Genomic DNA, 57,181 nt, shown 5'->3' with positions numbered 1-57,181 from the left:
CCTACGGCGACCAGCGGGTGCTCGACGGCATCGACCTGACCGTGACCACAGGCACCATCTTCTCGCTGCTCGGCCCCAACGGGGCCGGCAAGACCACCGTGGTGAAGATCCTGTCCACCCTGATCACCGCCGACGCCGGCGAGATCCGGATCGACGGCACCGACCTGCACCGCTCGCCGGACGACGTGCGCGCCGCGATCAGCGTCACCGGCCAGTTCTCCGCCGTCGACGGCCTGCTCACCGGCGAGGAGAACCTGCGCATGATGGCCGACCTGCACCACCTGGACCGGTCCGAGGGCCGGCGCCGGGCGGCCGAGCTGCTCGACCAGTTCGACCTGGCCGCGGCCGCGCACAAGCCCGCGATGACGTACTCCGGCGGCATGAAGCGCCGGCTCGACCTGGCGATGACGCTGGTCGGCGAGCCGCGCATCATCTTCCTGGACGAGCCGACCACCGGGCTCGACCCGCGCAGCCGGCACAGCATGTGGGGCATCATCCGAGGCTTGGTCGCCGGCGGGGTCACCGTCTTCCTGACCACGCAGTACCTCGAGGAGGCCGACCAGCTCGCCGACCGGATCGCGGTCCTGGACCACGGCCGGCTGGTCGCCGAGGGCACGACCGAGGAGCTGAAGCGGCTGGTCCCGGGCGGGCACGTCCGGCTCCGGTTCACCGCGCCCGACGAGCTCGCTCTGGCCGAACGGGTGCTGCCCAGCGGTCAGGCCGACCACAGCGCGCTGGTGCTCCAGGTCCCGAACGACGGCCGCGTGCAGTCCCTGCGCGAGCTGCTGGCCCGGATCGACGACGCCTCGCTGGAGGTGGACGAGCTGACCGTGCACACCCCCGACCTCGACGACGTCTTCTTCGCCGTCACCGGCCACAGCACCACCGACCCCGCGACCACCTCCGACGAGAAAGCGACGATCCGATGAGCGCGACCCTGCACCCGCTGGCCGACACCTCCACCATGCTGCGCCGCAACCTGCGGCACGCCCTGCGCTACCCGTCGATGACGCTCGGCACCCTCGGGATGCCGGTGATCATGCTGCTGCTGTTCGGCTTCGTCTTCGGCAAGACGTTCGAGGCCGGCCTGGGCGGCGGCGGGTTCGACTACCTGGACTTCCTGGTGCCCGGCATCCTGCTGGTCACCGTCGGCTCGGGCACGGTCCCGATCGCGGTGGCGGTCTGCACCGACATGACCGAGGGCATCGTGGCCCGGTTCCGGACGATGGCGATCTTCCGGTCCGCGGTGCTGACCGGGCACGTCATCGGCAGCGTGCTGCAGACGCTGCTGGGCCTCGCGCTGGTGATCGGCGTCTCGGTCGCACTGGGCTTCCGGCCGTCCGCCAACGTCGTCGAGTGGCTGCTCGCGATCGCCCTGCTCACCGCTACGACGGTCGCGCTGGTCTGGCTCGCCGTCGCTCTCGGCCTGACGGCGAAGACTCCCGAGGGCGCCAGCAACGTGGTGCTGCCGATCAGCTTCGTCCTGCCGTTCCTGAGCAGCACCTTCGTGCCGATCGAGTCGATGCCGGCCGGCATCCGCTGGTTCGCCGAGTACCAGCCGTTCACGCCGATCATCGAGACGCTGCGCGGCCTGCTGCTCGGCACGCCGATCGAGAACGGCAACGGCTGGCTCGCCGCCGCCTGGTGCGTCGCGATCACGACCGTCGGCTACTTCTGGGCGCAGAGCAACTACAACAAAGGCACGCTGGCCTGATCCGAGTCTTCGGCCAGCAGCCATCTGGTCAAGCGCAAGCTGGGCGCCCTCACCCATCAGTGCACGAGGGCGCCCCCAGCTGGTTCGCCCGGGTACGGATGTGGGCCGGGACCAGCAGATCGCAGTCGTCGTTGGTGATCGGCTCACCGGCGACCATCCGGAGCGGCAGTACGCCGGTCCAGTACGGCAGGTCCAGGTCCTCCGGCTCGTCGTTCGCACCGCCGGCACGCGTCTTCACCGACGCCTCGGTCAGGTCCAGGGCCAGCACGGAGGTCTTGGCCAGCTCCTTCCGGTTCGGACCGCGGGAGCCGCTCGACCGGCCGGGAACCAGATGGTCGACGATCACGGTCAACCCGTGCAGCTTCTCGTCCGGGTCGGTCACCGGCCGCGGTGTGCCGAAGACCACCGCCGACCGGTAGTTCACCGAGTGGTGGAACGCCGACCGGGCCAGCACCAGCCCGTCCACGTGCGTCACCGTCACGCAGATCGTCTGGTCCGGTGCTGCCACCACGCTGCGCGCCGCCACCGATCCGTGCAGGTACAGCGTCCCGTCCGGCCCGCTGTCCAGGTCCACCCCGTACGCCGTCGGCAGCACCAGCGGGGCCCCGTCCACCACCACACCGAGGTGGCAGAACATGCCCTCCCGCAGTACCTCGTGCAGGACCCGCCGATCGGTGGCCGCTCGCTCCTTCGACCGCCGCAGCCGCGTCCGCTCCGTCGGCGACAGTGATGTCGTAGTCATGGCAGCAGCGTGGCAGAGTAGTGGTATGCCGACACGGTCCATTACCCCTCAGATCCAGTAGTCCACTTTGCGGACCACGCTGCCGCTGACGGTGGACCGCGCCGCCGGTCTCGCGCTGCACCTGCAACTCGCCGAGCAGGTCCGGGCCGCGGTCCGCGACGGCCGTCTCCAGGCCGGCCACCGGCTGCCGTCCACCCGCGACCTCGCGCGCGAGCTCGGAGTCTCCCGCGCCGTTGCGCAGGCGGCGTACGACCAGCTGCACGCGGAGGGCTGGATCGTCGGCCGGACCGGCTCCGGCACGTACATCGCCGACGTCGTCCCGCTCACACCGCCGGTCCGGCAACGCCGTAGCCGCACCGCCGATTCGTCAAGCAACTCCCCGACCGCCGCAGCTTCGACCAGCTCGTCATGGCCCGGCCGCACATCGAAGGGGTTGCTCACCCTGCGCCCTGGCATTCCGTTCATCGGGACCCAGGCGGATGCCGGCTGGCGCCGCGCGTGGCGGGAGGTGTCGGCGCAGACTCCGCCACAGGGGTACGACGATCCGGCCGGACTGCCCGAGCTCCGGAGCGCGCTCGCGGAGCATGTCGGCCGCGTGCGCGGCATCGCCTGCGGACCGGAGAACCTGGTGATCACCAACGGCACCGTGCACGGCTTCCGCCTGCTGCTGTCCACCACCCTGCGGCCGGGCGACCGGCTCGCCGTCGAGGACCCTGGCTATCCCAACGCGGTGAAGGCCGCCGAGGCCCACCACCTGAAGGTCGTCGATGTGCCGGTTGACGCCGACGGACTGTGCGTCGACACCCTCGGCGGGCTCGAGGAACCGGACGGCATCGCGGCGGTCTACGTGACGCCCTCGCACCAGTACCCGCTCGGCGGGCGCCTGCCCGTTGCCCGACGCAACGAATTGGTGCGCTGGGCGCGCCGGACCGGCGCGACGTTGATCGAGGACGACTACGACAGCGAGTTCCGGTACGACGTGGCGCCGCTGCCCGCGCTGGCCCAGCTCGACCTGGACCGGGTGGTCCACCTCGGCACGCTCTCCAAGATGATCAGCCCGTCGCTGCGGCTGGGCTGGCTCGTCGCATCCGCACCCGTGGTGGACCGGATCGCCTGCCACCGCGAGGAAGCCAGCGACTGGCCCGGCTGGCCGATGCAGGCGGCCCTGCTGGCCATGCTGCGGGACGGCTACCTGGATCAGGTCGTCCGCCGCAACCGCCGCCTGTACGCCGAACGGCGGAACCACACCTGCGCCCAGCTCGCGCCGTACGGTCGCGTGGTCGGCCAGGACGCCGGGCTGCACATCACCCTGCTGCTGCCCGACCACGTCGACGACAAAGCGCTGGCCGCCAAGGCCCGCGCCGCCGGCGTGGCGATCGCCCCTCTCGCCGACTACCGCCGCACCGTCACCGGCAGCCCCGGCCTGGTCATCGGCTACGCCACTCCTACCGACGAGGACCTGCACAAAGCCCTGCGAATCCTCGTCGACCTGCTGGAGCGGGAGTCGAAGAGCACTATGGCTTGACGGGGTTTTCCCGCAGGGGCGGCTGGACCTTGGGGGTGTCACCGTCGAAGGTCAGTTCCGACAGCCACATGGTCCGGCCGGGTGGGTCGACGCCGACCAGCTCGGGGTCCCAGGCGTGGTAGACGAACCAGTACCGGCCGTCCTTCTCCAGCACCATGTTGTGTCCCGGCCCGGCGGCGGCCTCGGACGTGGTGAGGATCGGGTCGCCCGACTTCTTGCACGGCCCGGCGGGTGTCGTGCAGAGCGCGTGGCCGACGGCGTACTCGGCCTTGTCGTAGGCGTTGGCGGAGTAGAACATGTGGAACTTGCCGTTCCGCTCGACCAGGTACGGCGCCTCGACGAGGTGGCCCTCCCAGGGCAGGTCCTGCTTGAACATCCTGGTCGTCTCGCCGACCAGCTGGAGTCCGTCGGCCGACAGCTTGGAGACGTAGATCCAAGTGTCCTGGCCGACCGCGTTGCCGTCGTTCTTCCAGTACAGCCAGCGCTGCCCGGTGGAGTCCTGGAACGGGCTGGCGTCGATCGACCCGCCCTCCTTCTCCTGACAGATCAGGGGATTACTCGATTTGTCGACATAGGGACCTTCCGGCCGCTCGGCGACGGCGACGCCGATGCACTGCCGGGACGACGCATCGTGCGAGGTCGTGTAGTACATGACGTACCGGTCCGGCCCGTGCACCGCCACCTCCGGCGCCCACACCTTGCCGGCCGACGTCCAGGACGGCAGCGTCGGCAGCGCATCACCGACCTGCTCCCAGTCGACCAGGTCGGCCGACTTCAGCGTCTGGATGTTGCCCAGCGGCCCGTTGGTGGCGAAGGCGTAGAAGGTCTCGCCGGCCGCGATCACGTGCGGGTCGGCGAAATTGTTGTCGTAGACCGGGTTCGTGAATCCCACACTGGCTCCTTCCGGCGACGGGCTGGGGTCACCGCCGCCACAACCGGCCACGGCCAGCAGCAGCAACGACACCCCCAGCCCGCGCAGCATCACTTGCTCTCGTAGAACCGCAGGTAGTCGAACGTGGCCACCGGCGCCGGATCCGCTCCGGTGAAGTCACCGTGGGCGTACAGCCCCAGCCGCGGCGTCTCGCCGGCCGGCAGCACCCACGCCGCGCCCCAGGTCCAGTTCTTGCCGCCCACACTGGTCGCGGCCCGGTAGACGTGCTCGCCGGCGGCGTTGCGGTGGAACGCGAGCCGCATCCACAGGTCGGGCGCCGACCGGCCGATCGCCGCGCCGCCGTAGCTGGTCGCGCCGTCGGAGGGCCGGGCCACCAGTTCCCGCCCGTACTCCGTCTGCCGGGTGCGCCAGATCGCGACGTTGCCCAGCCGGGCGAAGTCGTCGTCGGTGCGGTGGACGATCATCCCGGCCTGCTGGTAGTTGCGGATGTCGCCCTCCCCGAGATCGAGGTGCAGCTTGGTCTCCGCGATCCACCGGTCGCCGGCCGGCGTCCGGTGGAACAGCAGTCCGGCGTTGTTGCCGCCACCGACCAGGTCGGTGTCCTGCAACGGCCAGGACAACTTGCCGTTGGCAACCGTCGCGGCGGCGTCCGGTCGCAGCCACGACCAGCCCGCACCGAGCCCGGAGCCGTTGAACTCGTCGCCGGCCAGCAGTTTGCCCGGCTGCGGCACGGCCACCATCCGGCGGACCGGCTCGGCGACCGGACGGATCGTCAGGTTGTCCACCTCGGCCTGGCCGAGCCAGCGCACCGGCGCCGCCTTGACCTTCAGCTTCGGTACGACGAGTCGCGCCTCGGCGTAGAGGTCACCGAGTCCGGCGTCGCTGATCCGCGCGGTCACGGTGCTGCCGGTGACCTGCACGGCCAGCCGGTTCCACCGGGACCGGTCGAACCCGGCGGGAAGCCGTACCGCGGTGGTCCTGCCGCCGGCCACCAGGACCAGCTTGTCCCCGACGATCGAGGCGACCACCGCGCCGTAACCGAGCACGGTCGTGAACGACGCACCCAGCCGGACGTCGGCGCTGACCCGGACCGAGCCGGCCGGCGCGGACTGCCGGGTCGCCGCCACGCCGCGGATCTGCGCGGTCGGTCCACCCAGCGCGTCACCAGGACGCCGGGTCGCGTTCCACAGCCCGGACGCGGGATCGGCCGGGGTGATGCCCGCCGCCGAGCCGGTGACCGGCGCGGGCTGCGGGGTCTCGGACGGACCGGCGCCGGCGCGGGTCCGCGGCCAGCCGTCGATCCAGTCGAGCCGGTCGACCAGCATCGGCCGCCGGTTGATGCCGAACGGGTCGGTCAGCCAGGGCTTCGCCCGGTCGATCGCGTGGTACAGGATGTGGTCCTGGCCGGCCGCGTCGGTGAAGAACGCGTGGTGGCCCGGGCCGATCCACTTGTTGCCGTTCTGGGTGAGCACGGTGGTGCCGCCGACCCGGGACTCGTTCATGCTCGCGCCGTCGGCGTCCAGGAACGGGCCGCGCGGCGACTTCGACCGGCCGGCGAACACGGAGTACCCGGTGGTCGGACCGGCGCAGCAGTTCGACGACGAAGCGGTCAGGTAGTACCAGCCGTCGCGGTACACGGCGTACGAGCCCTCGTAGCGGTCACCGATGGCGACCTGGGTCGGCGTACCGACCGCCTGCAGCCCGTCGGGGGTGAGCTCGGTGACCCAGAGGCCGCCGTAGAACCCGCCGTAGTACAGGTAACGCTTGCCGTCGGCGGCGGTGAGCATGGCCGGGTCGATGGTGCCGAAGTAGCCGCCGTTGCCGTCCGGCTTCGGGGTGACCACCGGGCCGCCGGTCGCGGTCCACGGGCCGGCCGGGGTCGGCGCGGTCGCGACCCCGATCGCCGGGTCGCCGCCGGGATTGGCCGCGGTGTCGGTGACGGTGAAGTACATGACGTAGCGGCCGCCGAAGTACCGGATGTCCGGCGCCCAGAAGAAGGAGCCGGGCGCGGCCCAGGCGGGCTTGGTCGCGTCGCTGAAGACGGTGCCCAGGTACTCCCAGGAACCGAAGTCCTTGGTACGGGCCATGTGCATCAGGCCGAAGGGACCGTTCGCGACCAGCGGGTCCGAGGTGGCGTAGGCGTACCAGTAGCCGTCGCGGCCCTGGATGATCGCCGGGTCGGCGTAGGTGTCGGCGAACGGTTTCGAGATGTCGTTCTGGGTGGTGACCGCCAGCGGCGGGGCCGCCACCGCCGCCGTGGTTCCGGCGGCGACGGCGGCCACGGCGAGCGCGGCGGCGAGAATTCTTCGAGGCACGGGCGGGTTCCTCTCGAACGGGCTTCTGACGGGGAGGTCAGCCTTTGATGCCGCTGCGGGCGACACCTTCGATCACGTAGCGCTGGACGAACACGTAGAGGATCAGGACCGGGACGGCCGCGACGGTCGCGCCGGCCATGATCACCGGGTAGTCGGTGGTGTAGGCGCCCTGCAGCAGGCTCAGACCGGCCGGCAGGGTGAGCCGCTCGGGACTGAACAGCACGAACAGCGGCCAGACGAAGTCGTTCCAGTTGGCCAGGAACGACAGCACGGTCAGCGTGGCCAGGGCCGGCTTGGCGTTCGGCAGGATGATCCGGGTGAAGACGATCCAGGCGTTCGCGCCGTCGATCAGCGCGACCTCCTCGAGCTCCTTCGGGATGGCCAGGAAGAACTGCCGCATGAAGAACACCCCGAACGCACCGGCCGCGCCGGGCACGACCAGCGCCCACAGCGTGTCCAGCCAGCCCAGGTTGTCCATCAGCAGGTAGTTCGGCATCAGGAAGACGAAGCCGGGAATGAACAGCGTCAGCAGGATGAACGAGAAGATGAAGTTCTTGAACCGGAACTCCATCCGGGCCAGCGCGTAGCCGGCCATCGAGGCCACCACGACCACCAGCAGCGCGTGCAGCGTGGCGGCGGCGAAGCTGTTCAGCGCCCAGCGCAGGACCGGGTTCTGGCCGCCGGTGGTGAGGATCTCACCGAACGCGCGCCCGGTCGGGTCCTCCGGGACCAGCGTCGGCGGGTCCGACTGGGACTCCCCGACGGTCTTGAACGAGGTGATCACCATCCACAGCAACGGGACGACGACCAGCAGGGTCAGCAGCACCACCATCACCCAGAAGGCGGCGGACGGTCGGCGCCTCATGACTTGCGCTCCCTCATCAGTGCGAACGTGATCAGCGCGACGATCGACAGGAAGATCGCGAGCAGGTAGCTCATCGCCGCGGCCTGCCCCATCCGGAACTGGCTGAAGCCGGTGTCGGTGATCACCATCAGCGCCGTCCGGGTGGTGTCACCGGGACCGCCCTGGGTGATCAGCAGCGCCTGGCCGAACATGTTCGCGCTGGCCAGCAGCGTGATCGTGACGATGAAGACGGTGACCGGACGCAGGCCCGGCAGGGTGACGTTGCGGAACTGCTGCCAGGTGTTCGCGCCGTCCAGCTCGGCCGCCTCGTACTGCTCGGCCGGGATGTCCTGCAGGCCGGCCAGGTAGATGATCGCGTTGAAGCCGGCCGTCCACCACACGGTCACCGCGACCAGCGCGACGAACGCCCACGGCTGCTCCGTGGTCCAGCCGATCTCCGGGATGCCGAACAGCCCGAGGAACGCGTTCAGGATGCCGAACGTGGTGTCCAGGATGTAGCGGAACATCAGGCCGATGACCGCCACGCCCAGCACGTACGGCGCGAAGTACACGGCCCGGAAGAAGGTCCGGCCCGGGAACTTCCGGTTCAGCAGCACCGCCAGCGCGAGCGGGATCGCCACCAGGAACGGCACCGACGCGAGCGTGAAGATGCCGGTCGCCCGCATGCCGTGCCAGAACGGCTCGGCGGTCGCCGACAGCGGGTCGAACAGGTCCTTGTAGTTCTGCAGCCCGACGAACGGCTTGCCGGGCAGCTGGAAGTCCCAGTCGTGCAGGCTCATCCAGATGCCGAACAGGGCCGGCCCGATCACGAACACCAGGAACAGCAGCAGATACGGCGCGAGGAACAGGTACGGCGTCGCGCGGCCGTAGCCACGCACACCCGCGGAGGCGCGGGCGCGCTGCTTGCGCAGCGTGCCCGCGCTGGCCTGGACCGCCATGATCAGGCGCCGTACTTCTTGCGGTTGGCCTCCAGGATCTTGTCGGCCCGGGCCGCGGCGTCGGCCAGCGCCTTGCCCGGCTCGGCCTTCAGCAGCACCGACTCGTTGACCGCCTTGTTCAGCTCGGCCAGCGCGTCACCGATGCCCGGCACCGGCGGCGGGAAGTGCAGGTCGTCGATCTGGGTGGCCAGCGCGGCCTGCTCCGGCAGCGCCTTGAACTCGGCCGAGTCGCGGACCTGCTTGCGGGCCGGCACCTGGCCGCCCTTGGCCCACTCCAGCGACTTCTGGCTGACGTAGTTCACGAACACCCGGGCCGCGGTGGACTTGTTCTGGTCCGGCGTCTTCAGCTTCGGCAGCACGAACTGGTGCGAGCCGGCCCAGGCCGCCTTGGTCCCGCCGATGTTCGGCAGCGGGGCGACGCCCCACTCCAGACCCTTCTTCTCCTTGAACGTGTTGATGTTCCAGATGCCGTTCCAGACGAAGGCGTTCTTGCCGTTCATCACCGCGATGTTGTCGGCGTCCTGGGCGACGTTCTTCGGGCTGTGCCCGTTCTTCACCAGGTCGGTGAACCAGCTGAGCGCCTTGACGCCAGGCTCTTCGTGCCAGGTGGCCTTCGAGGAGTCCTCGTTGAACAGCTGGCCGCCGAACTGCCACAGCAGCGCCTGGACGCTGAGCACACCGGTGAACGGGAACGGGGTGGCCCAGTGGCCCTGGATGCCCTTGGCCTTCAGCGCGTCCAGCGCCGCGGCGTACTCGTCGGCGGTGGCCGGCGGCTTCGCCGGGTCGAGGCCGGCCTGGGTCATCAGCGTCTTGTTGTAGAAGAAGCCCAGCGGGTGCACGTCGAGCGGGATGCCGTACCGCTTGCCCTCGTACTCACCGGCCTTCCAGACCACCTCGGAGAAGTCCTCCTGCTTGAGGTCCAGCGCCTTGGCCACGTCGTCGAGCGGCTCGATCACGTTCCGTGCCGCGTTGGTCGCCAGCGAGTCGACGTGCATGATCGCGACCGCCGGACCGCGGCCGCTGCTCACGGCGGTGGGCAGCTTCGTGTAGTAGTCGGCCCACTGCATCACGGTCATCTTGACCTTGATGTTCGCGTTCTCGCTGTTGAACTGGTCGACCAGCTTGCGCATGAACGGGCCGTCACCACCGGTGAAGCCGTTCCAGAAGTCCAGTTCGACGTTCGGGCCTTCGTAGCCCTTCGCGCCGCCGTCGCCGGTCGCGGGCCCCGCACCGGGGTTGCCCGCCGAGCCCTCGCCGCAGCCGGCCAGCACGCCTGCCGCGCCGAGCGCGCCGATTCCGCCCAGCACGAGTCGCCGGTTGATGGTGTTCACCGTGTACCTCCAGGGGAGAGCCTGATCATGTGCCACGAAGCAGGGGGCAACGTGGCGCGGCAGATGCCGCTGTCGACGCCGGTCCCGTCGACCGGTCGGGGGACGACCCGGTCCGGCTGGGCGGCCGTGTTCACCGCGGCCCGGTCGTCGTCGTGCAACGCGAGGTGCTCTGTCACTTCCAGGTGCCCGAACGCATGCAGGGGCACCTCCAGCTCGACCGTGCCGGTCTCGCCGCGGTTCACCACGAAGAGCACCACCTCGCCAGTGCTCTCCTCGTACGTCGCCGTGCTCCACAGCGCGGGGACCCGGCCGTACGCGCGCGTGTCCACCTCGGGTCCGGCGATCTCGGTCCGCAGCACCGTCGATCCGGCGTGCTGCGCGGTCAGCGCGAACGGGTGGAAGATGGTCTGCCGCCAGGCGGCGCCGCCGGGTTCGGTGCGGATCGGGCCGATCACGTTGACCAGTTGCGCCAGACAAGCGATCTTGACCCGGTCGGCGTGCCGCAGCAGCGTGATCAGCAGACTGCCGACCACCACCGCGTCGTCGACGGTGTAGGTGTCCTCGATCAGCGGGCTGACCTCGCGCACGTCCAGGCCGAGCTCGCCGGGGAAGTGCTGCTGGTACCAGACGTTCCACTCGTCGAAGGAGAGCGTGATCTCCTTGTCGCTGCGCTTCAGCGCCTTGACGTGGTCGGCCGTCGCGACCACCGAGGTGATCATCCGGTCCATCTCCTCGGCGGCGGCCAGGAAGCTGGCCTGGTCGCCGTCCTTCGGCTCGTAGTACGCGTGCAGGCTGATGTGGTCGACCAGGTCGTAGGTGCGTTCCAGCACCGTGCGCTCCCAGTCGCCGAAAGTCGGCATGCCGGCGTTGCTGGACCCGCAGGCGACCAGTTCCAGGCCCGGGTCGACCCGGCGCATCGCGTTCGCGGTCTCCTCGGCCAGCCGGGCGTACTCGTCGGCGGTCTTGTGGCCGATCTGCCAGGGGCCGTCCATCTCGTTGCCGAGGCACCACACCCGGATGTCGTGCGGCTCCTTGCTGCCGTTGGCGACCCGGCGGTCGGGCAGCTCGGTGCCGGCCGGCAGGTTGCAGTACGACAGCAGCTCGACCGCCTCCTGGATCCCGCGGGTCCCGAGGTTGACCGCCCAGATCGGCTCGACGCCGGCCTTGCGGGACCAGGCGACGAACTCGTCGGTGCCGAACTGGTTCGGCTCGATCGCCCGCCAGGCCAGGTCCAGCTTGCGCGGCCGGTCCTGCTTCGGGCCGACGCCGTCCTCCCAGTTGTAGTTGGAGACGAAGTTGCCGCCCGGGTAGCGGATCGCGGTGACGCCGAGCTCGCGGACCAGGGCCAGCACGTCGGTGCGGAACCCGTCGTCGTCGGCGTCGGGATGCTCCGGTTCGTAGATACCGGTGTAGACGCAGCGGCCCATGTGCTCGACGAACGAGCCGAACAGGCGCCGGTCCAGGCTCCCGACCACGAACGCTGGATCCACGGCGAGACGTGCCACGGGACCTCCACTTTCTCTACAACGTTTACCGGGTTTTCTACAACGATTAACATCGCCTGTAAAGACCTGACCACTCGGTCACTGGTTCGGTTACGGAATCGTGCCGTGACAGACTTCGCCCAGCGCAGGGGAAGGGACGACGATGGTGACGAGGCTGAGCGACGTGGCGGCACGGGCCGGCGTCTCGGTGAAAACGGTGTCGAACGTCATCAACGACTACCCGCACATCACCTCGCAGACCCGGGCCAAGGTCGAGGCCGCGATCGAGGCGCTCGACTACCGGCCGAACGTCAGCGCCCGGTCGCTGCGCAAGGGCCGCTCCGACTTCATCGCGCTGGCCATCCCGGAGATGGCTTCGCCGTACTTCGCGGAGCTGGGCGCGGCGATCTCCCGGGCGGCGAAGAAGCGCGGCATCACCGTGCTGATCGACCAGACCGAGGGCGAGGCGGCGGCCGAGAAGCTGGTCCTGGACGGGATGCGCGGCCAGCTGATCGACGGCATCATCTTCTCCCCGATCACCACCTCACCGGCCCGGATCGGGCAGACCGAGACCGCCAAACCGATCGTGCTGCTGGGTGAGCGCGACGCCGGCGGCCGGCTGGACCGGGTCGCGGTCGACTCGGTCCAGGCCGCGTACGACGCCACCACCCACCTGGTCTCGCTCGGCCGGCGGCGGATCGCCGCGATCGGCGTCGGCGGCGGCGCGGGCACCGGCTCGGTCCGCCGGCGCGGCTACCGCAAGGCGTTGTCGGCGGCCGGTCTCCGGCACGACCCGGCCCTGGAGCTGGCCGGCACCGGCTACCACCGGGAAGACGGTGCCGCCTCGATGCGCGAACTGCTCGCCCTGCCGGAGCCTCCCGACGCGGTGTTCTGCTTCAACGACCTGCTCGCCCTCGGCGCCCTGCGCACCCTGGCCGAGGCCGGCCTGTCGGTCCCGGACGACGTCGCCGTCGTCGGCTTCGACGACATCGAGGACGGCCGGTTCCACTCCCCGTCGCTGACCACGATCTCCCCGGACAAGGAATGGCTCGCCGACAACGCCGTCGGCCTCCTGCTCGACCGCATCGCCGGCAACGGCGAATCCGAACGCCGCAACCTCACCGTCCCGTACACCTTGCAGGTCAGGGAGTCCACGGCCGGCTAGGACGTACTCGGTCGTCACGTTGGTAGCAGGCGGGTGATGGTGGGAGTTTTTCGAGTGCGCTGTGGCGGCGTTGCTTGTTGTAGTGGTGGAGCCAGGGGGCAAGGGGCAGGTGGGGCGACGGTCACCGTGGGCTGATCGCTGAGAGGCGGACGGCCAGGTTGTGGCGGACGGCCGGCAGGTGGCCCAGGAGGTGGAGGAGGGTGTTGCGGGCGGGGCGGAGGAATGCGGGGGCGGTGGCGATGCGGGTCAGTTGGTGGGCGAGGGCAACGACCTGGAGGGCCTCGGCGCGGGCGGTGGTGGCGTACTGGTCGAGCTCGTGCTCGGTACCGTGCTTCAGGGCTGTGGAGAGGGCGGCGCCGAGAGTGACGGCGTCGCGGAGGCCGAGGTTCATGCCCTGGCCGCCGGCGGGGCTGTGCGTGTGGGCGGAGTCGCCGGCCAGCACGACCCGCCCCGCCCGGTACGCCGGGGCGACGCGCTCGTGGATGCGGAACCGGGAGCCCCAGATCACCTCGGTGACCCGGGTACCGCCTCGCCGCGGGCCACGGGTGTCGAGCAACTCCTGGGCGTAGCGGGCGTCCACGTGCTCAGGCGCCTCGCCCACTTCCGCGACCAGACGGAACGAACCGTCGGGCAGCGGAGCGACGACAAGGACGCCCTCGGTCGCCAGGTAGAGCCGCACCTGATCACCGCGCAGCCCACCGTCGACCCGGACGTCCGCGAGGCTGAACGACAGCGGCAGCGTTTCCCCGACGGAGTCGCCGAGGCCGGCCAGGTCGCGGATCCGGCTGTGCATGCCGTCGGCCGCCACGACGTACCGGGCCTCGATGGTGGCACCGCTGTCGAAGGTGACGGTGGCGCTGTCCGGGTTCTGAGTCAGGCCGGTGGCGGTGCACGGGCGGTGGACGCGGCCCCCGAGCTGCTGGAGGCGGTCGAGCAGGACGCGTTCGGTGACGTGCTGCGGAATCATCAGCGTGTACGGGTACTTGGTCGGCAGGTCGCCGAAGGGCACGCCGATCAGCTCTCGGTCGCCGTCCCGGATGCTGAAGTTCTCCGCCGGCCGACCCAGTTGTACCAGCTCGTCGGAGACGCCGAGCTGCTCCAGCATCTCCAAGGTGCGCGCGTGGATCACGGCGGCGCGGGAGGTGTTCGCACCCTCCGCCAGCTTGTCGACCACGGCGACCTGGTGCCCATTGCTCGCCACCGTCGCCGCCGCGGCGAGCCCAGCGGGCCCGGCTCCGACGACCAGTACCTCCACCTGCTCCGGCAGTCCGTCCATGACCATTCCTCCGAAGTCAACAGTTGTTGGCCAACGCTTGTTGACCCAACTGTAGAGCGGCCTCCTGCAAGGTCAACAGGCGTTGACCTAAGCTGGTGCCATGGCGACGGAGCAGCGCGACCAGACGGCGACCGGACGGCGGTCGGGGGACCGGACCCGGGCGGCGATCCTGGCGGCGGCGCGCGAGCGGTTCGCCGCGGACGGGTACGAGCGGGCGACGATCCGGGCGATCGCGGCGGACGCGGCGATCGACCCGGCGATGGTGATGCGCTACTTCGGCACCAAGGAGAAGCTGTTCGCCGCGGCGGCCGAGTTCGACCTGCGCCTGCCGGACTTCGCGGCCCTGCCCCACGACCAGCTCGGCACCCGGCTGCTCGAGCACTTCCTGGACCGCTGGGAGGCCGACGACACCCTGATGGCGCTGCTCCGCGCGGCCGTCACGAACGAGTCGGCGGCCGAGCGCCTGCGCCAGATCTTCGCCGCCCAGCTGGCCCCGGCCATCGCGGCGCTCGCCGGCGAGGGGGACGACGGCGTAGACCCGGAGGTGCGGGCCGGGCTGGTGGCGACGCAGACGATGGGACTGGCGCTGTGCCGGTACGTGCTTGCGCTCGGACCGATCACTTCGATGCCCAGGGCAACGGTCATCGCGTGGCTCGCGCCGACCGTCCAGCGCTACCTCACCGCCGACGACCCGACCGAGCCCTGAGACGGCAGGAACTCAGGTCCTGGCGCGATCCCGGCGCCACTTCGTCTCCCGCAGGAAGAGCCACGCGATCGCGGCGCCGGCCAGGAAGCCGCCGAGGTGACCCTGCCAGGAGATGTTCGGGAAGAGGAAGGAGATCACCGCGGTGATCGCCACGTAGGCGAGGATCCAGGTGACGTCCATGCCGCGCGCCCGGCTGATCACCAGCAGCGCGCCGACCAGGCCGAGCACCGCGCCGGAGGCACCCAGCGTGGAACTGACCGGGTTGGCCAGCAGCCAGACCGCGATGCTGCCGCCGAGCGCGGACAGGAAGTACAGCAGGACGAAACGGAGCCGGCCGAGCATCTGCTCCAGCAGCGGACCGACCTGGTAGAGCATGAACAGGTTCGAGAAGATGTGGAAGATCTGCAGGTGCGTGAAGGCGGAGGTGAACAGCCGCCACGGCTCCGAGTCGACCAGCACCGGCACCAGCACGAGGTCGTAGACCAGGGTGCTGTTGCCGGCCCGGACCGCGATGAAGACCAGCACGTTCAGCACCAGCAGGATCAGGGTGACGACCTGGGTGTTGCCGCGCGCGACGCCGCCGAGCGACGTCCGGGTGCGCGGAACCGACTTGACGCCCTCGGCGAAGCAGGACGGGCACTGGAAGCCGACGGACGCGGCGTTCATGCAGGCGGGGCAGATCGGCTTCTCGCAGCGCTGGCAGCGCACGCCGGTGGGCCGGTCCGGGTGCCGGTAGCAGACGGTCTCGGTCACGCGGCGGTCCTCTCCGTGGCCTGGCACGACACTGGAAGTCACGAAACGGCCGATCCGAAGATCGGCCGCCCGGTGGTGGTCCCGGCCCGGGGCCGGGACGAATCAGCTCAGCTCGCGCGCTTCTCGATCTGCACGCTGTTGATCACGATCGGCTCGACCGGACGGTCGCCCGCGCCGGTCTTCGCGGTGGCAATCGCGTCGACGACCTTCTTCGACTCGTCGTCGGCGACCTCGCCGAAGATGGTGTGCTTGCGGTTCAGGTGCGGGGTCGGCACCACGGTGACGAAGAACTGCGAGCCGTTCGTGCCGCGGCCGAACTGGATCCCGGCGTTCGCCATCGCCAGCAGGTACGGACGGTCGAACTGCAGGTCCGGGTGGATCTCGTCGTCGAAGCTGTAGCCCGGCGAGCCGGTACCGGTGCCGAGCGGGCAGCCGCCCTGGATCATGAAGCCGTCGATCACCCGGTGGAAGCCCAGACCGTCGTAGAAGCGCTCTGTCTTCTTCTCGCCGGTCTCCGGGTCGGTCCACTCCTGGGTCCCGTCCGCCAGCCCGACGAAGTTCTTCACCGTCTTCGGCGCGTGGTCAGGGAACAGCTTGATGACGACGTCGCCCTTCGTCGTCTGCAAGGTCGCGAACAGTTCTTCGGCCACGGGACTACTCTCCTCATCGGATGACGGCTGACATCGCCGATCCTGTCACGACGGATCAAACTGTCCGGCACCGACCGGCCGTTTATCGGCTGGGTACGTCGTACGATGCAGACGAAGCCGGATTTGTCCAGAGCCGTACCAGGTCGTCCATACCGCCGTGGGTCGACGGAATGCCCGTGTGTCGCGGGCGACCACCGAGGAGGAACCGTGGGTTTGTTGAAGTCCAAGGGCCGGGTCGAGACCGCCAAGGACCGGGTCCGGCCGCTTGCCGAGTCGGCATCGCAGAAGGTCGCGCCGGTCGCGAGCCAGGTCCGCGATCACCTCGGGCCGGCCGTGGGCACCGCACGGGACAAGGTGTCGCCGTACGCCGAGAAGGCGGTCGAACGCGGCGCCACCCTCGCGCACGCCGCGGTGGAGAAGGCCGGACCGGTGATCGACGACGCGCTGAGCAAGGTCGGCCCGGCCACCGAGCACGCGGCCGAGAAGGCCCGGGAGCGGATGAACGACGACGTCCTGCCGAAGGTGACCGCCGCACTGGCCGCACTGGCTGCCGCCGCGGAGCCGGTGGTGGCGGAGACGTCGCGGCGTGGCAAGGCCACCAAGGCGGCGCTGCGCGGTGAGCTGCAGGTCCCGAAGAAGAGCCACAGGCTGCGCAAGGTGGTGCTCTTCCTCGGCTTCGGCGCTCTCGCCGCCGCCGCGGTGAAGAAGCTGCTCACGCCGCCGGAGCCGGCCTGGCAGTCCACCCCGACCAGTGGCCGCGACTACAGCTCGGCCCCGGCCGGCTCGCGCGGCACGAGCACCACCGGCGGCGACAAGTCGGCCGCGGCCGGCAAGTCGGCCACCGACGAGAAGCCGGACACCGCAGCGTCCAACGGCACCACCGGCACCGGTACCACCGGTACCACCGGCAGCGCGCAGGCCACGGCGTCGAAGACGGCCCAGAGCCCGAGCAGCCAGAGCCCGACCAACCAGAGCTCGACCAGCACGACCTCGAGCAGCACCACCTCGACCGGCCAGACCTCGACCGGCCAGGGTTCCAGCGGCCAGAGCTCGACCGGCGAGAGCAAGGCCGACGAGACCAAGGCCGCGGCGAACGGCACCGCCAAGAAGGCGAGCACCACCGCGAAGAAGTCGGCCGGCCCGAACAACAGCAAGCCGACCGACTCCTGAGTCGTTCCCGCAACCGCAACGGCGAAGGCCGCGATCCCTCGGGTTCGCGGCCTTCGTTTTGTTCTGCCGTGCTGTGGTTCCGCAGCCCTCGTCAGAGCTTGTCGCCGCTGCCCTCGGCCTCGAGCGGCGCGGTCCCGTCCTCGACGTCGGCCGGGCCGCGAGTGGTGGAGATCCGGCCCGCCGACAGCAGCTGAGTCGCGTACCGGTGAGTGATGCACGGGTAGGTCCCGCCGCAGTGCTGGCAGACGGCGTCGTTGCGGTGCATCCACGGCAGCACACCGAATCGCTTCGTCCTGGTCAGCGGCTCCCGGTCCGGGGCGTGCAGCTGGAGTGCCGCCCGCGCCGCGCTCTGGATCTCCGGCGCCGACCACTCCTCGGCGCTCTTGTCCATCAGCGCGCTGAGGTCCGGGTGGAGATGGGCGCCGGAGGCCGGCGGATCGGCAGGGGACTGGGTCATGTCGTCTCCGGGCTGGGTCGGGGCGGTGCCGGGACCGGACCGGCTGGCACGGCTGTTTGAAACGTGTCGGTCTGATCGCTCCCGGCGACACTAACGCCTGAACGGGCGACCTCGGCCACCGCCCGGCGCTACTTCTGAGTAAGGGTTCGGTCAGGTCCAGAGGTTCTCGAACGCGACCCGGGCCTCCAGCTCGAGCAGGTGCCGCTTGCGGGGGATGCCGCCGCCGAAGCCGACCATCTTGCCGCCCGCGCCGACCACCCGGTGGCACGGCACGACGACCGGCAGCGGGTTGCGGTTGCAGGCGACGCCGACCGCGCGGGCCGCGCCGGGATCGCCGACCGCCTTCGCCACGTCGCCGTAGGTCTGCATCTCGCCGTACGGAATCCGGGTCAGCTGCTGCCAGACGGCGCGCTCGAAGGTCGACCCGGCCGGAACCGACAGCGGCAGGTCGAACGTGGTCCGCTCGCCGGCGAAGTACGCCTTGAGCTGCTCGTGCGTCTCGGTCAGCAGTGGATCGGGCACGGTCAGCGGCTCGACGTCGTCGACGGCGCCGAACCGCACGCAGCACAACCCGGTGTCGTCGACCGCGAGGCACAGGTCACCGATGGGCGAATCGATCACGGACCAGCGCATGGCTCCATCCTCCGCCCCGGCACCGACACTTTCGCCGGGACGGCGGCAGAATAGGGGCGCTGTTCCCGGCCGGAGCGCCGGTGCGGGGAACGGACGGGGCGCCGGGCACGCAATGTCCTCGCCTGATCACACCGCGTTGTGCTATTTCTGAGTCGCCCGCCTCCGAGGTGGAAGTCCGCCCGGCCGTCGATCCCGCGCCGGGCCTGGCAGCGAGGGGTTGTCCGTGACCGGTTCCACTGCGGCAGGTCCACCGCTGCAGCCCGAGCCGATCCGCCCCGACCCACTGCGTCCGCCGGCCACCGACCTGCCGTCGTACCTGCCGGAGACCCAGCGGTCGAGCACGCCGCAACCCCCTCAGTACCAGCCGGCTCCGTACCTGCCACCGCCGTACGCCGGTCCGGCGCCGAACGGCGCGCACCTCATGCCGACCCGGCCGCCGCAGCCGCCGCTGGACCGCTGGTTCACCTCGGAGCACGCGATGGGACTGGCCGCCTCGATCCTGATCGGCGTGGTCACGGTGATGAGCTGGGCCACCGCCTGGTCCGACTGGAACTCCTACCGGACCCTGCGCCGGTACGCCGGCGACCCGGACCGGATGGACGACGCGGACCTGATCTCCGGCCTGTTCGGCATCATCGCCGCGCTCGCGCTGTTCGCGGCGGCCGCGGTCTTCGTGGTCTGGCTGTGGCGGGTCCGCTGGAACGCGGAGATGTTCTGCCGCGGCGAGCACCGGTTCACCCGTGGCTGGGTGCTCGGCAGCTGGATCGTCCCGGTGGTCAACCTCTGGTACCCCAAGCAGGTCGTCGACGACGTGGTCGCGGCCAGCGATCCCCGCACGCCGCCGCACGTGCCGACCCTGCGCGGGATCCCCGGCACCCGGCTGGTCTGGGCCTGGTGGCTGACCTGGGTGGTGGGCCTGGTGCTCGACAACATCGCCCAGCGCAGCGTGCTGGACGGCGCTGCCGAGCTCGGCGAGCTCCTGCAGAACGCGGTGATGTCGACGGTGTCAGCGGTCAGCACCACCGCCGCCGCGGTGCTCGCGGTGCTGCTGATCCGGCGGATCAACGACCTGCAGACCCAGCGCCCGTGGACGCCGTGGTGGGCGGTCGAGCCGCCGCAACCTCCTGCGCGGTAAACCAACCCGTCACGGACCGTCCACTGCCTCGTTACAAGAGGTGATGGGCGTTGGAAAAGAACTCGTTAAGTCGATACCCTCCGTGCTGGGCTCGGCTCCCCACGGGTACTTACTTCGTGGTATCAATGGGGCTCGGTCACGCGGGGGCAGGATTCGACCGAAACGCCGACCAGACGGAGTTCCAGCAACGCGAGGGACGCACGACGTGAGCCACCCGCACACGGCGGTCTATTCCGCTGCCGAAACCGACGACGAGTGGCAGCCGCATGCTGCTGAGGAGTTCCAGCAGGTCGGCACGGTCGGCAAGCTGGCGACCGCTCTGCTGTTCACCTCCACGCTCACCCACCTGCTGGTGACCTGGTCGGACTGGAACACCTACAACGCGGTCAGCCAGTTCCTCGGCGACGGCGCCGACGTCGACATGGCGATCCTGAACCGCGCCGACACCATCGCCCGGCTCACCTCGATCCCGAACGTGATCGTCTCGGTCGCCGCCGCCGTGGTCTTCGTGATCTGGCTCTGGCGGGCCCGGGTCAACTCCGAGGTCTTCTGCCAGGCCGACCACCGGCGTGGCCACGGCTGGGTGCTGGCCAGCTGGTTCTGCCCCGGCCCCAACCTCTGGTACCCGAAGCAGATCGTCGACGACGTCTGGCTGGCCAGCGATCCGCGGACCCCGGTCTACGCCGACGACCTGCGCCGGTACCGGACGCCGTTGCTCACCCAGGTCTGGTGGCTCACCTGGATCGGCGCTCTCGCGTTCGACGTGGTGATCCGGCGGTTCCTGATGTGGATGGACCCGACCGTCGGCACGCTGCGCGGGATCGCGCTGGCCGGCACCGCGTCACTGCTGCTGACCGCGGCGGCCGCGGTCGGCGGCACGCTGGTGATCCGCAAGATCAACGCGATGCAGACCAGCCGCGAGTGGATCCCGTGGTGGGACCAGCGCGAGCCGAAGCTGACCGCGGTCCCGACGTACGCCGACGACGACACTTCCGAGCAGCAGCCGATCGCCGAGCCGATCGCGACCCCCACGCTGCGACTCGAGCGTTCCCCGGCTCCGCAGAGCCAGCCCCCCCAAAGCCAGAGCGCTCAGAGCCAGTACGGCGGCGCGGCCGGCAGCCCGTTCGGCGCGCCGGCGGGCAACCCGCTCGGGGCCGGGCCGGGGCTGGCCGGCGGTTCGCCGTTCGCACCCCCCGCGGCCAGCACGCCGGCCGAGGACGAGGCGCCGAAGTGGAGCCCGTTCGCCCCGGCGGCGCAGACCTGGCAGGACAGCGGCCCGGAGACCCAGCAGTTCAACCCCGCCGAGCTCTGGCGGGACGAGCCGGGTCCGGTGGAGGAAGCGACTCCGTCCTACCAGCAGACCTCCGCCGGCCAGGAGGCGCCGAGCTGGTCGACCACCTCGTCCAGCTACCGCAGCGCCGACGACGACCTGCTGTCCGCGCCGCTGCCGAGTTGGCAGGCCGAGACCGTCGCTCCGCCGTCGCTGTCCCTGGTCCAGCCCGACCCGTACTCCTACCAGCCCGACCCGGCCCCGGTGGCCGAGCCGGAGCCGTCCTGGTCCTCGTCGTACGCGCAGGGCTACGACTACCAGACCTCGTCCGACTACCTGACCTCGTCGGAGCCGGTCCCCGAGCCCGAGCCCGAGCCCGCACCCGTTGCGCGCGCCGGTCGCCGGGCCGCTCGGGTCGCGGTGGACAGCCCGTCGACCGTCCAGCCGGCGGCGCCGACGTACCAGGAGCCGACGTACCAGGAGCCGGCCGTCACGCCGGACGACGACTACCTGACCCCGTCGAAGCCGCTGCCCCCGGTCTCGCCGTACGCGCCGGAGCCGACGTACAGCCCGGAGCCGACGTACAGCCCCGAGCCCGCCTACGCGCCGGAGCCGACCTACCCGGCGTACGACGCCCCGGCGGTCCCGTCGAGCTACGAGTCCGCGTACACGCCGGACTACGGCTCCACGTCGTACGGCAGCAGCTCGACCTACTCCGACTACAACTCGTCGTACACGCCGGAGCCGACGTACGACAGCTACAGCTCGACCTACGACAACTACAGCTCGAGCTCCTCCACCGGATCGAGCTACGAGGCCGGCAACAGCAGCTACGACTACAGCCCGAACTACGCGCCCGAGTCGTACGGCACGGACTACAGCGCGACGCCGGAGCAGAGCACCGACTACACCGCGCCGGCAGAGCCGCAACAGCAGACGCCGTACTCCTACGAGCCCGCGGAGCCACCGGCCGCCCACGGCACCGGCCGCCGGCCGAACGTCGAGCACGACCCGGCCACCACCTCCGGTGAGCACGCCGGCTCCGGCGAGCACGCCGCTCCCCGCACCCACCCTCGCCGCCGCTGGGTCTGAGCTGACCCAGCTGGGCGCTCGAGCCGACCCCAGGGACAGCAGATGACATTGGGTTTCTCCACGCTGGGCTGCGCCGGCGAGCCGCTCGACGCCGTCCTGGACCTCGCCCGCCGGCACGACATCGCGGGCCTCGAGCTGCGCGCGGCCGACGACGAGTTCACGCACGTGGGACTGACCGCGTCCGAACGGCGGGACCTCCGGCAGCGGATCGAGCACGCCGGGCTGGAGATCCTCGCGATCAACAGCTACGTGCACCTGTGCGGCGTCGAGGAGCAACCGCTGGACGCCCATCTCGAGCTCGCCGCCGACCTGGGCGCTCGCGGCGTCCGGGTGTTCCTGCGGGACGACCAGAGCGCGGCCCGGCCGGACGGGCCGACACCGGGCGAGTTCCGCGCGATGGATCGGGTGGCAAGGGCTCCCAAGGACGTCAGCGTGCTGCTCGAGACGCACGACACCCACTCGTCCGGCCAAGCGATCGCCGCCTTTTGCCGGCTGCTGGACGCCGAGGTCCCCGGCCACTCCGCCAGGGGGATCTGGGACGCCGCCCACACCTGGCGCACCGGGGAGTCGCCGGCGGAGTCGCTCGACCTGCTGCGTCCGTGGCTCGAGTTCGTCCAGATCAAGGACTCCGACTCGCGGCAGGACTTCAAGCCGGTCCCGATCGGCACCGGCGACTACCCGATCGACCGACTCCTCCAGGCCCTCGGCGACAGCGACTACCCTCTCTCGCTCGAGTGGGAACGCAAGTGGCACCCACACCTGCCTCCACTGTCCGAGGCACTCGCCGCGACCCGCACTTGGCTGACCACCGCCCAGCAGTGAGTACGCCCTAAGCCGCGGTGTGCTCCGTACGGCGTGGCGCAAAGGCGTCGGCGTCGACCGGACGGCCGTCGAGGTGCCAGCTCCAGCTGACGGTCGGAGTGATCCGCAGGTACGTGCCGGCGCCGAACTGACCACCCCGTTCGACCACCTCTGCCGTGCCGTAGACGCGGAGGAAGCGGGGCGACCACGGGTCGGTCGAGGGCAGGTCGTCGATCACCAGCGCCACCTGGCGGCGGCCGTTCCAGACGTTGACCACCTTGCGGGTGCGCTCGGGGTTCAGCCCGCCGCCGACGTAGAAGTAGGCGCCGTCGTACTCGAAGCCGACCGGTACGACGTCCGGTTGGCCGTCGGCGCCGACGGTGGCGATCCGGGCCAGCGGCTGGGAGTTCAGGTAGTCGAGCTCTTCAGCGGTGAAGGTCATCGGGATGGCTCCTTCCAGGGGTGAGCAGCTAAGGTACAACGATCGTTGTAATCAGTACAACGATCGTTGCACCTTGGCAGGAGGACCGGTGGACAAGCGGGCGGCAGTGCTGGCCGGTGCGCGGCGGGTGTTCGCGAGGGACGGCTACGCGCGGGGCAGCATCGACGTGATCGCGGCCGAGGCCGGAGTGTCGACGCGGACGATCTACAACCACTTCCGGGACAAGTCCGGCCTGTTCGCCGCGGTGATCCAGGACAGCGCGGCCGGAGTCGCCGCCGCGCAGCTCGAACTGGTCGACCGCCACCTCGGCGCCGTCGACGACCTCGAGAACGACCTCGTCGCGTTCGGCATCGCCTGGCGCACCCCGGTCCCAGGTCACGCCGAGCACTCTGCGCTGGTGCGCCAGATCAACGCGGAGGCGGCCCACATTCCGGCCGAGGTGATCGACACCTGGCGGCAGACCGGTCCACTGGCAGTCCGCCGCGCGATCGCCGACCGCTTCGCTGCCTTCGCCGCCGACGGACTGCTTGTCGTCGAGGATCCACTGCGCGCCGCCCTGCACTACTCCGCCCTGATCAGTGGGGCCGACCCCTCATTCCGGTCAGTGGCCGAGGACGACCTGACCGAGACGGTGACCGCCGGGGTGCACGCCTTTCTGCACGGGTACGGCGCCGACCGTTGAAGATCGAAGCAATTGGCCTAGGCCACAATCTGACGTCGATCCGGAGTGGCGCATGACCCGGGGCCCACGTCACTCGTCACACGTGAGGAAGTCCCTAACGGGGGACCTTCACAGGTAAGGACACGTTTCATGACCAGTACGACGCAATGCCCGCACCGCCGGGTGGACCGGTGGTGGGTCCGATGAGTCCGCGCGCGGTGGACAAGCGGGCCCGGCCCGGCAACGAAGGCGGCCCGGCTGCCACCGAACCGGCCGCCGACCTCGCCGCGGTCGGTACCCCGGAGAACGCCGGCACCGCGCTGTCCGCCGCGACCGACGGCCCGGCCGGTGCCGCCGACGCGGAAGTCACCTGATCGGGGCCCGGCCCTGCACGGTCAGCGCCCCCGGTCGGAGCAGGCCCTAGCCGCGCAGCAGCAGGCACGTGTCGCCGAACTCGTGCCACAGGTAGCCGCGGTCGAGCGCCGCGTCGTACGCGTGCTGCACGGCCTCGCCGCCGACCACCGATTCCAGCAGGAGGAGGTGGGACGCCTCCGGCGCGTGCATGCCCGTGATCAGTCCGTCGACGACGGCAGTGGGTCGCTCCGGGCTGAGCACGAGGTCGGTCCAGCCGCTCGACGCGACCACTGAGCCGCTCGGCAGAGCTGCTGTCTCGATCGCGCGGACCGCGGTCGTGCCGACGGCGATCACCCGCCCACCGGTGGACTTCACCCAGTTGACCAGCCGCGCGGTGTGCTCCGGTACGGCGTACCTCTCGGCCAGAGGTGGTTCGTGGCTCTCCAGCGAGGACACTCCGCAGTGCAGCAGGATCGGTGCGATCAGCACGCCGGCCGCCGCCAACTGGCTCACCAGCTCGAAGCTGAACGGCCTGCCCGCACTGGGCATCTCCGCCGAACCAGGCTGGTTCGCGAACACCGTCTGGTAGAGCGCCAGCGGCCACTGCTGATCGACGTACTGGTAGGTGATCGGCCGTCCGTGGCGCCGCAGGTAGTCGACCACCTCGGCCACCGGCGGCTGCGCGCGCCACAGCCGAGTCGAGCCCGCCTGGTACGGCGCCAGCAGCTTCAGCACGCCTTCCGGCAGTTCCACCTGGTCGCCGGTGGAGCCGGCGAGCATCGGCAAGCCGTTGCTGCGCAGCTCGACCACCCACGTGCCGTCGTCGAGCTCGGTGGAGAAGTGCACCACCACGGGCGTCACTCCGGAGCTGCTGATCCACGAGCCCTCGACAGCGGCGGCCAGTGTGCCGGAAGTGTTCACCAGCAGCAGATCACCCGCTCGAAGGTGCTCCCCGAGCCGGTCGAACCTGGTGTGCGTGACGGTCGACCCCTCCGCGACCAACAGCTTCACCTGATCCCTGGACAGACCACGGGCCTCCGGCGGCTCGACCGCGTTGAGCTCGTCCGGCAGCGTGAATCTGGTGTGCGGCCGTAGCCTCACGGGGTCACCGCCGGCGCGAACTCCGAGGCCCGGTACCGCCCACTCGCCGGCCGGCTGTCCAGCAGCCCGAGGAACGCCGGAACGACGGACGCCGGCTCCGGGCGGTCGGAGATGTCCTCGCCCGGGAAGGCGGCCTGGTGCATCGCGGTGCGCAGATCGCCGGGATCGACGGCGTACACCGCGAGGTTGGGGTGCTCGACGGCGAGGACGGCGCCGGCGTGGTCCAGTGCGGCCTTGGCGGAGCCGTAACCGCCCCAGCCCTCGTAGGCCTCGACCGCCGCGTCGGAGCTGATGTTCAGCACCATCCCGGCGGCCGCGAGCAGGTCGGGCAGCAGGGCCTGGGTCAGCGCGATCGGCGCGACCACGTCGACTTCGTAGACGCGGCGGAGCTCGCTGAGGTCGGCGGACGCGAGCCGTTGCAGCGGGCTGGGACCGAGATAGCTGGCGTTGTTCACCAGCAGGTCGAGCCGGCCCAGCTCGCCGACGGCGTCGACCAGGTCGGCGCGGTGCTCGGGATCGGTGACGTCGCCGGCCAGTGGCACGACGTCGGTCTTGGCGGCCAGTGCGTCGGCCACGTTCTTCAGCGCGTCGGCGCCGCGGGCGTCGATGATCAACGACCAGCCGCGGTCGGCGAGGCCGTGCGCGAGCGCGAGACCGAGGCCGGCCGAGGCGCCGGTGACGAGGGCGACCGGACGGGTGAGTGAAGGAGTCATGCCCGCCACTCTCATCCTTCAAGCCGACTTGAGGTCAAGCGGTCGGCGGAGCGGCCAGACCGGGCAGGGCCCGGCCGCTCCGGTCCTCAGGACCCGTAGACCTCGTACTCCGACAGCTGTCCCGCGGGCCAGCCGGTGTTGCCGGTGAAGGTCAGCCGTACGTGCCGCGCACTGGCCACCGCGGGCAGCGTGATGGTTGCCGTGTTGCCCGATCCGGGGTCGAAGGTCCGGCCGGCCGCACCGGCCAGCTGGTTGTACGTCGATCCGTTGCTGCTGCCGTGCACCGCGATCGTCTGGGTACGAGCGCCCCAGGCCGAACTCGGCGGCAGCTTCAGCACCAGCCGCTTGACGTTCTGGCTGCTGCCCAGGTCGACGGTGAGGGACTGCGGCCACGCGTTGTTCGCGCTTTCCCAGTAGCTGGTGGCATTGCCGTCCACCGTGTTGCCCGGCACGTAGTTCTGGACCTGGCTGCTGGCGGACACCGGCTTGCCCGCCGCGAGGTTGCCGGTCGGCGGCAACGGGTCCGTCCCACCGCCGCTGCCCGGCGCGACCCAGGTGCAGCCGTTCCAGGTCGAGTCCCACCCGCTGTTGCCGGCGCCGCGGTTCAGCGCGAACGTGCCGCCCGGGTAGGCGCAGTTGTAGACGCCCGCCCGGCCGATCCCGCTGGCCCGGACGTTCGTGACGGTGGCGGACCCGGTCGTCTCGGCCTGGAACGCGAACGTGCCGGCCCCCTCGATCGAACCACCGTCCACGGTCACGTTCTGCACCGCGCGCCCGGCACCACCCCCGTCGACGAACTGGTACGCCGACCACGGGCTGGCCACGATCCGGTTCCCGGTCAGTCGCACCTGGGCGTTGATCGGGCTGTCGTAGGCATCGACCCGGAGCGCGCCGTGCGGGTGGTTCTGGCCCCAGTTCGGGTTCATCGCCCCGGTCCGCAGCAAGGTGTTGCCGGACACCGTGATCGTGCCGGCCAGCGGGAAGAACGGCGACCCGAACGACTGGTTCGAGATCGCGATGCCGCCGCCGAGCGGGTTGGTGTCCTGGATCAGGTTGTCCCGCACGGTCAGGTCGGTGCCGCCGTAGATCGCGATGCCGTTCGCCAGGTTCGGCTGCACGATCGTGTTGTTGGCGAACACCGAGCTCCGGTTGGCGGCGTGCAGCGACCAGGCGGCCAGCGCGTCGTCACCGGTGTTGCGCAGGTAGTTGTTGCGCACCTGCGCGTTGTACGCCGTGCCGTTCAGGTTCAGGCCGTCGGCGGTCAGGTCGTAGAACCGGTTGTTCTCGACCACCAGGTTGTCGTTGTTGCCGGTCAGCCAGAGCCCGACCTTGAGGTGCTGCAGCCACAGCCCGGAGACGACCGAGTTCGGGCCGAGACTGCCGTTGACGAAGTTGTCCGGCGAGTGGTCGTTGCGCTCGGTCACGTCGCCGATCACCGCGAAGTCGTGCAGCCGGACGTTGCCGGCGCCGTTCGGGCGGTCGATCAGGTGGTGGCTGAGCAGGACCGAGTGCCAGTGGCCGGCGCCGCGGATCGTCACCCCGTCGGGGTTGATCGTGCCGCCGACCCGGTACCGGCCCGGCGGGATCCAGACCACGCCACCGGAACCCCGGGCGGCGTCGATCGCCTGCTGGACGGCGCCGGTGGAGTCGCCCGCGCCGCTCGGGTCCGCGCCGCGGTCGGTGATCGCGATCGACCCGGCCGGCCGTGCGGCGGCGCCGGCGACCTGCTCGAACTCGACGTCGTCGATCGTGTACGGACCGGCGGTGTTCTCGCCGTCGACCTGCAGCTTGATCTTCGCGCCCGCCCCGACCGTGCGACCCAGTTGCAGCCGGGCGTGGTCGTAGAGCTTGTGCGTGCGTGATCCGGCGATCCAGCTGGTGTCGAGGAAGCTGTACCGCGACGTCACCGCGAGCTGCTGGGTCAGTTTCTGCCCGTCGACGTACACCGACAGGCTGCCGGCGCGGCCATCCGGAACGGAGTACGCGACGGTGATGGCGTTGGTGGTGGCGGGCGCGGTGAACTCGACGTACTGGCCGCTGTTCAGGGTGACGGCCTGGCGGTTCGATGCCTCGGCGGCGAGCGTGCCTTGGGCGTAGCTCGGGCCGATTCGGGTGCCGTTGGTCGCGGAGTTCTCGGCTTCGACGATGGTGAAGGGCAGGGAAGCGCCGACGGCCTGGACGGCTGCCGGCTGGAGAGCGATGAGCTGGTGGGAGCCGACGGCAGTGGCGGAGAGGCCGGTGCCGGTGGTTGCGGTGGTCAAGGCGATGGCCAGCACGGCGAAGCGCCGGCCGGGACGTCTGGGAGCGGACGGAGGCATAGAGCTGCACCTTCCTCGGGGGCGGAGCCTCACCTTAAGAAGGCAGATAACCTTGCGCAATAGTTCGCGCGCTTTATGTAATTCTTTGACACTCCAGACGTGGAAGAGCCGTCACCTCTCCGGGAGCAGGATCCCCGGGTTCAGCACGGCGGCAGGATCCAGCACCCGCTTGACCGCTTGCAGTGCCTCGACGGCCAGCGGTCCGATCTCCTCCTGGTAGGCCTCGCGGTGGTCGGTGCCGACGCCGTGATGGTGGGTGATCGTGCCACCCGCGCGGCCGATCGCCTCGTTCGCCGCCGTCTTGGCGCGGCGCCACTGGGCGAGGGGGTCGTCGGTCTGCGCGCAGACCACGGTGAAGTACAGCGATGCCCCGGTCTCGTACACGTGCGACACGTGGCACAGCACCAGCGGCGGTGTGCCCGACTCCGAGAGCGACTTCACCAGCGCCGCGGTCACCGCCGTCTTCAGCTCCGGCACCTTCGACCAGAACCCGGCCGTCTCCACCGTCTCCACCAGCGCGCCTTCGTCGAGCAACGGGTCACGCAGGTACGGCGCCCGGTACCGGCCCTGCCGCCAGGTCTCACCGGGGCCTGGACCCGCCGACTCGCCGCCGGCCGCCGTCAGCACCTCCGCCACCGCGGCCCGGCGTACGGCGGTGGCGCTGCCTTCGAAGCCGACGATCGCCAGTACGCCGCCCGCTCCGCCTGCGAGGACGTCGGGATCGGCGAGGTTGACCGCGGTCTCGGCCTCGTCGGACAGCCGCAGCACGGTCGGCAACGGCCCGTCCTGGGCGAGCCGGCGGATCGCGTCCAGGCCCTGCTCGAACGTGCCGAACCGCCAGCCCTCGAAGAAGCGCTCGACCGGTCGGGGCCGGATCCGGACCACCACGGAGGTGATGATGCCGAACGCACCCTCGGACCCGAGCCACAGCTGCCGCAGATCCGGCCCGGCCGCGGACATCGGCGCCCGGCCGAGCTCGATCGTGCCGCGCGGCGTGGCGACCGTCAGCCCGACGACCATCTGGTCGAACCGCCCGTATCCCGCCGACGACTGCCCGCTCGACCGCGTCGCGGCGTACCCACCGATCGATGCGCCTTCGTACGACTGGGGGAAGTGGCCGAGCGTGTACCCGCGTTCCGCGAGCATCGCCTCCGCCGCCGTCCCACGCACCCCCGCCTGGAGCCGCGCCGTTCGCGACACCTCGTCCAGCTCGACCAACTGGTCGAGCCGGCTCAGATCCACCGCGACGAACCGGCGGCTGGGGGCCAGCCCGCCCACCACCGACGTCCCCCCGGCGTACGGCACGACCGCGATCCTGTCCGCGGCGCATCGTTCGAGCAACCGCAGTACGTCGTCGTGCGACCCCGGATACACCACCGCCGCCGGCACATCCGCCCGATCCGCCGCCCGGAACTTCAGCAGATCAGCTGTCGAATAGCCCCGCGTGTGCCCCCATCGTGCCTCCCAGTCCGCCCGAACCCACTTGTCTCCAAGCACCTCGACCAACGCCCCCAGCACCGCACGATCAGCAACCGCTCGAGCGCCGACCTCCGGGACATCACCCGGCTGCCCCCAACCCACGCGGCTCTCCTCCGACCCGAAGCGCACCCCCTCACCCCCGGGCGGGCCGGCGAAAACACCCCTCGCCTTGTCGCCGGCACCTCCGCCGGCACTCCCGCCGGCACCTCCGCCGGCATTCCCGCCGGCACCTCCGCCGGCATTCCCGCCGGCACCTCCGCCGGGCCCAGCCGTCGGCTCATCCGCTCCGGGCCCTTCGCTTTCCTTTCCTTCGACCGGCGCAGCCGGGCGGCGTACACCCAGGTGCTGGAGAGCAGCGAGCGCAGCAGCCGGCAACTCGACCGTCCGCGCCGGATCACCCCAGCGCCCCGGCGTGAGTTGCACCACCGGCAGGTCGGACTCGCTCATCGTGCACTCCCCATCGGACGGCTTCGGGGGTAGCGTCCGGCGAGGTGGAACCCCCTGGTCCCCACCTCGCCGGACCGTTCCCGCGGCACCAGAGTCGCTGATACACTCTGACGCGTGATGTCTCAGCGTAGCAGCGATTTCGCTTCCGCCGCCACCGGCACCGACCCCGCGCCCACCGGCCGGCCGGCCCCCGCCAACGCGATCGGCGAGCAGCGCATCCTCGACGCGGCGTACGAACTGCTGCTCGCGATCGGCATGCGCCGGATGACGATGGCCGACATCGCCCGGCACGCCGAGGTGTCCCGCGCGACGCTGTACCGCCGGTGGCCGAACGTGCAGGCCGTCGTCGCCGCGCTGATGACCCGGGAGTGGACCACCGCCCTGGTCTCCGCCTTCCAGCCCGACGCGGTCGACGGGCGCGCCCGGCTGGTCGAAGGAGTCGTCGAGGTCGTCGCGAAGACCCGCACCCACCCGCTGATGCGCAAGATCATCGAGCTCGACCCGGAGTTCCTCACGCCGTACTTGCTGGAGCGGCGGGGCAGCAGCACGGTCGCCCACCTCGCCCTGGTCGCCGAGGGCATCAAGGCCGGCCAGGCGGACGGCTCGATCCGCGCCGGCGACCCGGACTGGCTGTCGCGGCAGATCATCCTGGTCTCGCTCGCCTCGGCGGTGTCCGGTCCGGTGCTGGCCACGGCGGACGAGTATCCGCGGCTGGACGACGAGCTCCGGACCATGCTGACCCGCTACCTGGTGCCGGATCCGACGCCATGATCTCCGTGGGCAACGCCAGTCTGAACGCCGCCCGGCGAGCCAAGGAGCTCGACTGGCTCGACACGCACCGCAAGGTCGACGTGCTGGTCGTCGGCGGCGGCGTGACGGGCACCGGCGTCGCCCTGGACGCGGCCGCCCGCGGCCTGACCGTTGCCCTGGTGGAGAAGCACGACCTCGCCTTCGGCACCAGTCGCTGGAGCTCCAAGCTGGTGCACGGCGGACTGCGGTACCTGGCGTCCGGTCACGTCGGGATCGCCTACGAGAGCGCCGTCGAGCGCGGCATCCTGATGAAGACGACCGCGCCGCACCTGGTGCACCCGGTGCCGCAGGTCGCGCCTTGGTTGCCGGGAGCAAGGTTCGCGCAGGCGGCCATGCTGCGGTCGGCCTTTCTCGGCGGCGACGTGCTGCGGACCTTCGCGCACACCAGCGACGACTACCTGCCGCACTCCCGCCGGGTCAGTTCCGCGGAGGTCCTGCGCTACGCGCCCACTGTCGCGCCGAACGGCCTGCGCGGCGGCTTCCTCACCTGGGACGGCCAGCTGTACGACGACGCGCGGCTGGTCGTCGCGATCGCTCGCACCGCCGCCCTGTACGGCGCCCGCGTGCTGACCCGGTGCGCTGCCGAGCAGGTGACCGGCCGGGGTGCCGTCGTCGTCGACCAGCTGACCGGCCGGCGGATCGACGTGGACGCCCGGGTCGTCGTGAACGCCGGTGGCATCTGGGCCGACCAGGTCGCCGCCGGCATCAAACTGCGGCCGAGCCGCGGGACGCACCTCGTCCTGCCGCAGTCCGCGTTCGGTGGCTTGTCCGCCGTGCTGACCGTGCCGGTGCCGGGCCAGGTCCGCCGGGTGGTGATGGCGATCCCGGCGCCGGACGACCGGGTCTACGTCGGCCTCACCGACGAGGAGGCGCCGGGACCGGTCAGCGACGTACCGGTGGCCACCGACGCGGAGATCGACTTCCTGCTCGGCACGATCAACACGGCCGTGCGGGAGCCGCTGACCCGGGCGGACCTGCTCGGCACGTACGCCGGACTGCGGCCATTGCTCGACACCGGGCATCACCGGGGCGAGGACAAGTCGGCCGACATCTCCCGCCGGCACGCGGTGATCACCAGCCCCGACGGGGTGGTGACGATCGTCGGCGGCAAGCTCACGACGTACCGGCGGATGGCGCAGGACGCGCTCGACACCGCGCTGGCCCAGTCGTCGCTCGAGGTGCGCCGGCCGTGCCTGACCCACCGGATCCCGCTCGTCGGTGCCGCCGACCGGGTCCAGCTGGCGGCGGTCCGGGCGCCGGCGCGCTTCGTCCAGCGGTACGGAGTCGAGGCCCCGGACGTGATCGCGGGCGACCCGGCCTTGCTGGCGCCGGTGGCGCCGGGGCTGGCGACGACGCACGCCGAGTTCCGCTTCGCCGTCCGCCACGAAGGCGCGCTGACCGAGGACGACCTACTGGACCGGCGGACCCGGCTGGGTCTCTCCGCCGCCGATCGCGCGATGGCCCTGCCCGCGGCGCAGGCGGCGTTCGCCTCGGTCTGAGCGACCGCAGGGGCTGAGCCTGGTGAGGCCTGTGGACAACTCTGGGGACGCACCGGTGCTGCGATAGCTTTGTTCGTAACGGCGACCTGGGGAGGTGGAGATCGTGAGTCAGCCGTATCCGGGCCCAGGTCAGTACCAGGGTCATGCTCAGCACGTCGGTCAGTTCCAGGGCGGTTACCCGCTGCCCGGCACGTCGCGGGCGAAGTACCGCTCGATGCGCCGGCTCACCCTGGTCACCATCGCGCTGATGGCCGCCACGACCGTGGTCAGCGGGATTCAGGCCGTGCTGCTCTGGTCGTCGTACGACGAGGTCAAGAGCCTGGTCTACGGACTGCTCTCCGACGAGGAGATCGAGCGCGGCGCCCAGGCCGTGGCGGGCAGCGGGACGATGCTCAACCTGCTCGGCTACGCCTTTCTCGCGGCCGGAATCGTCGTGATGGTCTGGGTCCGGCAAGCGCGGGAGAACACCGAGGTCCTCAATCCGCTCCACGGCACGTACCAGGGCGTCCCGGCTCAGGGCGTCCACCGGCACTCGCCGGGATGGGTCGTCGGCAGCTGGATCTGCCCGATCGTCCAGTTCTGGTACCCGCTGCAGGTGGTGGAGGACGTCGTCCGCGCCAGCGAACCGCCGAACCAGCCGGGAGTGGCACGCTCCGGCCAGGTCCGCGGACTGCTGTACGGCTGGTGGGCGGCCTGGGTCGCGTTCTGCGTCATCGCCGTCGGGGGAGGCGCCTACGCCGTCGTCAGCTTCATCGGCTGGGTGGTCCGGCTCGTCGACCGGGCGGATGCCGCCAGCGCCTCCGGCGACTACGTCGACATCTACGACCTGCAGGACTACCTGGTCCGGCTCGCGCTGGGGGTGAACATCGGCTTCACCGTCGGCACGGTGCTGCTGGTCATCGCCGGCACCATGCTGTCGCTGCTGCTCCTGCGCGTCTCCGGCTGGTACGACGCCCGCATGCCCGCGACCGGCGTGCCGCTCGGGCCGCCGCTGCCGGCCACTTCCCCGTCCTACCTGCGGCCGCAGGACACCACCCCGCAGTACGCGCCCCGTCCGAGCCAGGCGCTGCCCGGTGCACAGGACCCCCGAGGCTTCGGCTACCAGGCGCCGGCGACCTGGACCGGCGGGCAAGGGCTGCACCAGCCCGGCCCGTACGGGCCTGGCGGCTACGGAGGCACGACCGGCTCCAGCCCGAACGCTCCGCTGCCGCCCTACAGCACTGGCCCGCAGGCGCCTCGCGCCGACCACCCGGAGCCCCCCACTCCAACCCGCGAGTCGGGTCCGCACACCGACTCCCCCGGGGGCACCGGCCGCTGACGGGCGCGTCGCCGGCCGGGCTCTCCGTCCCAGGCGGCCTGCACCACACAACTCGCAGTCGTCAACCTTCGGCGCGACGGCCAAGGCGGCAGAGCACCGCCGTCGCGTCGTCGTGCCGTTTCCCGCGGAAACTGCCGATCGCCGCCGCCGTGTCGTAGGCGCGCACCCGATCGACCAACCCTCGCGGACCGCTGGCCTCCAGCACCGCGACCAGCTCCTGCCACGAGTGCCCGTACCGCTCGGCGTACCGCGAGGCCCCGTCGCTCAGCACCGCGAACACCTCGACCTGGTCCCGCTCCGTCGCACCCCGCACCGCCTCGTACGCCGCCTTCGGCTCGGTGCTCGCCACCCAGAACCCGCCCGGCTGGTTCCGCAACCGCCGAACGCTCTCCAGGGTGTACTCCGGCAAGTGGTCGATCCGGTCGTCGGCGACCAGGGTGACCCGACCGTCCGGCGCCCGCAGCACCACCGGTGAGTCCGCCAGCACGAGATGCTCCACGACGTCCGGCCCGACCCGGACCATTGAGACCGTCGACGACGGGCTGTCGGGATTCGTCAGGTCGCAGTGGTTCGCGTGCGAGGCGCCGACCGCGGTGATCGCGTCCGCGAGCAGATCCGGCAACGGCGCGACTGACCGCCCGACCAGGGGAGTTGCGAGCTCCGCGCCGAGCCGACGGACCAGCCAGGCCACGTCGTGCCGGCATCCGGAGTCAACGCCCCGCGGCGCGGTCGCCCCGTCCAGCACCACGACGAAGTCCGGCCCCACCAGCGCCAGATCCTCGTTCCCACCGGCCGGCTCTCGATCAGGCGCCGCCTCACACACCGACCAGCTCTCCACGACTCCATTCAACCGTGGGCGGCCGACGATGGGTGGAGGGGTCAGTCCTGCTCGCGGCCCGCCCAGGTGTCGGTCAGCGACTGGTCGAGCGAGACCTGGCAGCTCCAGCCGAACTGCTTCTCGATCAACGTGGTGTCGGCCTGCTGCCACGGCACGGTGTCCGCGGGGGAGCCGGCGTGCCCGTCGTGCACCTGCCCCTCGACCACCTTCGTGTCGGTCCCGCTGAGCTCGACCAGCCGGTGCACCACCTCCCGCGCCAGCGTCGCCTGCCCGGAGCCCACGTTCAGCACCGGCGGCGGCTTCTCCTCCGTGGTCGCCACCGCGAACACCGCCTCGGCGACGTCGCGCACGTCGACGTAGTCGCGCCAGGCCTCGAGCGACCCGGTCTCCAGCGTGTCCGTCGTGCCCAACTGCCGCACGACCCGGCCGAGCAGCGTGCTCGCGGGGGAGCCCGGCCCGCTGATGTTGAACGACCGCAGCACCACCGCGTCCGCGCCGTTGCGCTGCGCCCGCAGGACCAGCTCCGACCCGGCGAGCTTGGTCAGCCCGTACGCCGCTCCCGGCCCCGGCTCGAACTGCTCGTCCTGGCTGGTGCCGCGCGGCGCCCCGCCGTACTCCGCGGCGGAGCCGATGTGGAGGAACCGCGCGTTGTTCGCGGTCCGGTGCATCGCGGCCAGCAACGCCTCCACCGCGACCACGTTGCCGCGGGTCAGCTCGACCGCGTCGCCCTGGGTCGCGCCGGCCGCGTTGACGATGACCGTCGGCTTGTACAGGGACAGCAGCGCGTCGAGGGCGTAGCAGTGCCCTTCGGCGAGGTCGAACTGCCGGTGCGGGTCGCCCGTGCTGCGACTCATGCCGCGGTGCTCGATCCCCCGCTCGTCCAGCAGTGCGCAGATCCGGCTCCCGAGGAAGCCGCCGGCGCCGAAGACCATCACCCGTTCCGTCATTTCCCCATCGTGCCCGCTGTCGTTGTCGATCCTCTCAACTTTGTCCGTCGAGGTCGTCACAATGCAGTCATGCCGCAGCGCGCGGCCGGCCGCCCTCGCCCCGGAGGCCTGTGGACAACCCCGCTCCGGCGGGCCTGGAGAGGAGTGCTGTGGCCGACCGCCTGCACGGGCGTCCCGCGCCCGCGACCGACTCGACCGTCCGGGACTGGGACGACGCGGACCCGTCCGGGCAGACCTACACCCGGGTGCTGTTCATCGACAGCGACCTGACCGAGGTGGCGAACACCGGTGGCGTCTTCGAGCAGTGCACCTTCCGCGGCGTCCGGTTCAACGCCTCCACGCACACCGACGCCGCGTTCGTGAACTGCACGTTCGTGCGCTGCTCGTTCTTCGACACCACATTCACCCGGTGCAAGCTGATGGGCAGCTTCTTCGACGACTGCACCTACAACCTGCTCAAGGTCGAGGCTGGCGACTGGTCGTTCGCCGGTCTGCCCGGCGCGGACCTGCGGGCCACCGAGTTCCGCGGCGTGAAGCTGCGCGAGGCCGACCTGACCGGCGTGCGCGCCGCGAAGGCGGTCCTGCGCGACGTCGACCTGTCCGGAGCCATGCTGCACCGGGCGGATCTGACCGGCTGCGACCTCCGCGGCTCCGACCTGTCGTCGCTCGATCCGCTCACCGTCGAGCTCCGGCAGGCCGTCATCGACCTGCCTCAGGCGATGGTGATCGCGCAGGCCCTGGGCCTGGACGTGCGGCCCTGATTGTGGATATCCACCAGTTGATCCACAGCCTGTGGATAACCTTCCACTCTCCGTGCTTCTCGCCCGGCGCCCGCACCGAAGCCGCGCCACGGCCCGCAACCGCCTCGTCGCCTGAAGCATCGCCGGCCGCGCCGCACCATCCGTCCGCCGGTGCGGCACGTTGCCCGGATGACGCCACGCAGCTCGCACGCCTTCTTCGTCGTCGACACGGACCTCACCCGGCGCACCCACGACGCCGTCCACGCGGCCGAAGCAGCGTCGGGTGTCCAGCTGCCCGCCGGCTACCGCGAGCTCATGACCGCTGCTTTCAGGCTGGGAGCGACACCTTCGTCAGTTCTTCGGAGAGCTGCCAGACGCGTCGGGCTTCCTCGAGGTTGCTGAGAGGGGAGTAGAGCTTCTGTTCGGCGGGCGGGCCGCCGACGTGGCCGGGGCCGCTGGGGCCGTAGAGGCGGGCGCCCTCGGCCTCGGTGGAGGTGGCGGCGTACAGGGCGGGGAAGCCGGCGGACTCGACGGTCCCGAGCAGGATGCCGCGGGCGGACAGGGCGCTGATGAGTTTGCGGCCCAGGGTCTCGTGATCGCGCCCCACTTCGGGGCGGGCGGCGAGCAGGTTCGTCGGGGCGACGCCGGGGTGGGAGAGGTTGCTGGTGATGCCCCAGCCTGCGGCCCGGCTGCGGCGGTCGAGCTCGAGGGCGAAAAGCCCGAAGGTGATCTTCGACTGCCGGTAGGCCTTCATGCCGTTGTACGAGCGGTCCCAGTTCAGGTCGGCCCAGTTGATGGCGCCCCGGTTGGCCGCGATGCTGATCTGCGAGGTCACCCGGGCGCGGCCGGCCCGCAGCAGCGGAAACAGCTGGGCCACCAGAGCGAAGTGGCCCAGATGGTTCGTGCCGAACTGCAGCTCGAACCCGTCGTCGGTCGTCTGGCGGTCGGGCGGCGTCATCACGCCGGCGTTGTTGACCAGAAGGTGGATCGGCCGGCCGGCCTGGCGCAGGGTGTCACCGAGGGCTGCGACCGCGTCGAGCGACGACAGGTCGAGGTCGAGCAGCGACACCGCGGCGGCCGGGGCCGCCTGCCGGATCGCGGCGACAGCGGCTTCGCCTTTGCGGCGGTTCCGTACCGGGAGCACCACCTCGGCCCCAGCCGCGGCCAGCCGGGTGGCGATCCCGAGGCCGATGCCGTCGCTGGCGCCGGTGACCACGGCACGCTGCCCCGTGAGGTCCGGCACGGTGAAATTGAGGGGTATGCGGGGCATCTGGTCCTCCTGGGTCGGTGATCCTGCAGCCAATGTATGCGGTGACTACAATGTAGTCAATGATCACAAGGCGGCCCTCGCGACTAAGCTGATGGACATGACGAAGCGCCCGTACCACCACGGAGATCTCCGGGCGGCGTTGCTCGAACGAGCCGAGAACGTCCTGCGCGAAAGAGGCTCCACCGCGCTGTCGCTGCGGGAGTTGGCCCGCGACATAGGGGTGAGTCCGGGCGCGCCCAGTCGCCACTTCGCGAACAAGCAGGCACTGCTGGACGCGCTGGCGCTGGACGGCTTCGAGCGACTCGTCGCGGACATCGCGGCTTCGGACAAGGAGGCCGGGCCGGCGTTCGCTGAGCGGCTGAACGCCATGGCCCGCGCCTTCGTCGGCTTCTGCCTCAGCAACGCGGCGCTGGTCGACCTGATGTTCTCGGCCAAGCACAGCCCAGAGGCGTCCCCGGCGCTGGGAGCCGCTGCTCAGCGGTGGATCGCGCAGGGTCTTGCGCTGGTCAGCGAAGGTCAGCGGCGGGGCGAGGTCCGCGAGGGGTCACTGGAACAGGTCGCGCTGACGGTGTTCGCTCCGCTGCAGGGGTACGTCGGCCTGGCGGTCAGCGGCGTACCGCTGCCGGAGACCGCGGACCGAGGACTCGATGATGTCATCGAGTCCATCGTCCGCGGTTGCCGACCGGATTAGCGCTTGCTCGCCCGCTCCGCGCGATCGCCGGGTTCGTCGCGTGGAGCTGGGGCTGGATGGTGACCCCCAGCCAAGCTCCCTGGACATCACACCTAGCCGCCGGCGCGACTTTCGGCCATCCCTGGTCCATGTCCGACTCACAGTGCAGTCAGCTCCCCGGCACTGGCGGCATCCACAGGCTCGCCGTCGCCCGGCCAGGCACGTCCGATGCGTACGGGACCACGACGACCTGATGGGGATCCTGGTAGACGATCCGGCCAGGGTCTGACGAGGTGTAGCGCTCGCAAGGCACGTTGTGCGCGGCAAGGATGGCTAGGTAGCCGGGGATCGGCTCCAGCAGAAACTCGGCCGTCGCAGCGAACCAGGATGCCGCCAGCGGATTGACGTCCGGGTCGTAGACGCCGGGATCGACGCTCGCCGGGTTCACGTACGTCGCGTCGTACCAGGCATTGGTCGTCCGGCGGAAGCGCTCCTCGTCCACGGTCAGCAGCCCCCGCTGGCCGAGCATGTTCACCAGCCCGAAGATTCCCGATCCGGCGCCCCCGGCGATCCGGAACGGGGCTCTGGTACCTCACGTAGGTCGGCGCAGTCATGCAGCAGATTCTGGCCCCTGACACCACACCGGGGGAGAATCGGTGGCGAGTGCCCAGAGCCCCAGTACTCCGGAGATGGGAGCGGCAACATGATCGAGGGAGCAGCCATCCTGCTCGTCGGCCTGGTGACCGGTTACCTCGCCGGACGCCGCAGCCGACGCCCGGAACCGCTCACCGGAGCAGCCGTCTGCTCCTGCCATCACCCCCGCGGCCAGCACCTCGACGGCAAAGGCCCCTGCCAGGCCGACAACAAGCAATCCGTCAACGGCGTCCAGGTCTTCCTCTCCTGCCCCTGCCAGCTGTACGACGGCCCCGAACCACTCCCACAGTTCTACGCCCCCGAAATCCAGCCCTGACCCGGGCCTGGGGGACCAAGCAGCAGTCAGGCGAACGGTGCGGTGGTGACGACGAGAGCGCTGAGCACAGTCCCGGTCGACCGGTTACACCCGCTACAGCGGGTCGGTGTGGAGCGGGCGATCGAAGAAGGAGCGCGGGATCAGTGCAGATGATCGCGTGCTGCGGGCTGGTAGGAGCGCAAGCCCAGATCGAGGCGCTGACCTGCAGGAGTGCTGCGGTGGAGACGAGGGGACTCGAACCCCTAACCCCTGCCGTGCAAAGGCGGTTGTGGCGCTCCCGCTGATCTGAGCGGTGGGCCGTCAAGCGTGGGCTCGACCGGCTGCGCCGATGAGTGACCGGTTGAGCCCGCTGGCACGTTCTCGTTAGGGCACGCGATGTGCTGACCGGGTCAGGGGCTCGTGAGCCACTCTTCGCGGAGCAATGCGTAGGTGAAGCCGTCGTGCCAAGTGCCATCGCGGTGCAGCGCAGTGGAACGGCTGTGTTCTTCACGGCGCAGACCAAGGCGTTCCATGAGACGCCACGACGCGGTGTTATCGGCGAAGCATCCGGCGTGAACCCGCCGCAGCTTGAGCTGGTCGAAGCACAGTTCGATGGTGGCTCTGACGGCTTCGGTGGCGTAGCCCTGTCCTCCGTATGTCGGGTCGAACATCCATCCGAGTTCGGCCTCCAAGCCTTCGGCGCGGATCGCGACGTCCGTCTGCGCCCAACTGTCGCGCGGCATGACCATGACGTGACCAATGACCGTGGAGGCAAGACGAACCATGACGTGCGTCGTGTTGCTCGACTTATCCTCCATCGCGTCGCGGAGTTCGTCGCGCGTGCGCGGTGCCCAGCCGAGCCAGTGCTGGACCTGGGGGAGCTGTTCGTAGGCCCACAAGGCGGCTAGATCGTCTCGCGTGTAGCCGCGTAGAGACAGACGTTCGGTGCGTACCGGCCACTCGATGGGCGTCACCTCGGAGAGGATAGCCAGATCGCGATGTGTCCGGTCAGCTCGATCTCCACACCTGCCCCATCCCCACGACCTGCGACACACCGGCAACCAGTTCGCGGCCGACGACGGGGCCGGCCTGCGGGAGCGGATGGGGCACGCGGAGGGCACGCGACTCGAGATTGCTGGCCGGGTTGCTGGCGTGGAAGTCAGCCGCCATGGCTCTGACCTGGGGAAACGTTGTGGTGGAGACGAGGGGACTCGAACCCCTAACCCCTGCCTTGCAAAGGCAGTGCTCTGCCAGTTGAGCTACGCCCCCGTGGGGGAGGTGGTCAGCGGCCCGGGGTGACCGGGTCGACGGCCTCGGCCCAGAGGTCCTGCTCGGCGCGGGACTGCTGGGTCTTCTTGTAGACGAAGTATCCACCGACGCTCGCCAGCAGTACCAGCAGGAACTTCTTCAGCACCGGGACTCCTTGGATCGACGTCGATCAGGGGTGTGGGGTGGGCCTAACTGGACTTGAACCAGTGACCTCTGCCTTATCAGGGCAGCGCTCTAACCGTCTGAGCTATAGGCCCGCACTTACGGGGTCGAACCCGGGAGAGATTACCGCATCCGGGCCCTGTCTCCCAAACCGGTTCCGGCCGGGCCTTCAACGGGCCCGGCCGGAGCTGGTCGTCACGGTGCCGGCGGCGTTCAGTCCTCCGACGCCAGCGTCACTTCGAGGCCGCCGAGCAGCGTGGCGGCGACGTTGTAGAGGAACGAGCCGAGCGTCGCCAGTGCGGTGATGATCAGCACGTCCGCGCAGGCCAGCAGGGTGGTGAACCCCATCACCTTGCCGGTGTTGATGTAGTTCTCGATCCGGAACGGCTCGGCCGTCGGGGTGCCGAGCACCTCGGACACCGTGTTGTTGATGTTCTCGAACACGCCGGCCGCACCGATCGCCGACCACACGATGAACACCGCGACCCAGGTGACGATGCCGAACGCGATCGACAGCAGGAACGCCGTCTTCATCACCGACCACGGATCGATCCGGGACAACCGCAGCCGCGCCTTGCGGACCTGGCCGCGGGCGCGCGGGGCCGGCTCGGGGGTGTCCACCGGCCGGGCCTTGTCGGCGGCCGCATCCTTGACCGCGGCGGCCTTCTCCAGCACCGCCTGCTTGGCCGCGTTCATCTTGTCGCCGAAGCTCTCGCCCTGCTTGCCCGCCGGCGTGCTCACCTTGGCGGTCTGCCCGTACTCCGGGGTGGCGGCGCTCGCACCGACCGCCCCGACAGCACCAGGCGCGCTGGGAGCCGCCGGTCGGGGCTCCGGCCGGCCGGGCGTACTCGGCGCCACCGGAGTCTGGGTCGCGGGACGGACCGGCGGCTGCTGCGGCGGCCGGGCCGGCTTGCCCTTCACCGAAGCCGGCGCGGCGGCCTGTCCGGCCGCGGCCGGGCGCTGCTGGGACGGGCGCCGATCGGCCGGCTGCTGGCCGCCCGGCGTACCGGGTCGCGGTGGGGAGCCGTTGGCACGACCGTTGGAGGCCGGTGTGGCCGGTGGGGTGGCAGGTGCCTTCCCGTTGCCGCCCTGCGGCGGCCGCGGGGACTTGGCGCTGCCCGTCCCATCAGGCCAGTTCGGCCTCGCGCGGTTGGTCATCAGATGCCCTTCTGGCCGGCGTCGTCGTCTTCGACGGTAGCCGGGCCCTCGACGTCAGTCGAATGCTGGTCATCATTCTGGACGCTCTCAGGGGCCGGTTCGGTTGTCGATCCGTCCACATCCTGGGCACCGTCGACCTCACCGCTGTCGACCACCACACCGTCGAGCGAGCCGGCCTCGTCCTGCACCACCCCGTCGACGACCAGCGCGTCGGTCCCGGCCGCCGCGTCCAGCTCGTCGGCCACGGTCAGATCGGTGTTGCGGGCGATCGCGACCACCGCGTCGGACGCGCCGACACCGGCGAATCGGACCCCCATCGTGTCGCGGCCCTTGACCGGCACGCTGTCCACCCGGCTGCGCACGACCTGGCCGCTGGTCTTGATCGCCAGCACCTGGTCGGAGTCCACCACGATCAGCGCGCCGACCAGCGAACCCCGCTCGTCGTTCAGCTTGACCGCCTTGATGCCCAGACCGCCGCGGCCCTGCTGCCGGTACTCCGAGACCCGGCTGCGCTTGGCGTAGCCGGCGTCGGTGACGGTGAAGACGAACTGCGTGTCCTCCTCGGACCCGGCCCGGATCACCGACATCGAGAGCAGCTCGTCGCCGGCCCGGAACTTCATCCCGGTGACGCCGGAGGTCGCACGGCCCATCGGCCGCAGCTGCTCGTCGTTCGCGGTGAAGCGGATCGACTGGCCCTTCTTGGAGACCAGCAGCAGGTCGTCCTCGGCGCTGGCCAGGTCGGCCCCGATCAGCTCGTCGTCGGCCTCGCGGAAGTTGACCGCGATGATGCCGCTCTGCCGCGCCGAGTCGTAGTCGCGCAGCGGCGTCTTCTTGACCAGGCCCTTCTTGGTCGCCAGCACCAGGTAGTCCGCCTGGTCGTAGTCGCGCAGGGTCAGCACCTGGGCGATCTCCTCGTCCGGCTGGAACGAGAGCAGGCCGGCCACGTGCGAGCCCTTGGCGTCGCGCGCCGACTCCGGCAGCTGCCACACCTTGGCCCGGTAGACCCGGCCCTTGGTGGTGAAGAACAGCATCCAGTGGTGGTTGGTGGTGGCGAAGAAGTGGCCGATCTCGTCCTCGGCCCGCATGGTCGCGCCGCGGACCCCCTTGCCGCCGCGGTTCTGCACGCGGTACAGGTCGGTCTTGGTCCGCTTCGCGTAGCCGCCGCGGGTGATCGTCACGACGACGTCCTCGTCCGGCACCAGGTCCTGCACGGACAGGTCGCCGTCGGCGGCGATGATCGTGGTCCGCCGGTCGTCGCCGAACTTGTCGACGATCTCGGCCAGCTCGTCGCGCACGATGTGCCGCTGCCGGACCGGGTCGGCCAGGATGTCCTCGAGATCGGCGATGACGGCCTCGAGCTCGTTCAGCCGGTCGATGATCTTCTGCCGCTCCAGGGCGGCCAGCCGGCGCAGCTGCATGTCCAGGATCGCCTGGGCCTGGATCTCGTCGATGTCCAGCAGGCTGATCAGGCCCTGGCGTGCCTCGTCCACGTCCGGGCTGCGCCGGATCAGCGCGATCACCTCGTCGAGCGCGTCCAGCGCCTTCACGTAGCCGCGGAAGACGTGCGCGTTCTTCTCCGCCTCGCGCAGCCGGTAGCGGGTCCGGCGCTGGATGACCTCGATCTGGTGGTCGATCCAGTGCGTGATGAACAGGTCCAGGCTGAGCGTGCGCGGTACGCCGTCGACCAGCGCGAGCATGTTGCAGCCGAAGGTGTCCTGCAGCTGGGTGTGCTTGTAGAGGTTGTTCAGCACCACCCGCGGCTGCGCGTCGCGCTTCAGCACGATCACCAGCCGCTGGCCGGTCCGCGACGAGGTGTCGTCGCGGATGTCGGCGATCCCGGTCATCTTGCCGGTGTTCACCAGCTCGGCGATCTTCTGCGCCAGGTTGTCCGGGTTGACCATGTACGGCAGTTCGCTGACGACCAGGCTGGTCCGGCCCTTGGCGTCCTCCTCGATGTCCACCACCGCGCGCATCGTGACCGAGCCACGACCGGTGCGGTAGGCGTCGTCGATGCCCTTGTAGCCGACGATCAGGGCGCCGTTCGGGAAGTCGGGGCCCTTGATGTGCTCCATGCACGCCGCCAGCACCTCTTCCTGGCTGGCGTCGGGGTTCTCCAGGCACCAGTTCGCGGCGGCGGCGACCTCGCGCAGGTTGTGCGGCGGGATCTGGGTCGCCATGCCGACCGCGATGCCGGCCGAGCCGTTCACCAGCAGGTTCGGGAACCGGCTGGGCAGGATCACCGGCTCCTGCGAGCGGCCGTCGTAGTTGGGGCGGAAGTCGACCGTCTCCTGGTCGATGTCGCGCACCATCTCCATCGCCAGCGGGGCGAGCCGGCACTCGGTGTACCGCATCGCCGCGGCCGGGTCGTTGCCCGGCGAGCCGAAGTTGCCCTGGCTCTGGATCATCGGCGCGCGCATCACCCACGGCTGGGCCAGCCGGACCAGGGTGTCGTAGATCGCGGAGTCGCCGTGCGGGTGGTACTGACCCATCACGTCACCGACGATGCGGGAGCACTTGGAGAAGCCGCGGTCCGGGCGGTAGCCGCCGTCGTACATCGCGTAGAGGATCCGCCGGTGCACCGGCTTCAGCCCGTCGCGGACCTCGGGCAGCGCCCGGCCGACGATGACGGCCATCGCGTAGTCCAGGTACGACTGCTGCATCTCCGTCTGCAGATCGAGCGGCTCGATCCGGTCGTGTCCCGGAGAAATGGGGGTCTCGGTCATCTCGTCCCGTTCGTGTCAGTACGTCGGTCGTGGCGGCTGCGGGGGGTGGCCCGGCGACGGGCCGGGCGCGGACCTCCGGCGGTGATCCGGAGGTCCGGCGGCGTCAGATGTCGAGGAACCGGACATCCTTGGCGTTGCGCTGGATGAAGTTCCGGCGCGCCTCGATGTCGTCGCCCATCAGCGTCGCGAACGTCTCGTCCGCGCGGGCGGCGTCGTCCAGGGTGATCTGCAGCAGCACCCGGTTGGCCGGGTCCATCGTGGTCTCCCACAGCTCCTGCGGGTTCATCTCGCCCAGACCCTTGTACCGCTGGGTGGCGTTCTCCTTGGGCAGCTTCTTGCCCGCCTCGAAGCCGGCCGCCAGCAGGCCGTCCTTCTCCCGCTCGGTGTAGGCGAGCTCGTGCGCCGAGTTGCTCCAGCGGATCTTGTACAGCGGCGGCTGCGCGGCGTACACGTGACCGCGCTCGATCAGCGGCCGCATGAAGCGGAACAGCAGGGTGAGCAGCAGGGTCCGGATGTGCTGGCCGTCGACGTCGGCGTCGGCCATGATCACGATCTTGTGGTACCGCAGCTTCTCCTCGTCGAAGTCCTCGTGAATGCCGGTGCCGAGCGCGGAGATGATCGCCTGCACCTCGTTGTTCTGCAGGACCTTGTCGATCCGGGCCTTCTCGACGTTCAGGATCTTGCCCCGGATCGGCAGGATCGCCTGGAACTTCGGGTCGCGCCCGCCCTTCGCGGAGCCACCGGCCGAGTCACCCTCGACGATGTAGACCTCGCACTCCTCCGGGTTGGTCGACTGGCAGTCGGACAGCTTGCCCGGCAGCCCGCCACCGCCCAGCAGGCCCTTGCGGTTGCGGGCCAGGTCGCGTGCCTTGCGGGCGGCGATCCGGGCGCTCGCGGCCGCGGTGGCCTTGCGGATGATCTCGCGGCCCTCGGCCGGGTTCTGCTCGAACCAGGCGCCGAGCCGGTCGTTCACCACCCGCTGGACGAAGCCCTTGACCTCGGTGTTGCCGAGCTTGGTCTTGGTCTGGCCCTCGAACTGCGGGTTGCCCAGCTTGACCGAGATGATCGCGGTCAGGCCCTCCCGGACGTCGTCGCCGGTGAGCCTGTCCTCCTTCTTCTTGATCATGCCCTGGTCCTCGCCGAACGAGTTGACCAGCGAGGTGAGCGCGGCCCGGAAGCCCTCTTCGTGGGTGCCGCCCTCGTGGGTGTTGATCGTGTTCGCGAAGGTGTGCACCGACTCCTGGAACGAGCCGCTCCACTGCATCGCGACCTCGAGGCTGAGCGAGTCGTCGGCCTGCGCGGCCTCGAACGCGATCACGTTGCTGTGCACGGTCTCGCGGATGCCGGTCAGGTACTTCACGTAGTCGACCAGGCCGTCGTCGTACTTGAACGACTGCTCGACCGGGACCCCCTCGGGGGTGTGGTCCGGGCGCTCGTCGCGGATCACCAGCTCGAGGCCCTTGTTGAGGAACGCGTACTCGCGGAAGCGGGTGGACAGCGTCTCGTACGAGTACGTCGTGGTCTCGAAGACGTCCGGGCTCGGCCAGAAGGTGATCGTGGTGCCGTTGCTGTCGGACGTGCCGACCTCGGCCAGGTCCGCGTCCGGGACACCGACGGTGAAGGACTGGGTGTAGGCCTTGCCGTTCTTGCGGACGTCGACCTGGAGCCGGCTGGACAGCGCGTTCACCACGGAGACGCCGACGCCGTGCAGACCGCCGGAGACCTTGTACCCGCCGCCGCCGAACTTGCCGCCGGCGTGCAGCACGGTCAGCACGACGGTGACGGCCGGCTTGCCCTCGGACTCGACGATGTCGACCGGGATGCCGCGGCCGTTGTCGACGACGCGGACGCCGCCGTCGGCCAGCAGGGTGACCACGATCTTGTCGCAGTAGCCGGCCAGCGCCTCGTCCACCGCGTTGTCGACGACCTCGTAGACCAGGTGGTGCAGACCCCGCTCACCGGTGGACCCGATGTACATGCCCGGTCGCTTGCGGACCGCGTCGAGGCCCTCGAGGACCTGGATGGCGCTGGCGTCGTACTCCTTCTCCACCACACTGGAGGGGATCACGCTGAGCGGTACTTCGGTGCCGGTGTCGTCGGCGGACGGGATGGCGTCGGTCTCGGTCGGCTCGTCGGTCACCGGCTGTTGTCCTCCTCGGACCCCGCGAACGGGGCATCGATGCACAGTGGACGCCGCCCCTCGGGGCGTCGGCCAGGAGGATCCTGAGCCGAAACCGGAGGTGCGGCGCTCTCAACCCTCTCAGTCTACCCGTCGAGCGAAGCAGAACCTGCCATGCGGCGGCCGAAACTCGGGTCAGGGCGTCTTTTCTCCCTCGTCGCCATGTCCCCTCTCGCGGGAGGGGGCTCGGAAAGCGCTCACGGGCACTCAGTGGCTTCTGACCGGACCACCCCTGACCGTCTGGATTCCGAGACGTCGCCGGCCGGGCCGGCCGCACCCGGTGGCGCTTAGGATCGGGGCCGTGGAGAGTCTCGACGACGTCATCGACGCCATGATCGCCGATCGGGTGATCCATCGGCACCGGCGCAAGTGGCTGATCGCGCTGGCGGTCGTCGTGGTGCTCGCGCTGGTCATCACGGTCACCGGCGGCTGGAAGGAGCACCAGGGACGCTCGATCCCGACCGTCGAGGCCCCGGTGACCGTCGAGGCCGGCCGGTTCGAGTTCGGTTTCACCAGTGCCAAGATCATCCGCCGCCCGAAGACCGAGTACGGCAAGGCCGAGACCTGGCTGCAGATCTCCTTTGACCTGAAGAACATCGACGAGGAGACCAAGACCAGCTACTTCGTGCCCGGCGACCTGCTCCGGCTGGTGCCCGGCGGCGGCCAGGAACCGATCGAGTCGAACGGCGCGAGCTGCCAGGGCGAGCTGGGCTACGTCACCGTCTACGGTCTGCCGGCCCAGCCCTGCACGGCGAAGTTCGACGTACCGGTCGACTTCGCCGCGGAGAAGGTCGAGATCGGCGTGCTCGGCGAGCAGTACACCGCCCCGGACGAGGTGACCGGCGCGTCCGGCAAGCCGTACTGGCACGACGAGACGGCGGTCACCGTGGTCCGGATCCCGGCGACGATCGAGACCGAGAAGGAGGACAGTTGAGGCTCTACCGGCCCGCCACCGTGATTGTCGGCGTGCTCTTCGTCCTGCTCGGCGGAGTGGTCAGGCTGGCCGACCCGGACCAGGTCTTCGACGACTCCACCCGGGTGGTCACCGAGGGCACCGTCGGCACCGACCTGAAGTACGGCGACTCGACGTTCACGATCACCCGGGTCAAGTTCGCTCGCAGCTTCGTGACCGGCACCGACGACAAGGCCGTCACGACCGAGGGTGTGTTCGTCGCGGTCGAGTACGACGCGGTCCGGGGCCCGGGCAAGCCCGCCCGGACCGAGACGACGCTGACCGCCGACGGCGGGTCGGTCTACGCACCGGTCTCGCAGATCATCGCCAGCGCGATCGACTTCCCCGAGCCCGGTTTCGCGCGGACCGGAACGTTCGTCTACGAGGTGAACCCCTCGGACCTGGCCGGGTTGACCTTCCGGGCCAAACCCACCCAGCTCTTCAACTCCCTCGCCCAGGAGCTGGCCGTCGATCTCGGCGTGCCGAGCGAGCAGATCGCCGAGCGGTCGGTCGACAACGCGGCCGACCAGTACAACGTGCAGAAGGACTCGATCCGGGTGGCGTCATGAAGGTGTCCGACCGTGTGTTCAGGCTGACCGCGCAGGTGGCGCTGCTGCTGACGCTGCTCGCGCTGAGCGCCTTCCTGCTGCTGCGCACCTATCTCGGCGACGAAGAGCAGGTCTGGAACGACGGCGCTGTCACCGAGGTGGTCGAGCGTGGGCCGGTGACGATCGACAAGGTCACCTGGCAGGTGGAGTCGATGCAGCCCTATGCCCGGCTGGCCGACGAGCAGCGCAAGGAAATCCCGGTCGATGGCCTCACGGCCGGTGCCGTGGTGGTCCTGGTGAAGGTCAAGCTGACACCGCTCGACGGCCTGCGGATGGGCGGCGGCGGCTTCACTTGCGAGGCCTCGCTGCGCGACGACCGTGGCAACGTGTGGAAAAGCGTCGAGGTGTTCCGGCTGCCGCTCACGACGTACTGCTCGAACGACGACAAGCCGCTCAAGCGCAACCAGGCCAACGAGGTCGCCAAGGTGTTCGTTGTCCCGGCCTCGGCCGTCGAGCACCTGAACGGCATCCAGGTGGAGACCCGTCAGGACTTCCGCCGGGTCCTGATCACCTTCTAGCCGGCCAGGCGCCGGGTGCACCGGCGTGGTGCAGGCCGCCGTCGGGGGCGGTCAGCTCCGGACCGGCTCGCCCTCGGGGATGCCGGTCGACGCGGCCGCCTCGGCCCGGCGCTGGGCGCCGACCGAGATGCAGAGGTCGAACGCCGCGGCCAGCAACGCGATCCGCAGCGTCTCGAAGATGATGCTCGCGACCAGGTCCGCGATCTCGTAGTTCATCAGGCCCCACCGCTCGCCGTGCACCCCGATCAAGTGCATCACCGAGTACTGCGACCAGTTGTCGCCGAGCGTCCAGAACGTGTAGACCAGGCAGACGACGCCGAGAAAGACCGGCCCGACCCGAACCAGCAGCCGGAACGCGTTCAGGGTCGGGTAGAACTTCTCCCGCAGCCCGCCGAGCACCAGGTTGGGCGCCTTGTTGGTGAGCGCCACGATCCGGTTCTGCGGCGGCTGCACGACCACCTCGCCGCCGAGCCGGCGCTCCAGCCGGGTGCCCCGGAGCACGCTGCTGCCGGACAGGACGCGGTGGCCGAAGACGACGGTGGTGATCGCGAGCCACGTCAGTGGCTCACCGACGCCCTCCTTGAACAGCGGCCACAGGGTCTCCCAGAAGAAGCCCCAGAGGAACTCGAGCCCGGCCGGGACCGGGACGTTGATGCCCTCGAAGAAGTCCTTGACGTCACCCCACCAGTCGACGGTGACGACCCAGAAGTTGCGGACCTCGAGCCAGCCCTTCAACTGGTCGATCGCCCGCGGCACGACCAGGACGGTCAGCAGCAGGAAAAACGCCTCGGCCCAAACCTGGACGAACTTCGCCGGCCGGCTCGGCCACCGGTCGTCGATCGCCTCGACCACCCGGCGGAGGACCAGCAGGATCACGATGGCCGGCAGGTAGCCACGCCAGGCGTCCCCGCCGATCTCGAAGAACTGCGTACCGGGTCCGGTACCGAGCTGGACCAGCGTGCTGACCGACAGTTCGCTGATCGCCTGCTCGAGAAACCCCCATGCGGACCAGACCGCGACCAGCGGCAGCAGCGTGACCGACAGCAGTTCCATCAGGTTCTGCTGGGTCGGGTCCGAGGTCTCCTCGGACTGGTCCTCGGCCGCGGCGCGCCAGCGGTACAGCGAGGTGGCGCAGGTCCGGATCATGCCGACCGAGGCGGCGATCTGGATCAGCAACCCGGCCGAGAACAGACCGAACGCCAGGCTCTTGTGCTGGTGCTGGCTGAGCCAGATCGCCCCGTTGATCGAGGCGCGGAAGCCGACGTACCCGGCCAGGAACCAGGTGGCCAGTGGCAGCAGGTTCCGCCACCACAACCGGAAGGTGTCTCCGATCAGGTGGACCATCTCGCGGAATCCGTCGACGAGCGTGAGCATCGCGCCGATCCTAGGCGAGAGCCGGGTCGGATCCGCAAGCTGATGCCGGCCCAGCAGTCGCCGTCCCGGCCGCGAAATCCCGGAATTCCTCCGAGAGCCGCCACGAGAGCGCCCGGACCTCCCGCGCCACCCGCCGTACGCCGGTTCGCGGGCTCCCGTCGGCGGCGTCTCACGCGTGTCCGGCGGGCTTCGTCGGCAGCGCGACACCTCGGTCCAGGCGCCTTGCGTGCGACGCCGTACGCCGGTTCGGGCGACTCAGCCGTACGTGTCGCGGGGGCCGCGGCCGCCGCGGACGGTGCGGGGGCCTTTGCGCCAGCTGGGCGCGTGCGGACCCTGCACGTTGACGTGCGTGACGGTGCCGTCGCCGAGCTCGGCGTTGAGCCGGCGGATCAGGTCTGGCGCGAGCATCTTCAGCTGGGTCGCCCAGGCGGTCGAGTCGGTGCGCACCGTCAGCTGGGTGTCCTCGTAGCTCTCCGGCTTGCAGTGCTCGGCCATCTCCGGGCCGACGATCGACGGCCAGCGGGCCATCACCCCGTGCACGGCGACGTCGACCTCCCAGCCCTGGTCGCGCATCAGCCGGCCGAGCGTCGCGGTGAGCCGCTGCGGGTCGCGGTCGTCCGGCCGGGCCCCGCTGACCTGGGTGCCGTCGATCCCGCGGCGCCGCCGGCGGCGCAGGACCGGCCGGGTCGGTCCGTTCGCCGCCGCCGCGCCCTTCAGCCGGCCGGCCAGGGACTTCGCCAGGTCGAGCCCGTGCTTGTCGTGCTCCGGTTCCTCCGCCGGCAGCACCGGGAGCGGCTCGCTCTCGTTGCCGCTCTCAGAGGAATTCCGGGGTTCAGGCACGCTGGACCGACCCGTCCCCGACGGCGAACCGGACACCGGACAGCTCCTCGGGCACGTCGGCGCCGACCGCCGCGGTGACCAGGACCTGCTCCGCGGGCGCGACCAGCTCGGCCAGCCGGTCGCGGCGCTGGGTGTCCAGCTCGGCGAACACGTCGTCCAGGATCAGCACCGGCTCACCTCCGTCCGCCCGCAGCAACTCGTACGACGCCAGCCGCAGCGCGAGCGCGAACGACCACGACTCACCGTGACTCGCGTACCCCTTCGCCGGCAAGTCCCCGAGCCCGAGCAGGACGTCGTCGCGGTGCGGCCCGACCAGGGAGACGCCGCGGTCGAGCTCGTCCGCCCGCTTCTCGTGCACCGTGGCCAGCAGCACCTCGGCCAGCTGCTCGCGCGAGGTCACGCCAGGCTCGAGCCGGACCGAGGACTTGTACTCCAGCCGGGCGTCACCCTTGCCTCGGGCAACTGCGTCGTAGCCGCCGGCGACCAGCGGACGCAGGGCTTCCAGCAGCTCGAGCCGGGTGGCGAGCAGCTCCGCCCCGGTACGCGCCAGGTTCGCGTCCCAGATCTCCAGGGTCCGGAGCTGTCCCTCCGCGGCGGCGCCACGGTTCTGCCGGCGGGCCATCGAGGCGCTGCGCAGCAACGAGTTGCGCTGCTTGAGCACCCGGTCGTAGTCCTGCCGGACGCCGGCCATCCGCGGTGTCCGCAACGTGAGCAGCTCGTCCAGGAACCGGCGCCGTTCGGACGGATCGCCCTTCACCAGGGCGAGATCCTCGGGCGCGAACAGCACCGTGCGCAACAGACCGAGCACTTCCCGGGGCCGGGGGACCGGCGACCGGTTGATCCGGGCCCGGTTTGCCTTGCCAGGATTGATTTCCAGCTCGATCACGACGTCCCGCTCGTACTGGCCGCGGACCTCGGTGCGCACAATCGCACGCGGTGCACCGGCCCGGACCAGCGGAGCGTCGGTCGCCACCCGGTGCGACCCGAGGGTCGCGGTGTAGTGGATCGCCTCGACCAGGTTGGTCTTGCCGTGGCCGTTGGGGCCGACGAAGGCCGTCACGCCCGGGGTGAGCTCGACCTCCGCCTGCTGGTACGACCGGAAGTCGAGCAGTCCCAGGGCGGTGACGTACACCTCAGTGCTGGGGCGGCGTCGCGTACGACGGGTCCTCGGCACCCTTCACCGCGTGCCCGCCGAACTGGTTGCGCATCGCGGCGATCGCCTTCATCGCCGGCGAGTCCTCCTGCCGGGAGGCGAACCGGGCGAACAGCGACGCGGCGATCGCCGGCACCGGTACGGCGTGGTCGATCGCGGCCTCGACGGTCCAGCGGCCCTCGCCGGAGTCCTCGGCGTAGCCGCGGATCTTGTCCAGGTGGGTGTCGTCCTTGAGCGCGTTCACCATCAGGTCGAGCAGCCAGGACCGGATCACGGTGCCCTCGCGCCAGGACTCGAACGCCTCCGGCACGCTGTCGACGATGTCGGCCGCCTCCAGCAGCTCGAAGCCCTCGGCGTACGCCTGCATGATCGCGTACTCGATGCCGTTGTGCACCATCTTGGTGAAGTGCCCGGCTCCGACCTTGCCGGCGTGCACGAAGCCGAAGTCGCCCTCGGGCTTGAGGGCGGTGAAGATCGGCATCAGCGTGGCGATCGTCTCCGCCTCGCCGCCGACCATCAGGGCGTAGCCGTTCTCCAGGCCCCAGACGCCACCGGAGACGCCGCAGTCGACGAACTTGATGCCCTTCTCGGCCAGCAGCGCGGACCGGCGGGTGTCGTCGGTCCAGCGGGAGTTGCCGCCGTCGATCACGATGTCGCCGGGCGACAGCAGCTCGGCCAGCTCGTTGACGACCGGGTCGATGGCCTGCACCGGCACCATCACCCAGACCACCCGCGGCTGCCCCTCGGCGGTCAACTTGCCGACCATGTCAGCGGTGTCGGTGGCGTCGGAGATGTCCTGGTTGTGGTCCAGTCCGATCACCGTGTGGCCGCCGTTGCGAATCCGCTGGCGCATGTTGCCGCCCATCTTGCCGAGACCGACAAGGCCGAGCTCCATCGTGAATCCCCTTGTTCTGTTGGCTTTCCCGTGGGTCTGCTGATCCTCAGCTGTTCAGGCGCACCGGCATCAGCACGTACCGGAACTCGGCGATCGGGTCACCGTCGAAGTCGGTGACCCCGGTCAGCTCGGCCGGCTTCGTCGCCTGGGTGAACGCCAGGTGCGCCACCGGTGTTCCGATCGCATTGAGTCCGTCGAGCAGGTACGTCGGATTGAAGCCGACGGTGACCGGTTCCCCGACCACCCGCGCCTCAATCGACTCCGACGCCTGCGCCTCGTCGCCGCTGCCGGCGTCGAGCGTGACCGAGTCCTCGGAGAACGTGAGCCGGACCGGAGCGTTGCGCTCGGCGACCAGCGCGACCCGTTTGACCGCCTCGACCAGGGTCGCGGTGTCGAGCCGGACCCGCGTGGCGATCGCGGAGTCGGTCGGGATGATGCCGCGGACCTTCGGGAACTCCCCGTCCAGCAGCCGGGTGGTCGCCCGGCGGTTGCCGCCGGAGACCTCGCCCTCGAAACCGACGATGCCGTCACCGCTGCCCGGAGCCGCCAGCGACACGATGATGTCGGTGCCGGTCATCGCCTTGGCGGTCTCGGACAGCACCCGGGCCGGAATCAGCGCGGCCGCCGAGGCGTCGGGGGACTGCGGGTTCCACTCCAGTTCGCGGATCGCCAGCCGGTACCGGTCGGTGGCGAGCAGGGAGATGGTCGAGCCTTCGATCTCGACCCGGACGCCGGTCAGCACCGGGAGGGTGTCCTCACGGCCGGCGGCGGTGACCACCTGGGACACCGCCTGGGCGAAGACGTCGCTGCGCACGGTCCCGCTGGCCGCCGGCAGGTCGGGCAGCGCCGGATATTCCTCGGTGGGAAGCGTCTGGAGCGTGAAGCGCGAACTGCCGCAGGTGACCTGGGCCTTCGCGCCGTCCACAGCGATGTCCACGGGCTGGTTGGGCAGGCTCTTGGAGATGTCGGCCACGAGCCGGCCGGAGATCAGGCACTTGCCGGTGTCGGCCACCTGGGCCGGAACGGTGACGCGCACGGAGGTCTCGTAGTCGAAGCCGGACAGGGTGATCTGCCCTTCCTCGGCCTCGACGAGAAGTCCGGCGAGGATCGGGACGCTGGGACGACTGGGCAAGCTGCGCGCGGCCCAGGCCACCGACTCGGCCAGTACGTCGCGCTCGACGCGAAACTTCACCGCTGGGTGCCTCCTGATTCGGCTGTGTGCCAGGCAGATCCTGCCACGGACGGATGTGATGTGCCCCCACCGGCCTTGACGCGGCGGTTCGCCACCTTCCACGGACAGCCTGACAGGTTCCGTGGACAGTGCCCAGAAGAGCGCCCACAAGAGCGGGGTCGGGAGCTGGCGGAACGGCCCGCCGAGCGGGCCCGAAAGTGGAGTTTTCCCCAGGTTGGGCCGCTCGAACCATTTGTGGACTTGGAACTCTCTAGGGATTCCATAGGGTTCTTCGCACCGGTGGATAGTGTGGAAAAGCCGCGAAACCGCAGGTCAGACCCCAAATCACCCTGTGTGTGGGGTGTGGACGAAATCGGGCTTGCCTGGGGACGCCTGGTGATGACGAGAACTGTCCCCACAGGCCCTCCACAGCGAAGTGCCCTTCGTCCACCGGGATACCCACAGTTATCCACAGCGGTATCCCCAACCTGTGTGGTACCCGAGACCGGGTCGTGGCCCGCGTCGCGCGCGGTGCCAGGACCCGGTCCGGGGCTCACTGCTGCTTGGCCTGGTGCTTGATCCGGTTGGTCAGTTCGGTGACCTGGTTGAAGACGCTGCGCCGTTCCGACATCAGTTGCCGGATCTTGCGCTCGGCGTGCATCACGGTGGTGTGGTCGCGGCCGCCGAACTGCTGGCCGATCTTCGGCAGCGACAGATCGGTCAGTTCGCGGCACAGGTACATCGCGATCTGCCGGGCGGTCACCAGCACCCGGCTTCGGCTCGATCCGCAGAGGTCGTCGATCGACAGCCCGAAGTACGACGCGGTCTGGCCCATGATCATGCTCGCCGTCACCTCAGGCTTGCTGCCCTCGGGGATCAGGTCCTTGAGCACGATCTCGGCCAGGCTCAGGTCGACCGGCTGCCGGTTCAGGCTGGCGAACGCGGTGACCCGGATCAGCGCGCCCTCGAGCTCACGGATGTTGGTCTGCACCTTGCTGGCGATGAACTCGAGCACCTCCGGCGGCGCGGTCAGCCGCTCGGTGGCCGCCTTCTTGCGCAGGATCGCGATCCGGGTCTCCAGGTCGGGCGGCTGGATGTCGGTGATCAGGCCCCACTCGAACCGGTTGCGCAGCCGGTCCTCCAGCGCCTCCAGGCGTTTCGGCGCCCGGTCGGAGCTGATCACGATCTGCTTGTTCGCGTTGTGCAGGGTGTTGAAGGTGTGGAAGAACTCCTCCTGGGTCTGGATCTTGCCTTCCAGGAACTGGATGTCGTCGATCAGCAGCACGTCGACGTCGCGGTACCGGCGCTGGAACTGGGACGCCTTGTCGTCGCGGATCGCGTTGATGAAGTCGTTGGTGAACTCTTCGCTGGACACGTACCGGACCCGGGCCCCGGTGTAGAGGCTGCGGACGTAGTGACCGATCGCGTGCAGCAGGTGGGTCTTGCCGAGCCCGGAGTCGCCGTAGATCAGCTGCGGGTTGTACGCCTTGCCCGGGGCCTCGGCGACCGCGACCGCGGCGGCGTGGGCGAACCGGTTCGAGCTGCCGATGACGAACGTCTCGAAGGTGTACTTCGGGTTGAGCCGTGCCTCGCCGTGCGCCTCGGTGGCCGTCTGGCTGGGCGCTGACCCGTTCGGCGGCGGCGCGACCGAGCCGAGCGGCTGCTGGACCTGCTGGTGCAGCGGGTGGTTGTGCTGGCCGATCGCGTCCGGCGCGGACAGCGCGGACTGGATCGTCGGCTGGTAGGAGCCTTCCGTCTGCAAAGGCTGACTCGGCTGCGCGTGCTGGCTGCGCTGCTCCGGTTGCTGCGGGGTAGGCGCCGGCTGCTGGTACTGGTCGTGCCGCTGCGGACTCGGCTGCCCGTACGCCGGTTGCTGCTGCTGGCTCGGCTGCAACTGACCGGACTGGTGTTGCTGGTACTGCGGCGGCTGGTGCAGCGGCATGGACTGCCGGACCGGTTCCTGCACCGGCTGCTGCGGGGCCGGCTCACGGAGCTCGGGGTCCAGCGAGGGATCGACGGTCACCGCGATCCGGATGTCCCGGCCGAAGCTCTCGCTGAGGATCCGCTCCAGGTCCGGCCGGAGCCGGGTCTCGAGCTGACCGCGGGTGAAGTCGTCCGGCACCGCGACGATCGCCGTGCTCTCGTGCAGGGTGACCGGCCGCGAGTTGGTCAGCCAGGCCCGCTGGTTCGGGGGCAGGCCGGCGAGCACCCGGGTCCAGGCCTCGTCCAGATCCTTCACTTCTGCCCTGCCGCCGGCACTGGCGGACTGGTCCTCGACCACGCGTTGCTCCCCGAATCCATCGCTGCGGTGGCCGGTCGGCCGGGCAGTCAGCCCGGCCGGTGCGACCTCGTCCCGATCTCCGGCCACTGCTCGCGCGACCGGTGGCCGCACGTCGCAATCGCTGGTCTCCTCAACCGGTCGTCCTCATTGTCCACACGGTTGTCCACAGTTGTGAACGACGGGAGGGACAAGTTGGTTACCGGTGGGGGAGAGTGGGACCTCTGGTGTGAAGGGCTGACGCTAACAAGTCCCGTCGGGCACGTTCAAGCCGTCATCCACAGGCTATGGGCCCAAATTGGGGGCAACTTGCGGCGTGTCGGGTGGACGTCGAAGCGCAGCTGTGGTGGGCCGATCGCGGTGGGTAGCTGCACGGAGCTCTCTCTGCACACAGCTCCGGAGCCGGTTTCTCCACAGACCTGTGGAAAACT

General features: G+C 70.2%; 52 protein-coding genes and 2 tRNA genes (1 of these 54 cut by a window edge). 20 read left to right on the top strand and 34 right to left on the bottom strand.

The window, feature by feature from the left end; genetic code table 11:
- On the top strand, nt 1–929 hold the 3' portion of the coding sequence (locus KFLA_RS00270; protein ID WP_012917740.1) for a daunorubicin resistance protein DrrA family ABC transporter ATP-binding protein. 37 nt of this gene lie to the left of the window's left edge; the window shows 929 of its 966 coding nt (coding positions 38–966); its start codon lies beyond the left edge, outside the window; its stop codon occupies nt 927–929.
- The gene (locus KFLA_RS00265; RefSeq protein ID WP_012917739.1) at nt 926–1,714 is read left to right on the top strand and encodes an ABC transporter permease; all 789 of its coding nucleotides are present in this window, start codon (nt 926–928) and stop codon (nt 1,712–1,714) included. The genes KFLA_RS00270 and KFLA_RS00265 overlap by 4 nt, the downstream gene beginning before the upstream one ends.
- A gap of 49 nt (nt 1,715–1,763) precedes the next feature.
- On the opposite strand, the gene KFLA_RS00260 is transcribed toward KFLA_RS00265, so the two are convergent.
- Complete coding sequence (locus KFLA_RS00260) at nt 1,764–2,456, bottom strand: pyridoxamine 5'-phosphate oxidase family protein (RefSeq protein WP_041289073.1); 693 nt, start codon at nt 2,454–2,456, stop codon at nt 1,764–1,766.
- A gap of 67 nt (nt 2,457–2,523) precedes the next feature.
- Here KFLA_RS00260 and pdxR point away from each other — a divergent pair, with 67 nt between their 5' ends.
- On the top strand, nt 2,524–3,981 hold the full coding sequence (gene pdxR / locus KFLA_RS00255; RefSeq protein WP_012917737.1) for a MocR-like pyridoxine biosynthesis transcription factor PdxR: 1,458 nt from the start codon (nt 2,524–2,526) through the stop codon (nt 3,979–3,981).
- On the opposite strand, the gene KFLA_RS00250 is transcribed toward pdxR, so the two are convergent.
- Genes KFLA_RS00250 through arfA form a run of 6 tightly spaced genes read right to left on the bottom strand, consistent with a single transcriptional unit; the run spans nt 3,971 to nt 11,827 of the window.
- Entirely contained in the window at nt 3,971–4,963 is a 993-nt protein-coding gene (locus KFLA_RS00250) for a glycoside hydrolase family 43 protein (protein WP_012917736.1), read from the bottom strand. The two genes, pdxR and KFLA_RS00250, sit on opposite strands and share 11 nt — an antisense overlap.
- Nucleotides 4,963–7,188, bottom strand: coding sequence for a family 43 glycosylhydrolase (locus tag KFLA_RS00245; RefSeq protein ID WP_012917735.1), 2,226 nt, complete (start codon nt 7,186–7,188; stop codon nt 4,963–4,965). Before KFLA_RS00245 ends, KFLA_RS00250 begins: the two co-directional genes overlap by 1 nt.
- A 37-nt stretch (nt 7,189–7,225) precedes the next feature.
- The gene (locus KFLA_RS00240; RefSeq protein WP_012917734.1) at nt 7,226–8,053 is read right to left on the bottom strand and encodes a carbohydrate ABC transporter permease; all 828 of its coding nucleotides are present in this window, start codon (nt 8,051–8,053) and stop codon (nt 7,226–7,228) included.
- Nucleotides 8,050–8,991: a carbohydrate ABC transporter permease gene (locus tag KFLA_RS00235; RefSeq protein ID WP_012917733.1), complete on the bottom strand. Its 942-nt coding sequence runs from the start codon at nt 8,989–8,991 to the stop codon at nt 8,050–8,052. The genes KFLA_RS00240 and KFLA_RS00235 overlap by 4 nt, the downstream gene beginning before the upstream one ends.
- 2 nt (nt 8,992–8,993) lie before the next feature.
- Complete coding sequence (locus KFLA_RS00230) at nt 8,994–10,322, bottom strand: ABC transporter substrate-binding protein (protein WP_012917732.1); 1,329 nt, start codon at nt 10,320–10,322, stop codon at nt 8,994–8,996.
- Nucleotides 10,319–11,827, bottom strand: coding sequence for an arabinosylfuranosidase ArfA (arfA, locus tag KFLA_RS00225; protein WP_012917731.1), 1,509 nt, complete (start codon nt 11,825–11,827; stop codon nt 10,319–10,321). Before arfA ends, KFLA_RS00230 begins: the two co-directional genes overlap by 4 nt.
- Nucleotides 11,828–11,969: 142 nt before the next feature.
- Between arfA and KFLA_RS00220 the strand changes: the two genes are divergently transcribed.
- Nucleotides 11,970–12,971 carry a LacI family DNA-binding transcriptional regulator gene (locus KFLA_RS00220; protein ID WP_012917730.1) on the top strand — a complete coding sequence of 334 codons (1,002 nt, stop codon included), beginning with the start codon at nt 11,970–11,972 and terminating at the stop codon, nt 12,969–12,971.
- A gap of 121 nt (nt 12,972–13,092) precedes the next feature.
- Here KFLA_RS00220 and KFLA_RS00215 read toward each other — a convergent pair whose 3' ends face one another.
- Nucleotides 13,093–14,247, bottom strand: coding sequence for an FAD-dependent oxidoreductase (locus KFLA_RS00215; RefSeq protein WP_012917729.1), 1,155 nt, complete (start codon nt 14,245–14,247; stop codon nt 13,093–13,095).
- 100 nt (nt 14,248–14,347) lie between these two features.
- On the opposite strand from KFLA_RS00215, the gene KFLA_RS00210 reads away from it, so the two are divergent.
- A complete protein-coding gene (locus KFLA_RS00210) occupies nt 14,348–14,953 on the top strand; it encodes a TetR/AcrR family transcriptional regulator (RefSeq protein WP_012917728.1) in 606 nt (201 codons plus the stop codon).
- 12 nt (nt 14,954–14,965) lie between these two features.
- Here KFLA_RS00210 and KFLA_RS00205 read toward each other — a convergent pair whose 3' ends face one another.
- Both KFLA_RS00205 and KFLA_RS00200 read right to left on the bottom strand, forming a co-directional pair.
- A complete protein-coding gene (locus KFLA_RS00205; RefSeq protein WP_012917727.1) occupies nt 14,966–15,706 on the bottom strand; it encodes a rhomboid family intramembrane serine protease in 741 nt (246 codons plus the stop codon).
- Nucleotides 15,707–15,813: 107 nt separating this feature from the next.
- Nucleotides 15,814–16,356 (bottom strand): peptidylprolyl isomerase, encoded by a 543-nt coding sequence (locus tag KFLA_RS00200; protein ID WP_012917726.1) that lies wholly within the window; start codon nt 16,354–16,356, stop codon nt 15,814–15,816.
- 207 nt (nt 16,357–16,563) lie between these two features.
- On the opposite strand from KFLA_RS00200, the gene KFLA_RS00195 reads away from it, so the two are divergent.
- Nucleotides 16,564–17,526, top strand: a complete 963-nt coding sequence (locus KFLA_RS00195; RefSeq protein ID WP_012917725.1) for a hypothetical protein — start codon at nt 16,564–16,566, stop codon at nt 17,524–17,526.
- Between the two features lie 91 nt (nt 17,527–17,617).
- On the opposite strand, the gene KFLA_RS00190 is transcribed toward KFLA_RS00195, so the two are convergent.
- Both KFLA_RS00190 and KFLA_RS00185 read right to left on the bottom strand, forming a co-directional pair.
- The gene (locus KFLA_RS00190) at nt 17,618–17,983 is read right to left on the bottom strand and encodes a hypothetical protein (protein ID WP_012917724.1); all 366 of its coding nucleotides are present in this window, start codon (nt 17,981–17,983) and stop codon (nt 17,618–17,620) included.
- Between the two features lie 150 nt (nt 17,984–18,133).
- Nucleotides 18,134–18,616, bottom strand: a complete 483-nt coding sequence (locus tag KFLA_RS00185) for a methylated-DNA--[protein]-cysteine S-methyltransferase (RefSeq protein ID WP_012917723.1) — start codon at nt 18,614–18,616, stop codon at nt 18,134–18,136.
- A gap of 223 nt (nt 18,617–18,839) precedes the next feature.
- Here KFLA_RS00185 and KFLA_RS00180 point away from each other — a divergent pair, with 223 nt between their 5' ends.
- From KFLA_RS00180 to KFLA_RS00170, 3 genes are all read left to right on the top strand, one after another.
- On the top strand, nt 18,840–19,751 hold the full coding sequence (locus KFLA_RS00180) for a DUF4328 domain-containing protein (protein WP_012917722.1): 912 nt from the start codon (nt 18,840–18,842) through the stop codon (nt 19,749–19,751).
- A 205-nt stretch (nt 19,752–19,956) separates the two neighbouring features.
- Nucleotides 19,957–22,113, top strand: a complete 2,157-nt coding sequence (locus KFLA_RS00175; RefSeq protein WP_012917721.1) for a DUF4328 domain-containing protein — start codon at nt 19,957–19,959, stop codon at nt 22,111–22,113.
- A 42-nt stretch (nt 22,114–22,155) separates the two neighbouring features.
- A complete protein-coding gene (locus KFLA_RS00170) occupies nt 22,156–22,935 on the top strand; it encodes a sugar phosphate isomerase/epimerase family protein (RefSeq protein ID WP_012917720.1) in 780 nt (259 codons plus the stop codon).
- Nucleotides 22,936–22,942: 7 nt separating this feature from the next.
- On the opposite strand, the gene KFLA_RS00165 is transcribed toward KFLA_RS00170, so the two are convergent.
- The gene (locus tag KFLA_RS00165; RefSeq protein ID WP_012917719.1) at nt 22,943–23,356 is read right to left on the bottom strand and encodes a PPOX class F420-dependent oxidoreductase; all 414 of its coding nucleotides are present in this window, start codon (nt 23,354–23,356) and stop codon (nt 22,943–22,945) included.
- 88 nt (nt 23,357–23,444) lie between these two features.
- Between KFLA_RS00165 and KFLA_RS00160 the strand changes: the two genes are divergently transcribed.
- Both KFLA_RS00160 and KFLA_RS37760 read left to right on the top strand, forming a co-directional pair.
- Entirely contained in the window at nt 23,445–24,038 is a 594-nt protein-coding gene (locus KFLA_RS00160) for a TetR/AcrR family transcriptional regulator (RefSeq protein WP_063822760.1), read from the top strand.
- A 182-nt stretch (nt 24,039–24,220) separates the two neighbouring features.
- On the top strand, nt 24,221–24,391 hold the full coding sequence (locus KFLA_RS37760; protein ID WP_012917717.1) for a hypothetical protein: 171 nt from the start codon (nt 24,221–24,223) through the stop codon (nt 24,389–24,391).
- Between the two features lie 46 nt (nt 24,392–24,437).
- Here KFLA_RS37760 and KFLA_RS00150 read toward each other — a convergent pair whose 3' ends face one another.
- The 4 genes from KFLA_RS00150 to KFLA_RS00135 form a co-directional block, all read right to left on the bottom strand.
- Nucleotides 24,438–25,472 carry an S-adenosylmethionine:tRNA ribosyltransferase-isomerase gene (locus tag KFLA_RS00150; RefSeq protein ID WP_012917716.1) on the bottom strand — a complete coding sequence of 345 codons (1,035 nt, stop codon included), beginning with the start codon at nt 25,470–25,472 and terminating at the stop codon, nt 24,438–24,440.
- On the bottom strand, nt 25,469–26,185 hold the full coding sequence (locus tag KFLA_RS00145) for an SDR family NAD(P)-dependent oxidoreductase (protein ID WP_012917715.1): 717 nt from the start codon (nt 26,183–26,185) through the stop codon (nt 25,469–25,471). Before KFLA_RS00145 ends, KFLA_RS00150 begins: the two co-directional genes overlap by 4 nt.
- Nucleotides 26,186–26,271: 86 nt before the next feature.
- Complete coding sequence (locus KFLA_RS00140) at nt 26,272–28,503, bottom strand: discoidin domain-containing protein (RefSeq protein ID WP_012917714.1); 2,232 nt, start codon at nt 28,501–28,503, stop codon at nt 26,272–26,274.
- A 111-nt stretch (nt 28,504–28,614) separates the two neighbouring features.
- A complete protein-coding gene (locus tag KFLA_RS00135) occupies nt 28,615–29,880 on the bottom strand; it encodes an FAD-binding oxidoreductase (RefSeq protein ID WP_237706675.1) in 1,266 nt (421 codons plus the stop codon).
- A gap of 666 nt (nt 29,881–30,546) precedes the next feature.
- Between KFLA_RS00135 and KFLA_RS00130 the strand changes: the two genes are divergently transcribed.
- The 3 genes from KFLA_RS00130 to KFLA_RS00120 all read left to right on the top strand — a co-directional run bounded on the left by KFLA_RS00130 (nt 30,547) and on the right by KFLA_RS00120 (nt 34,056).
- The gene (locus KFLA_RS00130; protein WP_012917712.1) at nt 30,547–31,200 is read left to right on the top strand and encodes a TetR/AcrR family transcriptional regulator; all 654 of its coding nucleotides are present in this window, start codon (nt 30,547–30,549) and stop codon (nt 31,198–31,200) included.
- Complete coding sequence (locus KFLA_RS00125) at nt 31,197–32,738, top strand: glycerol-3-phosphate dehydrogenase/oxidase (RefSeq protein WP_012917711.1); 1,542 nt, start codon at nt 31,197–31,199, stop codon at nt 32,736–32,738. Before KFLA_RS00130 ends, KFLA_RS00125 begins: the two co-directional genes overlap by 4 nt.
- Nucleotides 32,739–32,841: 103 nt before the next feature.
- Nucleotides 32,842–34,056, top strand: coding sequence for a DUF4328 domain-containing protein (locus KFLA_RS00120; RefSeq protein ID WP_012917710.1), 1,215 nt, complete (start codon nt 32,842–32,844; stop codon nt 34,054–34,056).
- A 61-nt stretch (nt 34,057–34,117) separates the two neighbouring features.
- On the opposite strand, the gene KFLA_RS00115 is transcribed toward KFLA_RS00120, so the two are convergent.
- Nucleotides 34,118–34,894 carry a protein phosphatase 2C domain-containing protein gene (locus KFLA_RS00115; RefSeq protein ID WP_041289068.1) on the bottom strand — a complete coding sequence of 259 codons (777 nt, stop codon included), beginning with the start codon at nt 34,892–34,894 and terminating at the stop codon, nt 34,118–34,120.
- 41 nt (nt 34,895–34,935) lie between these two features.
- Nucleotides 34,936–35,841 carry an NAD-dependent epimerase/dehydratase family protein gene (locus tag KFLA_RS00110; protein ID WP_237706674.1) on the bottom strand — a complete coding sequence of 302 codons (906 nt, stop codon included), beginning with the start codon at nt 35,839–35,841 and terminating at the stop codon, nt 34,936–34,938.
- Nucleotides 35,842–35,990: 149 nt separating this feature from the next.
- On the opposite strand from KFLA_RS00110, the gene KFLA_RS00105 reads away from it, so the two are divergent.
- A complete protein-coding gene (locus tag KFLA_RS00105) occupies nt 35,991–36,602 on the top strand; it encodes a pentapeptide repeat-containing protein (protein WP_012917707.1) in 612 nt (203 codons plus the stop codon).
- Nucleotides 36,603–36,909: 307 nt separating this feature from the next.
- Here KFLA_RS00105 and KFLA_RS00100 read toward each other — a convergent pair whose 3' ends face one another.
- Entirely contained in the window at nt 36,910–37,851 is a 942-nt protein-coding gene (locus KFLA_RS00100; RefSeq protein WP_012917706.1) for an SDR family oxidoreductase, read from the bottom strand.
- Nucleotides 37,852–37,948: 97 nt separating this feature from the next.
- On the opposite strand from KFLA_RS00100, the gene KFLA_RS00095 reads away from it, so the two are divergent.
- Nucleotides 37,949–38,542: a TetR/AcrR family transcriptional regulator gene (locus KFLA_RS00095; protein ID WP_041289637.1), complete on the top strand. Its 594-nt coding sequence runs from the start codon at nt 37,949–37,951 to the stop codon at nt 38,540–38,542.
- 148 nt (nt 38,543–38,690) lie between these two features.
- Here KFLA_RS00095 and KFLA_RS00090 read toward each other — a convergent pair whose 3' ends face one another.
- Nucleotides 38,691–39,056 (bottom strand): hypothetical protein, encoded by a 366-nt coding sequence (locus tag KFLA_RS00090; RefSeq protein ID WP_202797061.1) that lies wholly within the window; start codon nt 39,054–39,056, stop codon nt 38,691–38,693.
- Nucleotides 39,057–39,224: 168 nt separating this feature from the next.
- Here KFLA_RS00090 and KFLA_RS00085 point away from each other — a divergent pair, with 168 nt between their 5' ends.
- Nucleotides 39,225–39,491 (top strand): hypothetical protein, encoded by a 267-nt coding sequence (locus KFLA_RS00085; protein ID WP_012917704.1) that lies wholly within the window; start codon nt 39,225–39,227, stop codon nt 39,489–39,491.
- Between the two features lie 389 nt (nt 39,492–39,880).
- Here KFLA_RS00085 and KFLA_RS00080 read toward each other — a convergent pair whose 3' ends face one another.
- The 7 genes from KFLA_RS00080 to gyrB all read right to left on the bottom strand — a co-directional run bounded on the left by KFLA_RS00080 (nt 39,881) and on the right by gyrB (nt 46,922).
- Nucleotides 39,881–40,444 carry a GNAT family N-acetyltransferase gene (locus KFLA_RS00080; RefSeq protein WP_012917703.1) on the bottom strand — a complete coding sequence of 188 codons (564 nt, stop codon included), beginning with the start codon at nt 40,442–40,444 and terminating at the stop codon, nt 39,881–39,883.
- Nucleotides 40,445–40,663: 219 nt separating this feature from the next.
- Nucleotides 40,664–40,739, bottom strand: a tRNA-Ala gene (locus KFLA_RS00075).
- A gap of 13 nt (nt 40,740–40,752) precedes the next feature.
- A complete protein-coding gene (locus KFLA_RS38565) occupies nt 40,753–40,884 on the bottom strand; it encodes a DLW-39 family protein (RefSeq protein WP_012917701.1) in 132 nt (43 codons plus the stop codon).
- A 38-nt stretch (nt 40,885–40,922) separates the two neighbouring features.
- Nucleotides 40,923–40,996, bottom strand: a tRNA-Ile gene (locus KFLA_RS00070).
- Nucleotides 40,997–41,114: 118 nt separating this feature from the next.
- The gene (locus tag KFLA_RS38560; RefSeq protein ID WP_012917700.1) at nt 41,115–42,059 is read right to left on the bottom strand and encodes a DUF3566 domain-containing protein; all 945 of its coding nucleotides are present in this window, start codon (nt 42,057–42,059) and stop codon (nt 41,115–41,117) included.
- A complete protein-coding gene (gene gyrA / locus KFLA_RS00060; protein WP_420167163.1) occupies nt 42,059–44,719 on the bottom strand; it encodes a DNA gyrase subunit A in 2,661 nt (886 codons plus the stop codon). The genes KFLA_RS38560 and gyrA overlap by 1 nt, the downstream gene beginning before the upstream one ends.
- Nucleotides 44,720–44,885: 166 nt before the next feature.
- A complete protein-coding gene (gene gyrB, locus KFLA_RS00055; protein ID WP_012917698.1) occupies nt 44,886–46,922 on the bottom strand; it encodes a DNA topoisomerase (ATP-hydrolyzing) subunit B in 2,037 nt (678 codons plus the stop codon).
- A gap of 340 nt (nt 46,923–47,262) precedes the next feature.
- Here gyrB and KFLA_RS00050 point away from each other — a divergent pair, with 340 nt between their 5' ends.
- Genes KFLA_RS00050 through KFLA_RS00040 form a run of 3 tightly spaced genes read left to right on the top strand, consistent with a single transcriptional unit; the run spans nt 47,263 to nt 49,039 of the window.
- Nucleotides 47,263–47,895 (top strand): hypothetical protein, encoded by a 633-nt coding sequence (locus KFLA_RS00050; protein WP_012917697.1) that lies wholly within the window; start codon nt 47,263–47,265, stop codon nt 47,893–47,895.
- On the top strand, nt 47,892–48,482 hold the full coding sequence (locus tag KFLA_RS00045) for a hypothetical protein (RefSeq protein ID WP_012917696.1): 591 nt from the start codon (nt 47,892–47,894) through the stop codon (nt 48,480–48,482). The genes KFLA_RS00050 and KFLA_RS00045 overlap by 4 nt, the downstream gene beginning before the upstream one ends.
- Entirely contained in the window at nt 48,479–49,039 is a 561-nt protein-coding gene (locus KFLA_RS00040; RefSeq protein WP_012917695.1) for a hypothetical protein, read from the top strand. Before KFLA_RS00045 ends, KFLA_RS00040 begins: the two co-directional genes overlap by 4 nt.
- 51 nt (nt 49,040–49,090) lie before the next feature.
- Here KFLA_RS00040 and KFLA_RS00035 read toward each other — a convergent pair whose 3' ends face one another.
- The 6 genes from KFLA_RS00035 to dnaA form a co-directional block, all read right to left on the bottom strand.
- Nucleotides 49,091–50,413: a hypothetical protein gene (locus KFLA_RS00035; protein WP_012917694.1), complete on the bottom strand. Its 1,323-nt coding sequence runs from the start codon at nt 50,411–50,413 to the stop codon at nt 49,091–49,093.
- A 255-nt stretch (nt 50,414–50,668) separates the two neighbouring features.
- Nucleotides 50,669–51,199, bottom strand: a complete 531-nt coding sequence (locus KFLA_RS00030; RefSeq protein ID WP_049797230.1) for a DciA family protein — start codon at nt 51,197–51,199, stop codon at nt 50,669–50,671.
- Nucleotides 51,200–51,245: 46 nt separating this feature from the next.
- Nucleotides 51,246–52,385, bottom strand: a complete 1,140-nt coding sequence (gene recF, locus KFLA_RS00025) for a DNA replication/repair protein RecF (protein WP_012917692.1) — start codon at nt 52,383–52,385, stop codon at nt 51,246–51,248.
- 1 nt (nt 52,386) lies between these two features.
- Entirely contained in the window at nt 52,387–53,301 is a 915-nt protein-coding gene (gene gnd / locus KFLA_RS00020) for a phosphogluconate dehydrogenase (NAD(+)-dependent, decarboxylating) (protein WP_012917691.1), read from the bottom strand.
- Nucleotides 53,302–53,347: 46 nt separating this feature from the next.
- The gene (gene dnaN / locus KFLA_RS00015; RefSeq protein WP_012917690.1) at nt 53,348–54,493 is read right to left on the bottom strand and encodes a DNA polymerase III subunit beta; all 1,146 of its coding nucleotides are present in this window, start codon (nt 54,491–54,493) and stop codon (nt 53,348–53,350) included.
- Nucleotides 54,494–55,025: 532 nt separating this feature from the next.
- Nucleotides 55,026–56,753 (bottom strand): chromosomal replication initiator protein DnaA, encoded by a 1,728-nt coding sequence (gene dnaA, locus KFLA_RS00010; RefSeq protein WP_049797489.1) that lies wholly within the window; start codon nt 56,751–56,753, stop codon nt 55,026–55,028.
- Nucleotides 56,754–57,181: the final 428 nt, after the last annotated feature.

Origin of the sequence: Kribbella flavida DSM 17836 (assembly GCF_000024345.1) — a bacterium.
Taxonomy (GTDB): Bacteria; Actinomycetota; Actinomycetes; order Propionibacteriales; family Kribbellaceae; genus Kribbella; species Kribbella flavida.
Note: the sequence above shows the minus strand (reverse complement) of the source record. Positions and strands in the feature narration are given on the sequence as shown.

Bases quoted from the DNA above. Each gene is read 5' to 3' on its own strand.
- KFLA_RS00250 (WP_012917736.1), bottom strand. From the start codon at position 4,963: ATGCTGCGCGGGCTGGGGGTGTCGTTGCTGCTGCTGGCCGTGGCCGGT.
- KFLA_RS00085 (WP_012917704.1), top strand. From the start codon at position 39,225: ATGATCGAGGGAGCAGCCATCCTGCTCGTCGGCCTGGTGACCGGTTAC.
- KFLA_RS00185 (WP_012917723.1), bottom strand. From the start codon at position 18,616: ATGCGCTGGTCCGTGATCGATTCGCCCATCGGTGACCTGTGCCTCGCG.
- KFLA_RS00040 (WP_012917695.1), top strand. From the start codon at position 48,479: ATGAAGGTGTCCGACCGTGTGTTCAGGCTGACCGCGCAGGTGGCGCTG.
- gyrA (WP_420167163.1), bottom strand. From the start codon at position 44,719: ATGCAGCAGTCGTACCTGGACTACGCGATGGCCGTCATCGTCGGCCGG.
- KFLA_RS00165 (WP_012917719.1), bottom strand. From the start codon at position 23,356: ATGACCTTCACCGCTGAAGAGCTCGACTACCTGAACTCCCAGCCGCTG.
- KFLA_RS00100 (WP_012917706.1), bottom strand. From the start codon at position 37,851: ATGCCCCGCATACCCCTCAATTTCACCGTGCCGGACCTCACGGGGCAG.
- KFLA_RS00095 (WP_041289637.1), top strand. From the start codon at position 37,949: ATGACGAAGCGCCCGTACCACCACGGAGATCTCCGGGCGGCGTTGCTC.
- KFLA_RS00260 (WP_041289073.1), bottom strand. From the start codon at position 2,456: ATGACTACGACATCACTGTCGCCGACGGAGCGGACGCGGCTGCGGCGG.
- KFLA_RS00190 (WP_012917724.1), bottom strand. From the start codon at position 17,983: ATGACCCAGTCCCCTGCCGATCCGCCGGCCTCCGGCGCCCATCTCCAC.
- KFLA_RS00240 (WP_012917734.1), bottom strand. From the start codon at position 8,053: ATGAGGCGCCGACCGTCCGCCGCCTTCTGGGTGATGGTGGTGCTGCTG.
- KFLA_RS00140 (WP_012917714.1), bottom strand. From the start codon at position 28,503: ATGCCTCCGTCCGCTCCCAGACGTCCCGGCCGGCGCTTCGCCGTGCTG.
- KFLA_RS00265 (WP_012917739.1), top strand. From the start codon at position 926: ATGAGCGCGACCCTGCACCCGCTGGCCGACACCTCCACCATGCTGCGC.
- KFLA_RS38560 (WP_012917700.1), bottom strand. From the start codon at position 42,059: ATGACCAACCGCGCGAGGCCGAACTGGCCTGATGGGACGGGCAGCGCC.
- KFLA_RS00110 (WP_237706674.1), bottom strand. From the start codon at position 35,841: ATGACGGAACGGGTGATGGTCTTCGGCGCCGGCGGCTTCCTCGGGAGC.
- gnd (WP_012917691.1), bottom strand. From the start codon at position 53,301: ATGGAGCTCGGCCTTGTCGGTCTCGGCAAGATGGGCGGCAACATGCGC.
- KFLA_RS00235 (WP_012917733.1), bottom strand. From the start codon at position 8,991: ATGGCGGTCCAGGCCAGCGCGGGCACGCTGCGCAAGCAGCGCGCCCGC.
- KFLA_RS00215 (WP_012917729.1), bottom strand. From the start codon at position 14,247: ATGGACGGACTGCCGGAGCAGGTGGAGGTACTGGTCGTCGGAGCCGGG.
- KFLA_RS00130 (WP_012917712.1), top strand. From the start codon at position 30,547: ATGTCTCAGCGTAGCAGCGATTTCGCTTCCGCCGCCACCGGCACCGAC.
- KFLA_RS00170 (WP_012917720.1), top strand. From the start codon at position 22,156: ATGACATTGGGTTTCTCCACGCTGGGCTGCGCCGGCGAGCCGCTCGAC.
- KFLA_RS00125 (WP_012917711.1), top strand. From the start codon at position 31,197: ATGATCTCCGTGGGCAACGCCAGTCTGAACGCCGCCCGGCGAGCCAAG.
- KFLA_RS00035 (WP_012917694.1), bottom strand. From the start codon at position 50,413: ATGCTCACGCTCGTCGACGGATTCCGCGAGATGGTCCACCTGATCGGA.
- KFLA_RS37760 (WP_012917717.1), top strand. From the start codon at position 24,221: ATGAGTCCGCGCGCGGTGGACAAGCGGGCCCGGCCCGGCAACGAAGGC.
- KFLA_RS00210 (WP_012917728.1), top strand. From the start codon at position 14,348: ATGGCGACGGAGCAGCGCGACCAGACGGCGACCGGACGGCGGTCGGGG.
- KFLA_RS00220 (WP_012917730.1), top strand. From the start codon at position 11,970: ATGGTGACGAGGCTGAGCGACGTGGCGGCACGGGCCGGCGTCTCGGTG.
- KFLA_RS00145 (WP_012917715.1), bottom strand. From the start codon at position 26,185: ATGACTCCTTCACTCACCCGTCCGGTCGCCCTCGTCACCGGCGCCTCG.